This is a genomic window from Variovorax trehalosi (assembly GCF_051216415.1).
In the GTDB taxonomy this organism is placed as follows: domain Bacteria; phylum Pseudomonadota; class Gammaproteobacteria; order Burkholderiales; family Burkholderiaceae_C; genus Variovorax.
Window position 1 is genome coordinate 114,570 of sequence record NZ_JBPJZG010000011.1, and the last position, 56,120, is coordinate 170,689.

A 56,120-nucleotide genomic window follows, 5' to 3' on the forward strand; every position below is an offset into this window, starting at 1 on the left:
CGCCCGGTGCTGTGGCCGGTGTACGACCACGACAACCTCAACGAGAGCATCCGTCCGCTGATGGAAGAGCTCAGGCGATCGCTCTCGGCCGTGCTCGAGCAGAGCGCGATCGCCATCGAGCTGGAGGAGCGCAGCCACGGCGTGCGCGTGGGCCGCATGCCCGACCCGGTGCTGGTGCGCAACGCGGGCTTCGTGCTCGCGGTGCATGCGGACCTGCCGGCCGAGGCGATCCAGCAGCGCTTTCCCACGCAGGTCAAGATCGGTTCGGTCGAGCGCATCCGCGATCTCGTGCAGCTGCAGCTGCCGGGCGTCACGGTGCGGCCGCTGCCGGTGGCGCCGCGGCAGATTCCGTACAACGCGGGCTACCACTACTTCGAGCTCGACAAGAGCGGCGACATGTGGCGCCAACTCGAGAAGTCCGGCGGCGTCGCCATGCACCTGGCCGGTGACTTTCCGGGTCTGGCCATGGAGTTCTGGGCCATCCGTCCGTGAGGGACCCTATGAACGGTGTCAACGACATGGCCGTCGGTCCGGGGGGCTTCGTGCCGCCGAACCCCGGCGGCGGCAACGGCGACGCGGGCGGCATGCCGGCATCGCCGCGCGGGCTGGGCCAGCCACCCGAATCCTTCACCGCATGGCACGACGCACGGCGCCCGCACGCGGGCGATACCGCGCTCGCGGGCAACAACCCGCTGGTGGCGGCCGCCAACCCGCTGCTCGACCTGATCCCGCAGATCCGCGCGACGGGCCATCACGATGCGCCCGCGCAGTTACGCGAGAACCTCGTGGACGAAGTGCGCCGCTTCGAGACGCGCGCGCAGCAAAGCGGCATCTCGCCCGAGGTGATCATCGGCGCGCGCTACTGCCTGTGCACCGCGGTGGACGAAGCCGCGGCGCTCACCCCGTGGGGCGGCAGCATCTGGTCGTCGCAGAGCCTGCTGGTGATGTTCCACAACGAGACCTGGGGTGGCGAGAAATTCTTCCAGCTGCTCTCGCGCCTGGTGCAGAACCCGCAGCAGCACCTGCACCTGATCGAACTCATCTACTTCTGCCTGGCCATGGGTTTCGAAGGGCGCTTTCGCGTCATCGACAACGGCCGCACGCAGCTCGAAACCCTGAAGCAGCGTCTGCTGCAGATCATTCGCCAGACGCGCGGCGAAATCGCGCAGCCGCTGTCGCCGCACTGGCAGGACGCGACCGCACCGGTGCGCCGCACGCGCAACTGGCTGCCGGTGTGGGCCGTGGGCGCCGTGGCGGCGGTGTTGCTGGTGCTGACCTTCGCGGTGCTCACCTTCAACCTCGCGGGCAAGTCCGACGGCGCGTTCGCGGCCGTCAATGCAGTGCGCCTGCCGCAGACCGCGCGCGCGGTCGTCATGCCCGCGCCGCAGCCGCGCCTGCAGCGCTTTCTCGAACCCGAGATCCGCGAAGGTCTGCTCACGGTGCGCGACGAAGCCGACCGCAGCGTGGTCGTGCTGCGCGGCGACGGGCTCTTCGCTTCCGGCTCCGACCGCGTGCTCGACCGTTATGCGCCGGTGCTCAGCCGCGTGGCCGATGCGCTCAATTCCGTCGAGGGCAACGTGCTGGTCAGCGGCTTCAGCGATGACCAGCCGATCCGCAGCGTGCGCTTTCCTTCCAACTGGCAGCTCTCGCAGGCACGCGCCGATTCCGTCAAGAAGATGCTGGCCGCGCGCATCACGCGGCCTGAACGCCTGCGCGCCGAAGGCCGCGGCGATGCAGATCCGCTCGCGCCCAACGACTCGCCGGCCAACCGCGCGCGCAACCGCCGCGTCGAGGTCACGCTGCTGGTTGCGCCCGTTGCGCCGTCCGCACAACAGCAAGGGGGAACCCGCTGATGCTGCGTTCCCTCTTCCGTTTTCTCATCGGCCGCGACCTGTGGATCTTTCTCGGCCTGCTGGCCGTGGCGTTCCTGATCTGGGTCATCGGCCCCGTCATCGCCGTGGGTCGGTACCGGCCGCTGGAAAGCGAATTCGTCCGCATCGTCGTCATCGCGCTGATGTTCGCGATCTGGATCGTGCGGCTGGTCTATCGCAAGTGGCGCGAGCGCCGGCTGAACGCGCAGCTGCTTAACCAGCTGCGCGTGCCTTCGAAGAAAGAGAAAGAAGCCAGGCCCGAGGACGCGCCCGAGATCAAGGAACTGCAGACCGGCTTCACCGACGCCACCGCGATCCTGAAGAACATGCGCTTCGGGCAGGGCGCCGACGGCAAGCCCGCGAGCCGCTTCTCGGTGTTCGACCGGCAGTACCTGTACCAGCTGCCCTGGTACATCTTCATCGGCGCACCGGGCTCGGGCAAGACCACGGCGCTGGTCAATTCCGACCTGGACTTTCCGCTCGCCGACCAGCTGGGCAAGGCCGCGGTGCGCGGCATCGGCGGCACGCGCAACTGCGACTGGTGGTTCACCAACGAAGCGGTGCTGATCGACACGGCGGGCCGCTACACCACGCACGAGAGCAACCGCGAGACCGACGAGGGCGAGTGGAAGGGCTTTCTCGACCTGCTCAAGAAATTCCGTCCGCGCCAGCCGATCAACGGCGCGATCCTCACGATCAGCATCGCCGACCTGCCGCTGGCGGACGACGCGCAGCGCGCGCGCCATGCGATGTCATTGCGCAAGCGCCTGCTGGAGTTGCGCAACGATCTGGGCATCGGCTTCCCGGTCTATGTGCTGGTGACCAAGACCGACCTCTTGGCCGGCTTCAACGAGTACTTCGGATCGCTGGGCCGCGCCGAGCGCGCGCAGGTGTGGGGCTTTACCTTCCCCATCGAGGCCAGCCCCGCGGATGCCGCGAAGGCGGACTTGCGCGAGCGCTTTCACCAGGAATACAAGCTGCTGCACCAGCGCCTGGACGAGCGCTTGCCCGAGCTGATGGCCGCCGAGCCCGACCCGATGCGCCGCGCGCAGGCCTACCTGCTGCCGCAGCAGTTCGCGAGCTTCGAGGACATCCTGGGCACCTTCCTCGCCGACGTTTTCAACCCCTCGAAGTTCGAGGCCGCATCGATGCTGCGCGGCGTGTATTTCACGAGCGGCACGCAGGAGGGCACGGCCTTCGACCGCGTGATGGGCGCGATCAAGCGCTACCTGCAGGTCAACGCGCCGCCCGCGCCGCCGCCGGGTCCGGGCAAGAGCTACTTCCTGAAGGAACTGCTCCAGCAGGTGATCTTCCGCGACGCGGGCGTGGCCGGCACCAACCTGCGCTGGTACCGCCGCCGCCGCGCCATCGACATCGCGGGCTACAGCCTGATCGGCGTGCTGCTGGTGGTGCTGCTCGGCGCCTGCGTGAACAGCTGGCGCAACAACAAGGACTACGTGGCCGAGGTCGACAACAACGCCAAGGCCTTCAACAAGGCCGCGGCGCGCGGCGAGCTGCCGACGGTGGTCGATGCGAGCGGCGACCTCGCGAGTTCGCTGTTGATCCTCGATCGGCTGCGCGACCTGCCCAAGTCGGGCCAGTTCGACATCGGCGATCCGCCGGTGTCCTACCGCTTCGGCCTCTACCAGGGCGAGAAGTTGCAGGCCGCGACCGATGGCGTCTACCAGCGTGCACTGGAGAGCGTGCTGCTGCCGCAGTCGGCACAGCGCATCGAGCAGTCGCTGCGCGATGCCGCGAAGATCGATGCCGAGTACAGCTACGAGGCGCTCAAGGCTTACCTCATGCTGTACGACGCCGAGCGCTATGACGCCGACTTTTTGCAGGCATGGCTGCTCACCGATGTGGACCGCAAGATCGGCGCCTCGCTCACGCGCGAGCAGCGCACCAACCTCGAATCGCACCTGAAGGCGCTGTTCGCGGGGCGCGTGGTGGCATCGCCGTTTGCCAAGGACGACAAGCTCATCACGCAGACGCGGGAGCGCCTGGCCGGCGTGCCGCTCGCGCAGCGCTCGTATGCGCGGCTGCGCCGCATCCTGCTGCAAACCAGCCCGCCCAATGCCTTCACCATCGCCGAGATGGCGGGGGCCGAGTCGGCGCTGGTGATCCGGCGCGCGAGCGGCAAGCCGCTGACCGACGGCATCCCCACGCTCTTTACCTACCGCGGCTACTGGGACATCTTCGACAAGCGCATGGCCGAGACCACGCTCGCGCTCGAACAGGAAGACCGCTGGGTGCTGCAGATCCGCGCGCCCGGCATGACCGACATCACCTCGCGAGAGCTGCTGCTGCGCGAAGTGCGGCGGCTCTATCTCACCGACTACATCCGCGTATGGGACGAGTACCTGGCCGACGTGCGGCTGGCCGAGAGCAAATCGCTGCTGCAGAGCATCCAGATGACGCGGGTGCTCTCCACGGGCGAGTCGCCGATGTCGCGGCTGATTCGTGGTGCGGCGCGGGAAACAGATCTGCTGCGCAACCACGACGAGGCCGCGCGCAGCCTGCTCGACCAGGCGCAGAACCGAGTGGCCAGCACGCGCGAGCGTATCGAACAGCTCATCGGCCAGCCAGACGGCAGCCAGCGGCGCAATGCCGCGCCCGACCGCCCCGAGTCGCTGGTGGACAACCACTTCGAGCCGCTGCGCCGCATGGTGACCGCGCCCAAGGCGGGCGGGCAGACGCCGCTGGATGCCACGGCGGCCCTCATCAACGAGCTCTACACCTTCCTCACCGCCACCGACACGGCGCTGCGCAGCGGCAACATTCCGCCGTCGAGCGATGCCGTCACCAAGGTACAGGCCGAGGCGGGCCGGCTGCCGGTGCCGTTCCAGGGGATGCTGAATGACCTGTCAGCCACCGCGTCGTCGAAGGCGGCGGCGGTGACACGGCAGAACATCGGGCAGAACGCGGCGGCGACCATCGGGCAGTTCTGCAACCAGGCGATTGCGGGGCGCTACCCGTTCACCCGCGGCTCGCCGCGCGACGTGGCGAGCGGCGACTTCGCGCAACTGTTCGCACCGGGCGGGATGATGGACGATTTCTTCCAGAAGAACCTCGCCTCGCAGGTCGACACCTCGGTCAATCCGTGGACCTTCAAGCGCGGTGTCGACGGCAGCGCCGCAGGGCGCTCGGCGTACCTCGATTCGTTCCAGAAGGCGCAGGCGATTCGCGACGTGTTCTTCACCGGCATGGCGGGCAGCCGCACGCCCTCATTCACCATCGACCTGCGGCCCGAAGACATGGATGCCGCCATCACCCAGTTCACGCTCGACATCGACGGCCAGACGGTGCGTTACGCACACGGCCCGCAGGCGCCGAGCACCGTCAAATGGCCAGGCCCGCGCAACAGCAACCAGGTGCGCCTGCAGGTGACCACCGCCAACGGCACGCCGGCCGGCGGCATCGTGACCGAAGGGCCGTGGGCGCTGCACCGGCTCTTCGACAAGGCCTCGGTGTCGGCGGGGCGTTCGCCCGAGTCGTTCAACGCAACCTTCGACCTGCAGGGCAAGAAAGTGGTGCTGGCGGTGACGGCCAACAGCGTCTACAACCCGCTGCGGCTCAACCAGATGAGCGGGTTCTCGTGCCCCGGGAAATCCTAGGATGAACAGCAGCATTCCCCCGCAAGCCTGGGTCCCCGTCGACGAGCAGATCGGCTGGTACGGCAAGCTGCCCGGCGCCGGCGACTTTCTCTACCGCCGCATGCCGCGCGAGCTGCAGGCCTGGTGGGACCGCTGGATGCAGAACGGCCTGGGCAGCTTCAAGCGCTGGCCCGATGCGATGACGCGCCACTACGCGGTCGCGCCGGTCTGGAACTTCGCCATTCCGGCGACGCAGGGCGTGGACGCCGTGCAGTTCGGCTGCATCGCCCCCAGCTGCGACCGGGTGGGCCGGTACTACCCCGTGTGCGTGACGCTGCAGGTGTCGGCATCGAACTACCGCCCCGCCGTGCTCGAAGGCTCGGCCGCGTGGTACTGGCAGTGCGGCACCGCGTTGCTGCAGGCCATTCGCCACGGCGTGGCACCCGACCAGTTCGACGGCCAGATCCTTGCCGCCGCGCGCGCGGGCTTTCGCACCGCCAGCGGTGGCTCGGACGACATTCTTTCGATCCTCGGGCCTACAGCCGCTGGCGCGAGCGCCCAACAACGCCTGGGCTGGCCCGAGCTTCCACTGTGCTTCGATGCTTTCGGCAGCACCAGCTACTGGTGGACCAACCAGGCCGACGGCTCACCGTTGCGCACCGCTGCCCACGGCGGCGGCCTCAACACACCGCTGTTCTCGAAATTGTTTTCGCAGGGGCATGTGCCATGGGCATGAAAAACCGGCCTTTCGCGACAGGAGGAGATGAATGACGACGTACGGCAGCAGCAGCGGCAGCGGCGACAGTCCGCCGTCCGATGCGCAGGGCACGGAGAAACCGCACCCGCTGGGCGTGGGCCACCGGCTGGACGAATTCGAGCTGCTGGAGGTGATCGGCGAAGGCGGCTTTGGCATCGTCTACCGCGCCTACGATCACTCGCTGCAGCGCGAGGTCGCGATCAAGGAATACATGCCCTCCATGCTCGCGCGCCGTGTGGGCGACAACAGCGTGCACGTGCGCTCCGAGCGGCTCACCGCCACCTTCCAGGCAGGCCTTCGCAGCTTCATCAACGAGGCACGCACGCTCGCGCAGTTCAGTCATCCGGCGCTGGTGCGGGTGCATCGCTTCTGGGAGTCGAACTCCACCGCCTACATGGCGATCCAGCTCTACAGGGGCCGCACGCTGCGTCGCCTGGCCGAGGAAGAGCCCTCGAAAATCACCGAACCGTGGCTGCTGGGCATGCTCGGCCCGCTGCTCGGCGCACTGGAGGCGCTGCACCGCAACCAGTGCTTTCACCGCGACATCGCACCCGACAACATCTTCATCCAGCACGACGACCTGCCGGTGCTGCTCGACTTCGGCGCGGCGCGCAAGTCGATTGCCGACCTGGTCGACGAAGTGGCGGTGATGGTGAAGTCGGGCTACTCGCCCATCGAGCAGTACGCCGACGACAACACGCTGCTGCAGGGCGCGTGGACCGACATGTATGCGCTGGGCGCCGTGCTGTACCGCGCGGTCACCGGGCACCCGCCGCCGTCGGCCGTGGTGCGCAGCGTGCAGGACGCCTACGTGCCGTTGTCGTCCATGGGCCGCAGCGACCTGAGCCCCGGCTTCTGCGCCGCGGTCGACCACACGCTGGCCGTACACAGCAAGGACCGCACGCAGACCGTCGCCGTGTTCGCGGCCGAACTGGGGCTCGTGAAGCTGGGCGACATCTACGTCAACGCAGCGGCCGCGCCGACGGTGATCATTCCGTCCGCGCCGGTGCCGGCCACGCCGCCGCCTCCGCCGCTCTCGCCCATGCCGGCACCGCTCGAAACAACCGCCGTCGTCGCGCAGCCTGCGGCAGTGGCCGAGCCGGTGCAGACCCAGCCTCCTGCGCGGCCGCCGCGTGCCGCGCCGACCGCGAGCGGCAGCAAGCCTGTCGCGCAGAAGAAGGCACCGGCTCTTGCGCGCTGGAGCTTGGTGGGCGGGTTGCTGATCGCACTCGTCGCCGTGGGGGCCTGGATCGGCCTGCGCATGACCTCGGGCAAGCCGGACATGACGACCGCCGTGGTGCCGATGCCACCGCCCGCAGCGCCCATGTCCAATCCCGCTGCGCCGCCGGCCGCCATGCCCGCACCCGGCACCAGTGCACCCGGCGCCGGGCCTCCGGCTACCGACGGCACGCCGCCAGCCGGCGGTGCGACGGTGATTTCGGACGGCACCGCCATGCCGCCCGCGGCTCCTGCGAGCGCGTCGGCGCAAGGACCACTGACGCCGCTCGAGAACGTGCCGGTCACAACGCCTTCAGCCGAGGCACAACCGGCGGCGCCGCCGCCGGCGCCTCCGCAGGCTCCCAACGAAGTCGAGGACTGGAATATTGCCCAGGCCGAAAATTCGCGGGAAGGTTACGAGGCCTATCTGCGCCGCTACCGGCGCGGCCCGCACGCAAGAGACGCGCGCAACGCGATCGCGGAGCTGAATCGGCTTTCCACGATCTCAGGCGCGCCGTCGACGGCGGCCTCACCGGGCATGGGGCGCGTGCAGTTCAACATCCGGCCGTGGGGTCAGGTGTTCGTCGACGGTGCAGACCGCGGGGTGAGCCCGCCGCTCAAGGCGCTGCCCCTGCGACCGGGGATCTACAACATCGAGGTGCGCAATGGAGACCTCGAGGTGTACCGGCAGCGCGTGACGGTGCAGGACAGCCGGTCGGCGCCTGTAGTGGTGCATGAGTTCAAGTAGGCGAAATCCAGTCCGCAGTCATATGCGACGGATCAACGACGGCCGCCGCAACTCGTTTGTCTGTGGCATCTGCGTCTGTCGATCACCCGTCATGCGTGCGCGGAGCCTCGATCCATCGATGAAGGCCGTGCTAGCTTATGCCCAGCTGGGCCGAGACATCGGCCGCCTAGCGACCGCGTTCGGTGATCTGTTCGAACGCATCGGCTTTGGACTCTTCGGCGTACCCCATGGCACCGCCTACAGGGCCAAAGACCGGAGGCTCAGAGGTGTCCACCCGATAACCAGGCACGATGCCGGTCGACCTGGAGCACCTGCTCCTGCCTGAACGGATGCCTTTCGGCCTCATGCCATGGGCGGTGCTAGTTCACGACAGCGATATTGGGTGGCATTTCTGATCGTGAGTTTCGCGCTGGCTCTCCTGTCCTATTCTCTACGTTGCCGCTCCACCTGAGCTTCAGCCTCCAACCAGTCGTCGATCTCGCTGCCTGGTGTACCACCGCGGCGCTGATAGGCCTCGTAGGCAGCCCTGCGAATTGCATCTTCGCGGCTCTCGCCCTCGGCGGGTGCCGATGTATCGTCCGTAATCGCTGATTCGGCTTCACCGGGGTAGTCCGTGGTCTTGTTGGCTTCCCGTCCCATTCGACTGCCTTCCGTGGGGCTGTCTTGTCCGACTGCATGGCTCTGGTCAATGTTGATCGGCGACATATCTTTCTGACTGCTGCTCTGTTTCATGTTGACTCCATTGAAAAGCTAGGGATTCAGTAAGGTGGGCAACGGGGAGAACCGCGGCTGTGACACGGCCTCGAGCTGTTGCAAAACAGCGTGGCACAGGGCATCCGCAAATCCACCGGAAGCCTTGGCGTTCTTTCGTGCGCTCGTGACCACACGGGGCTTTGCGCTCCATGCAACCGATGCGCCGGACGCGATCAATGCATCGACCAGTGCGACGTCTTCACTACACGCGAGATGCCTGAAGCCGCCGGCCCGCCTGTAAGCCGCTGCGGAGACGCCGAGGTTGGCTCCGTGGATGTGCGAATGCCCGTCGGCGTCTTGGTACGTCTGCTGGAAATGCCAGGCCAGCAATGTTGCGTGGCAGCCGTGCGGCGTCCAGTCGACCACGCCCACCGTTCCGCACACGGCATCGGCGCGCAGTGCAAGCTGTTCCACCAACCAAGAGGGCGAGACAACGGTATCGGCATCGGTGAAGGACAGCCAGCGCGCGCCGCGCGCAAGAAGCGCCTGGGCCCCCGCTGCGCGCGCCATGCCGACGTTGCGAGCGCGAATGCTCAGCGTCGTCGCGCCGGCGGCGCAGGCATATACACCCGTGGCGTCGGTGCATGCATCCAGCACCACAACGATCTCCACGGACTCGCCTCCCAGGTCGGGATGTCTGGCTGCTGCGGCCAGTGCTTGCAGGCACGAGCGCACGCAAGCTTCTTCGTTGTGGGCTGGGACGACGATGCCGATCACTTGTTTTCTTTCTGCCCGGCGCAACGAACCGGGTTTCCTCAGGCTGAGCGCGACAGGGTTTGCTCGGCGTCAGTGCGGGAGCGGTGCACACGTAGGCGCGGACGAACCCCGAACACGCATGGACTCTTCTCTACCCCTTGTTTGCTCCCCAGGACGCCCCGCGTCCCAATCCTCGGCCGCAATGGCATGGGCGCCTACAACGCCGCAAATACACGGCGCCTAGCGTGTGTTTCCCACTTCCCTTCCCACCTCGAGAGACAAACCCATGGCCAAGAAATCCCCAGCTTCCTCGGCAGCCAGCGCCGCCGAGATCGATGCGGCCCGCGCCGCCGCACGCAACACCGACAGCGGGCCCGCCAGTCCCGCCCCCGCGAACGCAGGCAAGGGCGATGCGCCGGCGCAGAAGGCCATCGACACCCAGGCGCTGGCCAGTGGCATGCCCGCCAATGACAACAAGCCGCTCGAGTACGGCGAAGACAATGCACAGGCCACACCGGCAGGCCTCACGGTCACACCGCCGTCGAGGCTGCCAGGCGGGAGCACGCTGTCGGAGCGCAACCCCTCGGACAAGACCGGTACCGTGGCACCCGAAGGGCTCAATGCGACGATCGGCACGCTGGACCGCGTGCGCGTCGATTCGAGCGGGCAGGTGCTCACCACCAACCAGGGCGTCGCCATCGCCGACAACCAGAATTCGCTCAAGGCCGGCGCGCGCGGCCCCGCGCTGCTCGAAGACTTCATCCTGCGCGAGAAGATCACTCACTTCGATCACGAGCGTATCCCCGAGCGCATCGTGCATGCGCGCGGCTCCGGTGCTCATGGCTTCTTCGAGTGCTACGAGCCGCTGACAAAGCACACCAAGGCAGCGCCCTTCCAGGAGGCCGGCAAGATCACGCCGGTGTTCGTGCGCTTCTCGACGGTGGCCGGCGAACGCGGGTCGAAGGACACCGCGCGCGACGTGCGCGGTTTCGCGGTCAAGTTCTATACGGACGAAGGCAATTGGGACCTAGTGGGCAACAACATGCCGGTGTTCTTCATCCAGGACGCGATGAAGTTCCCGGACCTCGTGCATGCCGTGAAGCCCGAGCCGCACCACCAGATGCCGCAGGCCGCCAGCGCGCACGACACCTTCTGGGATTTCGTGTCGCTGATGCCTGAGTCGACGCACATGCTGATGTGGCAGATGTCGGACCGCGCCATTCCGCGCAGCTATCGCATGATGCAGGGCTTCGGCGTGCACACCTTCCGCCTGGTCAACGAGGCTGGCGAGAGCGTCCTCGTCAAGTTCCACTGGCAGCCCAAGCTCGGGACCCATTCGCTGGTGTGGGAGGAAGCGGTCAAGATCTCCGGCGCCGATCCGGATTTCCATCGCCGCGACCTGTGGGAGGCGATCGAGGCGGGCGAGTATCCCGAATGGGAACTGGGGCTGCAGATCTTCACCGAGGAACAGGCCGAGCAGTTCAGCTTCGACATCCTGGATGCGACCAAGCTCATCCCCGAGGAATTGGTGCCGGTGCAGATCGTGGGTCGCATGGTGCTCAACCGGAACCCCGACAACTTCTTCGCAGAGACCGAGCAGGTCGCGTTCTGCACGGCCCACATCGTTCCCGGACTGGACTTCACGAACGATCCGCTATTGGCAGGCCGCATCCACTCCTACGTCGACACCCAGATCACCCGTCTGGGCGGACCCAACTTCCACGAACTGCCGATCAACGCGCCGATTGCGCAGGTGCACAACAACCAACGCGATGGCATGCATCGACAGGCTATCCCCCGTGGCCGCGTCGCCTACGAGCCCAACTCGCTGGCGGGTGGCTGCCCGTTCCAGGCGGGCGCCGTGCAGGGCTTCACAAGCGTGGCCCGGCGGCTCGATGCCAAGGAGAGTGCAGACAAGGTGCGCATCAAGCCCGAGAAGTTCGCCGACCACTACACCCAGGCCCGGCTGTTCTTCGAAAGCCAGAGCGAGGTGGAGAAGGCGCATATCGGCAATGCTTTCCGCTTCGAACTCTCCAAGGTGACTGTCCCCGCCATCCGTGAGCGCGTAGTGGCGAGCCTGCGCAATGCGGCCCCGGATCTGGCGCAGCGCCTCGCACAGGACCTCGGAATGGAACTGCCCGCGCCGCTGCCCAAGGCGCTGGACAATCCAGCGCCTCCCGAAGTCGAGACATCATCGGCGCTGTCGCTGCTCGCCCGGCCGGGTGATGGCGGTATCCGCACGCGCAAGATTGCGGTGCTCGTTGCAAACGGTGTCGAAGGCACGTCGTTGCAAAAGCTCGTATCCGCACTCGTAGCTGCCGGCGCGGTGCCGCGGCTCATCGGTGCCCGGCTTGGGACCTATGCCGGCGCGAGCGGCGAAAAGTTCGCCGCCGATGCGACCATGGAGAACTCGCCGGGCTTTCTTTTTGACGCGCTTGTTCTGCCCGATGGCGCGGCAGCTGTCGAAGCGCTCGACGCGGATGCCCACACGCTCGAATTTCTTCGCGACCAGTACTGGCATTGCAAGACGATCCTCGCGCTGGGCGCGTCCGAAGCGCTTCTGGCCGAGGCACAGATCCCGATGACCCTGCCGGACGGTTCCGTGGACCCCGGTCTCATCTTGGCGGATGCGGCTGGCGCTGACGCAGGAATCGCCGCTTTCATCGACGCCATGGGCGCTCATCGCCACTTCGGACGAGAAAACGATCCTCCCAAGGCGGTGCCGCCGAATTGATCGCGGAGACGGTCGCTGGGCGTTGAAAGAACCAAAACCGTCCATGTCTGCTGTCGGGCGCGGACCACGCGTTGTCGAAACAGAATCGCGGCGGGCCTACGGAGCGCTCGTGGTGTCATGGATCACCGAGATCACGCTCGGCGCCACGGCCACGGCCACCGCAACGATCACGAAGCCTGTGTCGAAGAGCCCAGTGTGAACAAACGAAGTCCCACTGAAGAACAAGCGGCACCGGCCAGCGGCCGGACGGAGGCAAGCCATGGATGCACTCTCGGAACTCTTTCGCATGGAGATGCCGGCTTGGCACATGGTGCTGCGAGGCACGGTGGTCTACTGGTTTTTGCTCCTGGTTTTTCGTTTCCTTTTGCGGCGCGACGTCGGATCGCTCGGCGTGGCGGACCTGCTGTTTGTTGTGCTGATCGCCGACGCTTCCAGTAACGCCATGCAGGGCGAGTACAAGACCATCACCGACGGTCTGGTCCTCATCGTGACCCTGGTGGGCTGGAACTACCTGCTCGATTGGGCCAGCTATCACTCCCCCGCAGTGTCGCGCTTGATCGAGCCGCCTGCCGAGCCGTTGGTGAAGCATGGGCGGATCCTGCACAGGACGCTGCGGCGCCAGCTCATCACGGTGGACGAGTTGATGTCCAAGCTCAGGGAAAAGGGCATCGCCGAGCTCTCCGAGGTGCGGCTGGCGATGCTCGAGAGCGATGGAGAACTCAGCGTGCGGAAGTACAAGAGTTGAACAACGTTTGTGGCGCCGGTCGTTGGCACTTCATCGTGATCAGCCGAGTGCCCCGGAACCAGCTGCACCGTAAGCGCGTCGATGAGGCCCTGCGTGGTGACGCAGTGCCACATTAGCGCGGTGTTGTCGAGCGTCGCGCGCACCGCGTGATGCACGCTTGCGGGTCCACGAACGCGCTATCACATAGCCGCCCATGAGCATCAGCACGGCGACGTGAAAGGCTTGGTAGCCGAGCAGCATGCTGAGCGTTGCGCTCCATGCCTAGTCGCGCGGATGGCCTACGCTGCCGGAATGTCAAGCTCGATCCAGGCCGGCGCATGGTCGCTCGCACCGGTGCGCCCACGCACGTCGCGGTCCACGCCGGCATTGCGAAGCATCGGTGCGAGTTCGGCGTTCAGCAGCAGATGGTCGATGCGAAGTCCGGCGTCGCGCGGATATCGGTTTCGCCAGTACGTCCAGAAGGTGAAGGGCACCCGGCCAGGGTGGCTCGCGCGAATCGCATCGGTCCAGCCCTGCTTGAGCAGCTGCGCGAACGCCGCCCGGCTTTCGGGCTGCAGCAGCGCGTCGTCGCGCCAGGAGGCCGGGTTGTAGATGTCGGCATCGGTAGGCACGACGTTGTAGTCGCCGGCCAGAACGACCGGCATGCCGCTCGCAAAGAGTTTCTTCGCATGCCTGTTGAAGGCCTTGAACCATTGCAGCTTGTAGTCGAACTTCGGTCCCGGTTGCGGATTGCCGTTGGGCAGGTAGAGGCAGCCGATCAGCACGCCCCCGACCACCGCCTCGATGTACCGGCTCTGCGGGTCGGCTTCCATACCCGGCAGGCCGCGTCCGGTGTCGATCGGCTCTCTTCCGCGCGCGAGGATGGCAACACCGTTCCATGCACGCTGCCCGTGCGCGACGATGCCGTATCCGGCACTGCGAATCGCATCGACCGGCAGGGCGGCATCGGGAGACTTGAGCTCCTGCAAGCAGGCGACGTCGGGCTTCGATTCAGCGAGCCATTCGAGCAGGCGGGCGAGGCGACCGTTGATGCCGTTGACGTTGAATGTGGCGATCTTCATCTGGGGCAAGCCGAGAGGACGAGAAAGAGGGACAAATGAGCGCGTGAAATCGTGCGCCCTTTGATCCCGCCGGTTCCGGCCATAGGGGCCGGACGCTTACCCGATGCGGTTTTCGATGGACTCGGCAGGCTCTCGCGAGAGAAGCTCGAAGGCCGCGCGCCGCCTGCGCCCGCGCTGCACCGGTGGTGCGGCCACGCTGGGCTGCGACGCTGCGCCGAGCGCGCCCCACAGCCCGGCGAAACGGATGTCCGCCTCCTTGCGCAGCCTGGCAATCTGCTCGATGCGGCTGTCCGGGATGGCCAAGCGCCCACCTTGCGTACGCTGGTGAAGCTGGTGAATAGCCGTGTAGGCGGCAGTTTCCGCTGCCATCCAGGCAACGAATGCAGGGGCGGGGTCTTCGGCCATCGGTTTCCTTCAGTGTCCAGTGGAGTCCGTCTGCGCGCGGCGACATGAAATCTAGTGACCTTCGGGCGGTCTCTTGTAGTCCAGCGCCTCCAAGGTGCGCGGGAATACGCCATCCTGAACAGATGGCATCGGCGTGGAAGGCGCGGCTCGACGACTTGTCGCAGGCATCGGTGATCTTCGAAAAAGCGCTACCGCGAGCGCGCAAGAGGGCCAAGCCTGCGGATGCCGTAAGAGCCCCGGTCGAGACAGCTTGAGCAGACGGTACGACATGCGTATCAACCCGCGCACAAGTTGGCGACCTTCCTACGCCGCGCTGCGAGGCGGCCGCCAACATGGCGTCCAGATCATTCAAGGAGCCGCCCATGCCCAATCCCCTCACCGTCCATCCGCGGCCACCGTTCAGCACGCCGCAGCAGACGCCGCCCGGACTCGAATCCGCGATGGAACCGCGCCCCGACTTCGGCGAGACGTCGTACGTGGGTTCCGGCAAGCTCGTCGGCAAGTCCGCGCTCATCACCGGCGGCGACAGCGGGATCGGTCGCGCCGTGGCGCTGGCGTTTGCACGCGAAGGCGCCGATGTGCTGATCTCGTACTTGCCCGAGGAAGAGTCCGATGCGCGCGTCACGGCGCAGCTCATCGAGCGCGAGGGCAGGATCTGCCTGGCCGTTCCGGGCGACATCTGTGAGGAGGCGCACTGCATCGAACTGGTGGACAAGGCGATGGAGCGCTTCGGCCGGCTCGACGTGCTGGTGAACAACGCCGCCTTCCAGATGACGCACACGGACCTGGCCGAGATCAGCGCAGAGGAGTTGGACCGCACCTTCCGCACCAATGTCCATGCGAACTTCTTCCTCTGCAAGGCGGCCGTCGTCCACATGAAGCCGGGCAGCGCCATCATCAGCACCGCTTCCGTGAACGCGGACAAGCCCAATGCGACGCTCGTGGCCTATGCCGCGACCAAGGGCGCCATCCAGAACATGACGGGCGGCATGGCGCAGCTGCTCGCGGAGAAGGGCATCCGCGTCAACTGCGTGGCCCCCGGCCCCTTCTGGACACCGTTGATTCCGTCGACCATGCCGCCGGAGAAGGTGAGGGAGTTCGGCATGCAGACGCCGATGAAGCGCCCGGGCCAGCCCTCAGAGTTGCAGGCGGTGTACGTGCTGCTGGCCTCCGACCAGGCCTCGTACATCTCTGGTGCAACCATCCCCGTGACCGGTGGCGTGCCCTTCATCTGATCGCCCCTTGATGTCGATGTCGAAGTAGCAGCAACAGTAACGCGAGCCCTTGACCGCGAATACAAAGTCATCCGGCGCTTTGTAGTGCCAAGCTTGGTACGACTCGGGGCGTTGAAGGGATAGAACGAGAAACGATCCGCTCAAGGCGGCGCCCGCCGAATTGATCGCGAGACGCCACTGTAAGCTGAAGAAGCTCAAAACCATCCACATAACATCCATACGGATGGTGTTAGGATGGTGAATGCCCCGAAAAGCACCCCCCCCGCCTGCGCCGATCAAAACACCGGAGTCCGAGAAGATCACGATCAACATGGGCTTCGTCGATCTCGGGCACATCGACCTGCTGGTGGCGGAAGGCTTCTATTCGAATCGCACGGATTTCATCCGCACGGCCATCCGATCCCATCTCGCCTCGCATTCCGATGCCTTGCGCCAAGCGGTGTCACGCAAGACGTTGGTCCTCGGCCTGCAGAGCTTTTCCGCCGCTGACCTCGAGGCCGTGCGCGCCGCGGGCGAGACGCTCCAGATCCGGGTGCTCGGCCTTGCGGTGATCGCACCCGACGTAAGCCCCGAGCTTGCGAGCGCGGTCATCGATTCGCTGACGGTGCTTGGCGCCCTTCACGCGTCGCCAGCGGTCAAGGCTGCACTGGCGGAACGCATTCACTAGCGCCTCTTGGCAATTACCCGGGCAACCTCAATGAATTCACTTTTCGCGGGCCTGATGAACGAGGCGACGCAACTCACACGCAGTGGTCGGCTGCTCGACGCGACCCATGCGATCCAACGCGCATTGCGAGGCGGGAGCGATGCGCAGCCGGCATCGCCTGTTTCATCGACGCGTCCGACTCCGGAAGCAGGCGTGATCGATGTCGAGGCGCGCGTTATCGAGGCTGGCAGGCCCATGCCATCCCCCGACGCTTTCGGTGAGCCGGAACAATGGGTGAAGGGCACGTTTTCTCATCAGGGCCGCACCATCGACTACATGCTCTTCGTGCCGGCAAGTGCCGCGAACCAGCCGCTCACGCCTCGACCGCTCGTTGTGATGCTGCATGGCTGCACGCAGGGCGCGGCGGACTTTGCTGCGGGTACCCGCATGAACGACCACGCGCGTGAATCAGGGGTGATCGTGCTGTACCCGGAGCAGACGCAGCGGGCACACGGCCAGAAATGCTGGAACTGGTTCAAGACCCAGCATCAGCAGCGTGACCAGGGAGAACCGGCCTTGCTTGCCGCGCTCACGCAGCATGTCGCCGCGCAGCAGCATGCAGATCGTGCGCGGGTCTATGTCGCGGGGCTGTCGGCGGGCGGTGCCATGGCAGACGTGCTGGGTCATTGCTATTCCGATATCTTTGCCGCGATCGGCGTGCACTCCGGGCTTCCGCACGGCGCCGCGCACGACATGATGTCGGCATTGCACGCGATGCGGACCGGAGTGCCCGCAGCTCCCTCCGGTGCGGCCGCGACGCCGCAGCCGATCATCGTCTTTCATGGCGACGCCGACACCACCGTCCATGCGAACAACGGGATGACCATCCTTGCGGGGGCGAAGGCGGGCGAGGTCAGCGAAGGCCAGTCGCCGGCCGGCCGGCGCTTCACGCGAACGCTCTATCCGGCCTCCGAGGGCCGCGGCGAGGCCGAGCACTGGCGTCTTCATGCGGCCGGGCATGCATGGTCCGGCGGCAGCGCGCAAGGCAGCTACACGCAGCCCGACGGCATCGACGCCAGCCGCGAGATGCTTCGCTTCTTCCTGGCCCATCGGCTGGACGAAACGCCGCGGCATTGAGCCGCACAGCCGGTCTTACCGGCGAAAATCAAGGCATGTTTCTTCCTCCGCCCCAAGGCACCGAACGTGTCCAGTTGCTCGCCGCCAGGCTCGGCTGCGTCGTCGGTGAACTCGATGAAGCCGACGGCCGCAAGAAGCCCGCCTTGCTCGGCAGTCTCTCCGGGTTCGCGAAGGTCCTCGAAGAGTTCGGCGCCCGGTGGGATCAGGCGGACAGGGTCTACGTCTTCGCCACTTGGCCCATGCTCGAAGCCGCGCTGCAGCACATGGCCGACGGGCGCGGTCAATCCCGCGTCGAATAAGCCGTTCACCCGTCGGAAAAACGGACAGGAAAGGGGTCTCCCCAGTCGCAACCCCAGCGCGTTCCGCGCCCTTCACGGCCTTTGGGATCGAAGCAATGTGAGGGTGGTGTTGTCTGGCAAGCCCTCGTAGTAGCGATCCAGAATCTCTTTCCAGACAGTCTCTTTCGGAGCCACTTCGGAAAACAGGGTCACGCATGAACACAGTTTCATGTCGTCCAGCGACCCGAGCACCTGTTGGATGTTCTTTCCTTGGATCTCCAGAACCAGATGCAGGCATTCGGACAGTCTCTCCCGTAGCAATGGGTGAGCCCAATAAGCCCTTGCCTCATCGATCCCTTCGATGCCGAAAAGCTTGGCCGTTGGACTGCTTCCCAGCGCGGCCAACTGCGGAAAGATGAACCAGATCCAGTGCGTGGACTTGCGCCCGGCCGCGAGTTCTTCGCGCACCGTCTCGTACACAGGTTCTTGCGCCAGGATGAAGCGATCGAGAACGAATGACATGGCCTCTCTCCGCAGTTGATCGAGCAATCAAGGCGCCATGACCTTGTCCGGCGTCATTGGCGTGGAGCGCACACGCCGGCCTGTCGCGTGGAAGATCGCGTTGCACACCGCGGCAGCGACGCCCACGATACCGATCTCGCCGACGCCCTTGGCGCCGAGTTCACTGACGACCCGGTCGTCTTCTTGCGCGAAGATCAAGTCGATGTCGTGGATGTCCGCGTTCACGACCACGTGGTATTCGGCCAGGTTGTGATTCATGAAGAGCCCCAGTCGATGGTCGGAATGGCTCCGACAGGGCCTAGAGCGTGAGTTTCAGCGTGAGCGCCATATGCCGACGGATTGGCCTACCGATCAATTTACTGCTGTACAGGAATGACCACTAAAAAGGTCGTGCCTCGGTCGTCGCTTGAGTCGACATTCACCGTGCCACCGTGATCTTTGAGTCGAACCACCGCTGCTATGGCTACCGCAGGCTGCAAGCTTCGCTCACTAGACAGGACGTCGCGATCTCCGAGAAGGTCGTGCAGCGGTTGATGAAGCAGGAAAGCCTGGTTGTTCCAAAGCCCAGGAAGCGCAGGTATGCGTCATACCTTGGCGAGATCAGTCCAGCGCCTGAGAACCTCATCAACCGCGACTTCCAGGCCGCGGTCCCCAACGAGAAATGGCTCACGGACATCACGGAGTTCCAGATCCCGGCTGGCAAGGTGTACCTCTTGCCCATCATCGACTGCTTCGATGGAATGGTCGTCAGCTGGACCATCGGGACCAGTCCGGACGCTGAGTTGGTCAACACGATGCTGGGTGCAGCCATCGAGACAGTGGCCGAAACTACTGACCGGCCTGTGGTTCACTCCGATCGGGGCGGCCACTACCGCTGGCCAGGTTGGCTATCAAGAATGAGCGACGCGAACTTCACCCGCTCGATGTCTCGGAAGGCATGCTCACCTGACAACGCAGCTTGCGAAGGCTTCTTCGGTCGGCTGAAGAACGAGCTGTTCTATCCTCGGGACTGGAAGAGCGCCACCATTGAGCAATTCATCGCGGCGGTCGACTCGTACATCCGCTGGTACAACGAGAAGCGGATCAAGATCTCTCTTGGCTCTCTCAGCTCTATCGAATACCGGGTGAGCCTTGGGCTTGCGGCATAAAACCAGTCCAAGTTTTTATCCGCACCCCCCTTGTGGCGCCGCAGCGCTAAAAAATGAATCGAAGGACTCAGCGCTGCATCACTTGGCCAGCGTCTTGAGTCCTTGAGAAGGGCGTCTCTGTGCGCGCGAGTCGCGATGTCTACTTGCGCCGGAGAGAGATTTTTCGGTGGCAATCGCAGAAGCGCCTTCGCTGGTGATCGCGACCACGCGCGCCACTTCCGGCGCGAATCCTTTCGCCTTGTATTGAATTTCAAGAGCCACTTCGATCATGCCGCTCGCAACCAACCGTTTTGCTGCAGCCACATCCGCAGACAGCGTGAGCCATCGAGGTGGTGCCATGCGCTCGATTCGCATCAGCAGTTGAATGTCCATGGGAGTCCTTTGGTGACAGAGAACGACGGAGTTCCGGTTACTGCAGGGCGTTGCGCGGCAGGCAAATGGTGAAAACGCACCCGACACCCGGCACGTCTCGAACGGTCAATGTGCCGAAGTCGGCCTCGACGCTTTGGCGCGCGATGGAAAGACCCAGGCCAAGCCCCGACTTGTCGTGGCTGTGCTGATTGAACGGAGCGAACATTTTGGCGGCGCTCCCCGGGGGAAGCCCTCCACAGTGATCTGCGACTTCTATCAAGACATGCTCATCGAGCGCATAGGCCTTCAAGGCAATTTCGGTGTGAGGATGCGTGAACTTGAATGCGTTCTGCAGGAGGTTTGCCAACGCTGCAAGCAGCAATTCGCGGTTTCCTCGAATGGCCAGCGGCGGATCGACCGGTGTCACCTCGAGCACGCAGCCAGCGGCGTTTGCAACCAATTGCGCCGAGGTTTCGGCTTCCTTGATGAACGCGGCAAGGGAGAAGGTTTGCCGTTGCTCCGGTATGCCGTTGCGCACCTCGGCGAGTGCCCGGCTGATCAAGGTGCTCATTGCCGACATGCTGCGCTTGAGGACGGCGCCGGTGGCTCCGCCCACTGTCATGTTGCCGAGTTCGAGTGCATGGATCGAAAGGGTTGCCGTGCCCAGGGCGTTGCGCAACTCGTGAACCAGGAAGCCGAAACGCTCGGTGGCGTCGAGGTTTTGCTGGCGGGCGATCTGGGAGTCTCGTTGGGAGCTGAACTCGGTCACGGCGTCTGCAATCGCGTTGTCCAGGCAGCGGTTCAATGTCCGGAATTCTCCGACGGCGAACGGGGCATCGCGTTCGAAGGCCAGATCCGTGATCGCCTGGCAAAGGTCACCGTAGTCGTGGACGACCTGGTCCACGGTGTAGCCCAGCTTCAACAGTTCCTTGCCATGGGCTGTGGCGGTTACACCCATTTCCGACAGGGCCGGCAAGTCTCCACCCGATGGTCCCGAAATCCTGATGCTGTCGGCGGGTTTGTTGTCTTCCTCGGCCGCAAGGGTTCTTATCAGCTGATCGAGGAACAGCGGGATGCCGTTTGCCAATTGCTGTTCGGTCGCGGCCCGCCGGGGTCTCAATGCAACCTTCGACTTGCACCGTGAAACCAGCTCCTCCTGGTTGTTGGTGAGAAAGTTGCGCATGTTCCGAAACCTCGATGGCTTTCGCCTGGCTCATTCAATGAAATGCCGCCTTCCTTCTGCTCAGAAGACGTACTGCCCATCGTTATCCGGTCAAGGGAGCGTTGTCTGTTCGACATCGCACATAGTGGGGCACGCAGCACCTGCATGCCCCACTATGTGAGAGAGCGTACAGACCTCTCGGCCTGGATTCGTGACGCTCGGAGCAGTTGAAAAGGTGGCCAAGTTGGAAGTCGAAACTGGTTTTGAGGTTGCGGCGATCGGCGCAGTGCCCGCGCGCAATCAGTGGCAAACGCGAATATTCGCCGGCCCGATTTACGCCAAAGGCATGAGCTACTTCGCCGCCATTCACTGGGGGAGGGTTTGCCTGTGTCGGCTCGTGTATGCCGGTTCGGTGCAGACGCCCGTCGAAGCGCATGCCGCATTGGCCGCACGCGCGCTGATCTGGATCGCGAGTTACGAATCGCGGCCCGGCCGGACGATGGTGGCATGGGTCGCGGCCGAGAGTGACCCCTTGTACCCATCGTTCAGCTGAAGGCGTGCTGATACAGAGCCCTGCGCGTCTTACTCGACGCGCACAGGTGCGTCCGACCGCGCAGCCGCGGGCGTTCGCGCCGGGGCTGGCGCGATGAGCACCATTGCGCCATCCTGGCCACGCCGCACGCGCAGGCGGGTGCCGTCGAGGAGGCGGTCCAGCGCCGCGTCGGCGGCGATCTTTCCCTTGAGACCCCGGGTCGAGAGGTCCTTGACGTCTTCCACCTTGTAGATGAGCTGCACGCCCGACTGCGCGATGTAGGCGTCGAGCGCGGGCCGCAGCTCGCCGCCCTTCACATCGAACTCCGTCGCATGGGCGAGGGCTGGACCCGCCACCAGCAGGCCGGCTGCGGCAACGAAGGCCAGGCCCAGGCGGGCGCGTTTCAAGAAGGCGAAGAGGGTGGGGGGCTGCCTCCGGATTCGAATCATGTCGTTCTGTTTTCTGCGAATTGGTTTTTCTTCTGCCCCGGTAAGACGAGTTCGAACGCACTTTCCGGTATCGGGCAAGGCGGAAAAGCCCTCGGCCCGGGCCTTCTAGGGCCTGTTCACCCTATTTCAGGGGTTGCGTTGCTTCGCCAAGGGGCTGGCTGCAAGGCGCCCGCGCGTAGCAAGGCTCATGCCTTGCTACGCGCGGGCAACGCCGCAGACGGCCCCTTGGCGAAGCAACCCGTAGGCAAGCTCGCCCCAGCCCGGCCCTCGGCGTTGCGTTCCTTGTGCGTGCAGACGCACGCACGGCGTCACGCGCCTTGATGGCCGGGCTGGGGCGAGCTTCGCAACCCCTGAAATAGGGTGAGCAGACCCTAGAATTTCAGGAAGCGTTGCCGGGCATCGGAATTCGCAGGAATTTCGGCAAATTCACCCGGCGTGCCTTCGCGCGTTACCGGAAATCCTCGGGCCGTTCGTCTCACTGTCTGTCGCCAATCCCGGCGGCTGCCGTCCTTCTTTCGGCCCTTCAATTTCCAGGAGCGCTTCGTGGTTCTCAGTGACTTGGATGCCTGGTTCGTCAGCGAGGTGCTGCCGATGGAAGCCGCGCTCACGCGTTTCCTTCGCCGCAACTGGCGTGACGACGCCGAAGTGCCCGACCTGCGGCAGGACGTTTACGTGCGCATCTACGAATCCGCCTCCAGATCCATGCCAGACCAGGTCAAGCCCTTCGTCTTCGCCACCGCGCGCAACCTGCTGATCGACCGCGCCCGGCGCGCGCAGATCGTCTCCATCGAAATCATTGCCGACCTCGACGCGCTCGATTTCTCCGCCGACGAGCTCACGCCCGAACGCCACGCCGCCGGCCGCGGCGAGCTGCGGCTCCTGCAATCGGCGCTCGAAGCGCTGCCGTCCAAGTGCCGCCGCGTGGTGGAGATGCGCAAGATCGACGGGCTCTCGCAGCGCGAGGTCGCCACGCAGCTGGGCATCACCGAGGACACGGTCGAGCGGCAGGTGTCGCGCGGCGTGCGCGCCCTGGCCGATGCGCTGCTGTCGGGCGGCGTGCAGCTGGACACCAAGGCCTTCGGGCGAGCGCAGAGCGAGCGGAGGCTTTCTACATGAGCGCCGCGCCGGGCCGCCCCAAGCAAGCTCGCACCGCAGTGCCAAGCACGGAGGTAAACCCATGAGCGACGCCCAGCGAATTGAATCCCTGGCCGCCGACTGGCTGGCCCGCCGCGACAGCGGTGCATGGACCGACACCGACCAGCAGCAGCTGGACGCCTGGATTTCCACGTCGATTGCCCACCGCGTGGCGTGGCTCCGGCTGTCCAGTGCCTGGGAGCGCGGCGACCGGCTGGGCGCACTGCGCACACCGGCGATCCCGATTCCCGGCCCCACGCCGGCTCCGGCATCGCAGCCGCAGGCTGCACGCCCGGTCTCACGCCTGTCACGCTTCTCGCTGCAACGTATTGCCGCCGGCGTGCTGGTGGCCGCGGCGGGCACCGCCTGGTTCGGCTGGCAGTACATGCAGGAAGAACAGGGCCAGCAGTACGCTACCGCCGTCGGCGCGCGCCAGTCCGTGGCGCTGGCCGACGGCTCCAGGCTCACGCTGAACACCGCGACGCAGGTACGCATCGCCGTGAACGACAGCGGGCGCAAGGTCTGGCTCGACGCGGGCGAGGCCTACTTCGACATCGCGCACGACAAGAAGCGGCCCTTTTTCGTCATCGCCGGCGACCGCCGCATCACCGTGCTGGGCACGCGCTTTCTCGTGCGGCGTCAGGGCGAGCAGGTGAACGTGACGGTGGAAGAGGGGCGCGTGCAGATCGCATCGGCCCAGCCGGGCGCCAAGAGTGCGGAGCCCACCGTGCTCACGCGCAACCAGGCGGCCGTCACGCACGCGGACAACGTGCTGGTGATCTCGAAGGCGCCCAAGCAGGTCGACGACGAACTGAGCTGGCGCGAAGGCAAGCTGGTGTTCGACCAGACCACGTTGGCCGATGCGGCTGCGCAGTTCAATCGCTACAACGCGCGCCAGCTCGTGATCGCCGATCCGGCCATCGCGCAGGTGCGCATCGGCGGCAGCTTCGACGCCAACAACATGAGCGGCTTCGTGGCGTTGCTCAAGCAGGGCTTCGGCCTTGCGGCGCATGAGCGCGGCAACGAAATCAGAATTTCGAATTAACAAATTACCGGAATGTGACGGTGCGTTCGTCTCAGTGGGTATCCCAAACAAATAACCACGTTGGAGAAGACACCCATGAATCGCATCGCGCCCCGCACCGGTCTGCCGTCCAAGAAGAAGCGAACGTTCGGGGCCCTGCGCCCATGGGTCATCGGCGGCGCGTGGGCGCTGTCGAGCGCAATGGCCGTGCAAGCGCAGACGCAGGCCCCGCCTCAAGGGTTCGATGTGAGCGGTGGCGATCTCAAGACCGCGCTCGATGCCTACATCGCGCAGGGCGGCGTGCAGTTGCTCTACAAGGTGGACGACGTGAGGGGCGTGACCACGCGCGGTGTGAAGGGTGCGCTCTCGCCGCAGGACGCGCTGGCGCAGCTGCTCGAAGGCACGCAGCTTCGCACGCGCCGCGGTGACGACGGCGCCATCGTGATCTACACGGCCGCTGCGGCTGCCAAGCCGCTGGCCGACGAAGCACCGCAGTCGCTCGACAGCGTCACCATCACCGCCACGCGTCGCCGCGAGCCGGTGCGTGAGATCCCGATGCAGGTCAACGTGATGAAGGCACAGGCGCTGGAACGCGCGGGCGCCAAGAACCTGGCCGACTACGTGGCCGAACAACCGGGCGTGAACCTCACCAGCAGCGGCAGCGTGGGCGGCACGCTCACCATGCGCGGACTGACCATGGGCCCGGTGCAGGGCATCGCGACCGTGGGTGTGTACGTGGACGACGTGGCCACCGGCCTGAGCTCGGCCGGCGCGAACGGCGGCAACACGCCGCTGGACATGGGCATGCTCGATCTGAGCCACATCGAGGTGCTGCGCGGCCCGCAGGGCACGCTGTACGGCGCCGGCGCCATGAGCGGCGTGCTCAAGTACGTGACCAACCAGCCCGACACCATGGAGTTCGCGGGCTCGGTGAAGCTGGGCACCTCGTGGACGCAGGGCGGTGGCCCCGGCTTCACGACCGGCGCCGTGCTCAATGTGCCGATCAAGGAAGACGTGGCGGCCATCCGCTTCGCCGCCTTCACCGACCAGGTCGGCGGCAGCTACGACGCCACGGGCTTGGCGCGTGGGCGCAATGTCGACCGCGGCCACACCGACGGCGGCCGGGTCTCGCTGCTGCTCACGCCCACGCGCGAGCTCACGGTGCGGCTCACGGGCACGGTGCAGGACGTGCATCGCAAGGGCCTGGGCTTCGAAGAGATGGACAAGCGCACGCTGCGCCCGTGGAGCCGGGAGCGCACGCGCCAGCTGGCGACCAACGAGTCATACAGCAACCTCACGCAGCTGTTCGGCCTGGACGTGGAGTACGACTTCGGCTGGGCCCGCCTGAACTCGATCACCTCCGCGCAGGACGTGAAGATCAACAACACCGTCGACTTCACCGGCTCGTACGGGCCGATGCTGAGCGCGTTGCGCGTGCCGGTGGCCTCGGTGCCGGTGAACAGCACCGTGGAGCAGCACCGCGTCAGCCAGGAGTTCCGCCTGACCTCGCGCTCGGGCACCACCATCGAGTGGCTGGCGGGCGTGTACCTGAACCGCGAACGCGGCAGCAACAACGGCGCCATGGACGCCAACCTGATCGGGGGCCGGGGCAGCCTCGGCCTGCTGACGTCGACACAGTCGTCGCGCTACCGCGAGGAAGCGGTGTATGGCGACGTCACCTGGAACGTGACGCCCGCGTTCTCGCTCACCGGTGGCCTGCGCCTGTCGCGCAACAACCAGAAGTACGCCAGCCGCCAGACCGGCCAGCTGGTCGGTGCGGCCGGCGCCAATGCCGCCGGCACCTCGTCGGAAAGCCCGACCACCTATCTGGCCGCAGCCAAGTACACGCTGTCGGAGACGAGCACCGTGTACTTCCGCGCGGCCAGCGGCTACCGCCCCGGCGGTCCGAATGTGCTGAAGGCCAACACCGACCGCAACGTGGTGCAGCCGACCTACAACTCCGACTCGCTGTGGAGCTACGAGCTGGGCTACAAGGCCGACCTGCTGGACCGCACGCTGTCACTGGAAGCGGCGCTGTACGACATCGAGTGGAGCGGCGTGCAGCAGCCCACGCGCAGCAACGGCTTCGTGTTCGTCACCAACGCGGGTGCGGCCCGCATCAAGGGCAGCGAACTCACGCTCAACTGGAAGCCCAGCAAGGAGTGGCGCTTCACCGCCAACGCCGCCGCCATCGACGCGCGCCTGACCGAGGACGCCAAGGGCATAGGCGCCACGGCCGGCACGCGCCTGCCGCACACGCCGCGCTTTGCCACCACGCTGGGCGTGACGCGCAACTTCAGCCTCGCCGACCACCCGGCCTATGTCGGCATCAGCGCGCGCTACACCGGCAAGCGCGACGCGGGCTACCGCGGCAGCACGGCCCTGCCGAGCATCATGATGCCGGCCTACACGCTGGTCGACCTGCAGGCGGGCATCGACTTCAAGCGCTTCAGTGTCTCGGCCTACGTGCGCAACCTGACGAACCGACGCGGCATCGTGTCGATCGAAACCGGACTCAACGCGAACCCGAACCTGGTGACTGCGGCGCTCGTGCCGGCGCGCACCATCGGCGTGAACGTCAACGTTCCGTTCTGACATGGCGGGCCTTCCACCGTTCGCGGCACCGATGCCGCTGGATGCGGCCGCCCCTGCGGCCCTGGAAACGACCCGCAAGGCGCCCACCAGCGCCTGGTATGCGCTGGCGGTGCTCATCATCGCGACGGTGCTGGGGTCGATCGACAAGGTCATCCTTACGCTGCTGACGGAGCCGATCCGCCAGACGCTGTCGCTCTCCGACACGCAACTCGGGCTGTTGCAGGGCGCGGGCATCGTGCTGTTCACCGGCATCGCCACCTTGCCGCTGGGCTGGCTCAGCGACCGCTACGACCGGCGCGTGGTGCTCGCCGCCTGCGTGGTGCTGTGGAGCGCCGCCACCGCCATGCGCGGCACGGCCATGGACTACGGCGTGCTGTTCGTCGCCTCCGTCGGCCTGGGTGTGGGCGAGGCGGGCCTCACGCCGATCACCAACAGCATGATCCCCGACCTGTTCCCGCGCGCGCAGCGGGTGCTGGCCAATGCGGTGTTCGCGCTGTCGGCCATCTTCGGCAGTGCGCTGGGTGCGCTGCTGGGCGGCACCATCGTGCACCTCACCGATGACCTGCGGCCTTGGCTGCCCGTCGCGATGCAGCAGCTCGAAGCCTGGCGCCTGACCTTCTTCGTGCTGGCGTCGGCCGGCATTCCGGTGACGCTGCTGGTGCTGTCGATCCGGCGCACGCCGCACGGCGGTGTCCACCAGGCAAAGCCGGACGCACCGGTCACCGACGCAACGGGCGCCACGACCCTGCGCGAGCACCTGCGCCGTCACTGGCGCACCTTCGCGGGCCTGGTGACCGGCGTGGGCCTGACCAGCGTCGGCCTGAGTTCGCTCGGCACCTGGCTGCCGATCGTCACGGCGCGCACCTACGGCGTCACCCCGGTGCAGATGGGGCAGGGCATGGGCCTGGCCTTCCTGTGCGGCACCGTGGCCGGCGGCCTGCTGGGCGTGCTGTCGATGCGCTACGTGCAGCCGCGCATGGGACCGGCCGCGGCGCTGCGGCTGATCATGCTGGGCAATCTCTCGGCGGCGCTGATGTCGACGCTGCTGCTGTTCACGAGTTCGGCCAACCACAACTTCATGCTGCTGGGGCTGCTGGTGGTGCCGCTCATCGGCAGTGCGGTGCTGCTGCCCAACGTGCTGCAGGACGCGGCGCCGCCGCACCTGCGCGCCCGCACCATCGCGATGCTCACGCTGGCCAGCCTGCCCTTCGGCGTGGTGGGGCCGCTGATGGTCGGCATGTTGTCGGACGCCCTCAAGTCGATGCCCAACGGCCTGGCGGTGTCCATCGTCGCGACCACGCTGGTCGGCGGCAGCCTGGGCGCCATGGTGCTGCGCGCCACCGAAGGCCCGTTCGTCCGCCTGATGCGCGAGGCGAAGCCGAACTGAGCCTTCTGCTTCGAGATCCCGCTCCTCCCTTTCATCGTTCGTTGTTCCTCCATGTCACAACCACACCCTTCAGCTTCTCTTCCTGACACCGCCTCCGCACTGGCCGCCATCGACGCGCTGGTGGCGCCCCTCAATCGCAGCGACGCGCCCGGCCTGGTGCTGGGCATCGCGCAGCACGGCCGCCTGCTGTACCGCCGTGCCGTCGGCATGGCCAGCCTGGAGATGGGCGTGGCCCTCACGCCGACCACGCGCATGCGCATCGCCTCCACCAGCAAGCACTTCACGGCGATGGCCGTGCTGCTGCTGGCCGAAGACGGCCTGCTCGATGTGGAAGACCCGGTGCAGAAATACCTGCCCGAATTGCCGCAGCTCAGCGCCAACGGCCCCACGCTGCGCCACCTGCTCACGCACACCAGCGGCTGGCGCGGCCATGACGAGCTGTGGGCGATTGCGCACGGCCTCACGTTCACCTTGCCCGGCCCGGGCCTGCCCGCGATGGCACGCCAGAGCGAGCTCAACTTCGAGCCCGGCACGCACATGGTCTACAGCAACGGCGGCTACTTCCTGCTGGCGAAGATCGTCGAGCGCGTGAGCGGCCGGAGCTTCAACGACTTCCTGAAGGCGCGCCTGTTCGACCCGCTGGGCATGCCCGACACGTCGTCGGTGCAGACCGACCTCGACGTGGTGCCGCACATGGCCGGCCTCTACATGCCCGCGCCCGGCGGCGGCTGGCGCCGCGGCATGTACCCGTGCGAACTCGACGGCGGCGGTTCGCTGGTGTCGACGGCGGACGACATGCTGCGCTGGCTCGCGCACATGCACGGCAGCGAAAAGATCGTGGGCAGCGCGAAGAGCTGGGCGCTGCTGTCGGCCCCCACCACGCTGTCGTCGGGCTCCCAGGTGACCTACGGCTTCGGCCTGGCGCGCCACCCGTATCGCGGCGTCGAGATCGTCCACCACGCGGGCGCCGTGCTCGGCGCGCAGTCGCAGATGATCAGCGTGCCCAGCCACGGGCTGCACATCATCGCCATGGTGAACGGCGCGCCGGTGTCGCCGGCGTCGCTGGCGCTCAGGGCGGTCGAGCTGCTGTTGGGCGACGCGCTCGCGCCGCCCGAAGTGCGGCCCCTGGCCAGCGACTTCCCCGCGCTGGTCGGCCAGCGCTACCACGCACCGTCGACGGGCAGCCTGCTGGGCTTCGCGGAGGTTGGCGGCAAGCTGGGCATGTCGTGGCAGGCCGGCAGCGCGCATGCGATGCACCAGGGCGGCGGCAAGCTCTGGCTGGGCCTGCAGGACATTCCGGTGAACGACCTCGTGATCGACGCGGGCGACATCGATCCGCAACGTGCGCCCGACGCGCTCGTGCTGCACGAAGGCGGCCAGCCGCGCCGCTTCGAGCGCCTGCCCGCGACCGCGCCCGATGCCGTGTCGCTCGCCGACCAGCTGTGCGGCGACTACACCAGCCCCGACCTCGATGCCACCGCGCAGATGGCGCTGGTGGACGGCAAGCTGCTGCTCACCGTGCAGGGCCGCCACGGCCAGCACGTGTGCGTGCTGACACCGTTGTCGGCCGACGTGATGACGCTCGCTTCGGTCGATCCGGTGCTGTCCCAGCTGGGCAAATCGGTTCTCAACGTGGAGCGCAAGGGCGGCCGGGTCGTGGGACTGCTGTTCGCCACGACGCGCTCGCGAAACATCCACCTTGCCCGCCAGGAGCCCCGCGCATGAAGTTCTTCACCACCCTGTTCGCCACCGAGACCAACACCTTCGTCTCGGCCCCCACCGGCCTGGGCAGCTACGAGGAATACGGCATCTTCCGCGGCGACGCGAGCACGCGGGACGCGGCCGGCTACGGCATGTACGCGGTCGAGGTGCGGAAGCAACTGGCCGCGGAAGGCCACGAAACGGTCGAGAGCCTGCTGGCCTTCGCGCAGCCGCTCGGGCGCACCGTGCGCAGCGTTTACGAGCGCCTGCGCGACGAAATATTGGACGACCTGCGCAAGGCCGGCCCGGTCGATGGCGTGATCCTCGTGCTGCACGGCGCGATGGTGGCCGACGGCTACGACGACTGCGAAGGCGACGTGATCTCGCGCGTGCGCGACATCGTCGGGCCGGGCGTGCCCATCGGCGTCTCGCTCGACCTGCACTGCCACTTCACGCAGAAGATGCTGAATGAGGCGGACGCGATCATTTGCTACAAGGAATATCCGCACACCGACGCGTTCGAACGCCTGACCGAACTGATCCGCATCGTGGTCGACACCGCAGAGGGCCGCGTGCGGCCCGTGACCGCCGTGCACGACTGCCGCATGGTCGGCAAGTGGCATACCACGCGCGAACCCATGGCCGGCTTCGTGCGCCGCATGCAGGCCGCCGAGCAACTGCCGGGCGTGCTCTCGGTGTCGCTGGGCCATGGCTTCCCGTGGGCCGACGTGCCTGAGTCGGGCGCCAAGCTCTGGGTGGTGACCGACAACGACCCCGCGCTGGCCGCGAAGCTCGCCAAGGAGCTGGGCCGCGCCTTCTGGGACCTGCGCCACGAGACCGGCGTGCCTTCGCTTTCGATCGAGGAGACGCTCGCCAAGGCCATGGCCGTGCCGGACGGCCCCGTGGTCATTGCCGACACCGCCGACAACCCCGGCGGCGGCGCCACCAGCGACAGCACCTTCATGCTGCGCGCGGTGGTCGAGCGCGGCATCGGCGACGTGGCCTTCGGCGGCGTCTGGGACCTGGGCGCGGTGCAGCTGTGCCGCGACGCGGGCGTGGGCGCGAGCTTCGAGCTGCGCCTGGGCGGCAAGTGCGGCCCGGCTTCGGGCAACCCCATCGACCTGCACGTGACCGTGAAGAACGTGGTGGAGGCGCATTCGCAGGGCGGCCTCTCGGGCGTGCGCACGCCCATGGGGCCGTGCGTGTGGGTGCAGGCGGCGGACGGCGTGGACATCGTGCTCATCAGCAAGCGCAACCAGGTCATCGGCGCCGATCTCTTCACCGGACTGGGCATCGACCTGGCGGCCAAGAAGCTGGTCATCGTGAAGTCGGCGCAGCACTTCCATGCGGAGTTCGGCCCGATCGCCAAGTCGGTGCTGTATGTGTCGACGCCGGCCTCGCTGAGCACCGACTTCGCCAACCTGCCATACCGCGTGCGCGACCTCGACTACTGGCCGCGCGTGGAACAGCCCGGACGGCCGTACCACATGGCTGCGCCCGGGGAGCTCTACACCATCGACGGCCGTGCGATGCATCTGCAGCGCAGCGGCCCCGCGCCGGCCAGTGCCGCGCAGCCCACGATCGTGATCGAAGCCGGCGGTGGCTGTGCCTCGACGACCTACGCGCGGCTGCAGCAGGCGCTGGCGGCGAAGCACCCCGTAATCAGCTACGACCGCGCCGGCATGGGCTGGAGCGAGGCCGACGATGCGCCTTTCGACGGCGAGCGCACGGCGCACCGCCTGCATGCGCTGCTCGCAGCGGCAGGCGTGACAGGCCCGATCGTGCTGGTCGGCCATTCGCTCGGCGGCCTGCTGAACCGGGTCTACGCAGGCCTGTACCCGCAGCAGGTGGCCGGCGTCGTGATGCTTGACGCCAGCCATCCTGAGCAGTTCGCGATGTACGAGCACCCGCCCGAATCGCAGTTCGCGGCCGAGCGCGAGAAGCGCGCGAACTTTCAGGCTGGCGGCCCGCCGCCGCCGGAGCAGGCACCCATCGAGGCCCTGTTCGCCGACATGCCGCAGGTGCTGCGCCAGATGAAGGCCACCTACACGCCCGAAGCGCTCGACACCATGCTGGCCGAGGTGCGCGGCCTGCCGCACGTCGCGCGCCAGGCCGGTGCCGCACCCGACTTCGGTGCGCGTCCGCTTGCCGTGCTGTGGGCGAAGCAGCAGCCACTGCCGGCCGGCGCCGACCCGGCGATCGCCGCGGTGCAGCAGCGCTGGCCCGAGTTCCAGGAATCGAATGCAGCGCTGTCGACGCAACGCCGCCTCGCGTGCATCGATGGCGCGGCGCACATGACGCTGGTGCTGCTGCCGCCCTTCGTGCAGCGCGTGGCCGAGGAAATCGACGGCGTGATGGCGCAGATCGCGTCCGGAACCGGCCGATGACGACCCTGGCCGAACTCACCACCCCCGCGCTGCTGCTCGACGTCGGGGTGCTCGAACGCAATTGCGAGGCGATGGCAGAGCGCGCGGCGCGCCACGGCGTGGCGCTGCGCCCGCACCTGAAGACCGCGAAGTCGGTGGACGTGGCGCGCCGCGCCGCGCGCGGGCAGGCCGGCGGGCTCACGGTGTCGACGGTGGCCGAGGTCGCGTACTTCGCGCGCCACGGCTTCACCGACCTGACTTATGCGGTCGGCATCGACGCCAACAAGATCGAGGCGCTGCACGACATCCAGCGCACGCACGGCGCGCGCGTGACGCTGCTGGCCGATTCCATCGAGGCGGTGCAGGCGGCCAGTGCGCGCGCGCGGGCGCTGGGCGCCTGCTTCCGCCTGCTGCTCGAGATCGACACGGGCGGCGGGCGCGGCGGCGTCGGCCCGAACGACGACGAGTTGCTGTCGCTTGCGCGCGAAGTGCAGCGCAGCGAATCGCTGTCGCTGGCCGGCGTGCTCACGCATGCGGGCCACAGCTACCACGTGCAGGGCGGCACCGCGATCCGCGCCATTGCCGAGGCCGAGCGTGCCGGCGCCGTGCATGCGGCCGAGCGGCTGCGCGCGGTCGGCATTCCGGTCGAGGTGGTGAGCGTGGGTTCCACGCCCACGGCCGTGTGCGCGCAGACGCTCGAAGGCGTCACCGAGATGCGGCCCGGCGTCTACACCTTCTGCGACCTCGATCAGGTGGCGCGCGGCATCTGCGGCGTGGAAGACATCGCGCTGTCGGTGCTGGCCACCGTGATCGGCCACAACCCGCGCTCGCGCCGCGTGCTGATCGACGCCGGCGCGCTCGCGCTGTCGAAGGACCAGTCGGCGGCCGAGTTCCGCAGCGGCCTGGGCTTCGGGCTGGTGTGCCAGGCCGATGGCACCGTGCCGATGCCCGGCCTGTGCGTGGCCGAGCTGCACCAGGAGCACGGGCTCATCGCCTGCGAGGGTGATGCCGACGCAACAGCCATGTTCCGCGCACTGCCCGTCGGCGCCCGCGTGCGCGTGCTGCCGCACCACGCCTGCATGACCGCCGCCCCCTACGACCGCTACCACGTGGTCGAAGGCGCCGGCAGCGGCGTACGGGCGGTCTGGGACAAGGCGCGCGGTTGGTAAGCCGCGGCCTGAAGAGAACCTATTTTTTTCGGAGAAGACAACGATGACGAAGACATTCCTTGCGCGGCTGACGGCCGTGGCCGCGCCTTTCGTTCTGGCCCTCGGCCTGGGCAGCGCGCCGCAACTCGCGGGCGCCCAGACCTCGCCGGCACCGCAGACCGCAGCCAGCGCCGCTGCCGCGCCCGCACCCGTGGCGGTGCCCGAGAAACTCGCCGCACCCGCCACCGCATCGGCGGCCACCGCCAAGGTCGACAACCCCTACGGCATCGGCGCGCTCTGGTCGCAGAGCGATGCCGTGGCCAAGGCCGTGCTCGCCATCCTGGCGATCATGTCGATGGGCAGCTGGTACGTGATCGTCACCAAGCTGCTCGAGCAGATGCGCATGGGCCGCCAGGCGCGCGCGGTCGACAACGAGTTCTGGAATGCGGGCACCGTGCAGGCCGGCACCGCGCGGCTGGCCGAGGGCAGCCCGTTCCGCTTCATTGCCGACGCCGGCATGCAGGCCACGCAGAAGCACGACGGCCTGCGCGGCAAGGTCGACTTCGCCGACTTCGTCGACCTGTGCATCCACCGCGCCACCGAGCGCGTGCAGCGGCGCCTGGGCAACGGCATGTCGCTGCTGGCCACCGTGGGTTCGACGGCACCGTTCGTCGGGCTGTTCGGCACGGTCTGGGGCATCTACCACGCGCTCACCGCCATCGGCGTGGCGGGCCAGGCGTCGATCGACAAGGTGGCGGGCCCGGTGGGCGAGGCGCTCATCATGACCGCCATCGGCCTGGCCGTGGCCGTGCCCGCGGTGCTGGGCTACAACTGGCTCCTGCGCCGCAACATCGCCGTGATGGACGACGTGCGCGAGTTCAGCGGCGAGCTGCACTCGGTGATCCTGGCCGGCAGCGCCGCGGCCTGACGGCCCGCGCAATCAAGCGAACCGCGCCATGGCGATGAACATCCCGGCCGCCGGGGGAGACGAGGAGCAGGCCATCGCGGCCATCAACACCACGCCGCTGGTCGACGTGATGCTGGTGCTGCTGATCATCTTCCTCATCACCATCCCGGTGGTCAATTACTCGGTGCCCGTCGCGGTGCCGAAGGAACGCAACGAGGTGCGCGAGAGCAAGCCCGAGACCGTCGTGATCTCGGTGGACGCCGCCGGCCGCACCTACTGGTACGACACGCCGGTGCGCGACACGCCCGCGTTGATCGCCCGGCTCACCAAGGTGGCCGCCCTGAACCCGCAGCCCGAGGTGCACATCCGCGGCGACTGGCATTCCGACTACGAGCCGGTGGGCCGGATCGTCTACGCCTGCCAGGCGGCCGGGATCGCCAAGGTGGGCTTCATCACCGAGCCGCCCGCGCTGAACTGAAACGCGCACACAGCGAGACAAGCCATGCCAAGAAAAGAAAAGCAGGGGCGGCGCAGCAGCGCGCCCTCTGACGAGCCCATGATGGACATCAACACCACGCCGCTCATCGATGTGATGCTGGTGCTGCTGATCATGCTGATCATCACCATCCCGATCCAGCTGCACGCGGTCAACCTGAACATGCCCACGGGCAACCCGCCGCCCAGCGACATCAAGCCCGAGGTGCTGCGCATCGACATCGATGCGCTCGGCGTCGTGCAATGGAACGGCGAGCCGCTGGCCGACCGCGGCGAGATCGAACGGCGCTTCGAACAGGTTGCCGCGCAGGCCGTGCAACCCGAGGTGCACCTGCGCCCCGACCGGCGCGCGAAATACGAGGTGGTGGCCGGTGTGATGGCCTCGGCGCAGCGCACGGGCGTGAGCAAGCTGGGCATCGTGGGTGCGGAGCAGTTCGTTCCATGAAGCGCTCCCGCCAGGACTTCAACCCCAAGTCGCGCTTCGGTCCCGTGGGCATCGCCGTGATGGTGCTGTTCCACGTCGGCGTGGGCTATGCGCTCGTGTCGGGGCTCGCGCGCCAGACGGTCGAGCTGATCAAGAAGCCGATGGAGGCGACCATCATCAGCGAGATCAAGCCGCCCCCGCCGCCCCCTCCACCCCCACCGCCGCCGCCGAAGAAGATCGTGCGGCAGGAAACGCCCAAGCCGCCACCGCCGCCGCGCCCGGCCTACGTGCCGCCGCCGGCCGTGACCCCGCCCGTCACCTCGGCGCCCGCGATCACTGCCGTGCAGAACACCGAGCCCGTGCCGCCGCCGCCGGCCGCACCACCGGCGCCCCCCGCGCCGCCGGCCCCGCCGAAGGCGACCACCACCGACATCTCGGTGGCCTGCCCGCGGCAGGTCAAGCCCGAGATGCCGCGCAAGGCGCTGGACGAAGGCATCGGCGGCGTGGTGAAGGCCGAGGTGCGCATCAGGGGCGGCCATGTGCAGGAGGTGCGCATCCTGTCGGGCCCGCGTGTCTATCACTCGGCCGTGCGAGCGGCGGTGATGCGATACGAATGCGAGACCTCGGGCGACGCGGAGGTGCTGGCGACGCAGGAGTTCGTGTTCCGCATCGAATAGCCGGCATGCGATGGCCGCGGCGTTCGAGTGCGCAGGCCCCGGCGATTCATTCGTGCTTGTGTCCCGGATCGCGGTGGCCGTGGTGCGCACAGCCGCCCGCGGTATCGCAGCCGGTCTGGCGGTTCCAGCGCGAAGCAAGAATGACCGTGCACATGTCGATCCTCTGAAAGCCCGGATCCTTGAATGCCAGGACGTCGTCGTTGAAGGTGCCGAAGGTGCTGTCCGGACGGTGCTTCATGCCCTGGTGGAAGGCATCGATGATTCCATGCGCAAAGTCGGTTTCCCGGGGAAACGCGGCGACGACGGCTTCGCGCTGCGCGTCGGTGAACTGGTCGTAGCCGCGGCCGGCCACGTCCATGCCGGCGCCCGCCTGCACCAGCGCAATTTCCGGACGCATGAATTGCGGGATGCCGGGCGTCGTGTGGAGTGCAACGGCATTCCAGACCGTCTCGATGTCGCGTTCGGAGATGCCATGCCCCTGAAGAAAATCGCGCGCGGCGTTCGCGCCATCGACCTCGAAGCGAAGCTGGCTCTGTTCATGGCGCGCAGTGAGGCCGATGTCGTGGAACATGGACGCCGCGTACAGCAACTCGGGATCGAAAGTCGATCCGGTGCGTGCGCCGGTCAAGGCGCCCCAGCAATAGACACGGGCGGAGTGGTGAAACAGCAGGTCGCTTTCGGTGTCGCGAATGAACTGGGTCATCTCGCGGGCGAGCTGGCTGTCGGGAAGGCGTATGCCGGCGATGTCTTTCTGCATGATGAATGCTCCGTCGGGTCAGCCGAAAAGCCGGGCCGCGATCTCGGCCACATGCCGGCCCTGGAACTGCGCCATGCCGAGCTCCTGCTCGCTGGGCATCCGCTCTCCCTGGCCGCCGGCAATGGTCGCCGCGCCATAGGGGCTGCCGCCCTTGATCTCGTCCAGCCCCATCTGCCGCTTCTCGGCATACGGCAGACCCGTGACGAGCATGCCGTGGTGCAGCAGCGTCGGCAGGAAACTCAGGATCGTGCTCTCCTGTCCGCCGTGCTGCGTCGCCGACGCGGTGAAGACCGATCCGACCTTGCCGATGAGGCCACCCTGCATCCACAGCGGGCCGGTCTGGTCGATGAAGGTGCGCATCTGGGCGCTGACGTTGCCGAAGCGCGTCGGTGCGCCGAACACGATCGCGTCGTAGTCGGCGAGCTCGCCGGGCGTTGCGATCGGCGCAGCCTGGTCTTCCTTGCCCTTCGCGTTCCGGAAGACGTCGGGCGGTACGGTTTCGGGGACGCGCTTCAGATCCACCGTGGTGCCGGCAACGTCGCGCGCGCCCTGCGCAACGGCTTGCGCCATGGCTTCGATGTGACCGTAGAAGCTGTGATAGAGAACGAGAACTTTTGCCATGTCGTTGGAGGTGTCTGCTGAAAGGGGAAAAAGGACGCCTTGCGCAAGATGCAATGCGCCGGACTGTCCGCTTGGACACGATCATGGGCAAAGGTTGAGCCGAATGGAACTGATGTGTCTGCAACTCCACAATGCAGCGCATTCATCGGGCGCCACGACTTGCAGGAAGAGGTGGGGGGTGTGCTGCGACGCCGTTCAGCCGTCGGGGGAAAGAGAAGTTAAACCTTTCGTATGGCGCCCATTTTTTTCTCTCAGAATGAGACACCTACCGTCGCGTTGAGGGTCATGAAACGCGCGTTGCGCTGCTATGGTGCGCGGGCAGTTTTCCATTGCCCGCATTGCCGGTCGTTCTTGCGCCGGGTGCGACATTCCTATGAGCCACGCCAAAGTCTTTCCCCGCTATTCCTTCTATTGCGTGCTCGCCGGCATCGCGGCCCTTTACGTCTTCGGCGCCATGATGCTGCTGCCGGCCAAGGTCTATATCCTGCCGTACCTCATCACGCCGGACTTCATTCACCACAGGGGCGCGATCGTCGTTCTCTTCCTGGCCGTTCCCGCCGCGATCTATCTGATCTGCTGGCAGGGCAGCGACTTCTTCGCATGGCTGCGCACGCCGGGGCAACTGTCCGTAGGCGGGCAAGGCCTTCGGCTTGGCGACCGCACACTCGCCTTCGCGGACGTCACGCGCTTTCGCCATCGCCATAACCGCAACCATGTGCTGCTCGACACCCGCGACGGAAGGACGCTGCGCCTGCGCCTGAACCTGTGGGACGCACCTGATGCCTTGCTCGCCGAAGTGGAAGAGGCCGTCGGTGCCACGTTGGGGCACGATGTCGAGCGCCGCCTGCATGCCGGCGAGACGGTGAAGTTCGGCGCGCTCGGCCTGCAGGCCGAAGGCCTGGTGCACAAGGGCCAGCTGATTGCGTGGTCGAGCATCGACACCATCCGCACGCAGTCCGACGAAGAGGGCATGGAGGTGGACGAACACCTGGTCATCGTTGCGCACGGCAAGTCCCGAAAGATCGACCGCTCGAAGATCGACAACGAGCCCGTGCTGATGGCCTGCCTGATGCAGCGCCTGCCCGCGCACTGAGTTTTCTCCCTCCGCTTTTTTTCACTCCAATTCGCGCACAGCGCATCAGACAAAAATGGAAATCTACAGCTCCGCCGCCCAGCAAGAGAAGATCCGCCAGGACCGCCCCGTGTTCTATTCCCGCACGCGCCTGATCGCCGGCACCGCGCTCTGGGCTGTGGTGACCGTGGTGCTGGCAGTGCTGTGCATCCGCGCGCAGGACAAGAACATCGGCATCCTCATCGCTGCCTGCTTCGGGTTGCTCACGGCATGGCTCACCTTCAAGTGCCTGAACACGCTGCGCAACATCGACCAGCCCGCGTTTGTCGTCGGCCACCAGGGCCTGACCTTCGAGAACGGCATGCTGCTGCCGTGGGACAACATCGTCGAGAACACCTGGGTCAACCAGAACTACATGGGCATTCCCATCGGCAGGCAGATCCAGATCAAGACCGACTTGCCCAAGCCGCGGGCGCGGGTGCTGCGCCGTGCCACGGGCCTGGAGATTTCGGGCGACGAGTATCTGGCGCTGTGCGACGCCTATCGGTAAGGCGGCCCATGTCTGGTCACGCATGGACCGGGCGAACAATTCAAGCTTGACGATGATGATTGAGTCAACCGAACCATCCGCACCGTGGCCGCCCGACGGCTGCCCGCCGCTGATGTGGCCGGAACTGTCCGATCCGATGGCTCGCGGCCGCTGGTACGCCGACGTGATCGGTGCATACGCCGCCCTGTGGCAAGGTCATGTGAGCCAGGCATCGATCACGCCCTCGAGCGACGCCGATCTGGATGCGCTGGAAGCACGTCTGGGCTGTCGCTTGCCCGCGCCACTGCGCGAATACCATTGCCAGTTCGGCGCGCTGTCTCTGGCCGAGACCCTGTGCAGCGTCGAGATGGGCGACACGCCGGTCCAGGCATTGCGCGAGGCCTACCCCGGCATCGTCGACATTGCCGAGGATCTGCCCGACGGCGACGCCCTTCTCGCGCTGGCCGACGAGATGGTCGCCTTCGGTGACTATCTCGGCAACGGCAACATGTTCTGCTTTCACCGGCAGACGGGCGAGGTCTACTATTTCGACCACGACGACGGTGAGCCGTTGACGCGTTTCTTCGCTTCCGTCGCGGACTATCTCGACGCTCTGATGATTCGCTGCCTGGCGGAAATTCACGATGACGAGGAGGGCGGGGAAGCGCTGCTGACACATCATTTCGGCCAGCCTCTTGTGCGAAAGTGGCTGTATTGAGCTGGAGCGCACACCCGGTGTCCGTGTTCGGCGGAAGCCTTCAGTTTTGAGTTCGCGCACGCAAGCGACCAGAGCGCAGTCAGGCCTGGGGCCGGCTACGGTCGGTCAGGCGAGCACGTAGTCGGGATACTGCCGGCAGATCTCGTTCACCGCACTGAGCGTGCCTGACAGATGCTTGCGAAGCGCGGCCTGGGCGGCGGCGGGGTCTTGTGCCTCGATGGCGCGCACGATGGCGCGGTGGTCGCGCAGGATCGCCTCGGTCTTGCCGGCGGTGGGCAGGTGCAGGCGGCGCAGCCGGTCGACATGTCCGGATACGCGGCCCACGAGATCCCAAAGGCCCAGCACGCCGCCGGCTTCATACATCAGGCGGTGAAACGCCCGATCGGCGTTGACGAAATCGCCATAGCGCTGCGACGTTGCAAGCGCCGCCTGCTGTGCGATGACGCCTTTCAACTGCTCGACCAGCCCTGGCGATTCCTGCTGTGCCAGCTGATGCACCAGCTCCAGTTCGATGGACCGCCGCAGGAAGTGCGCTTCGCGTGCCGCCGCGATGTCGATGCGGCTGACCAGCGTGGCGTGCTGCGGAAACACGTCTACCAGTGCTTCTTCGCTCAGGCGCAGCAGGGCCTCGCGAACAGGCGTTTGACTCACGCCGAACCGGTCGGCCAACTCTTGTCGCGCCAGCACGGTTCCGGGAACGAGTTCCAGCGAGAGGATGGCTTCTCGCAATCTTTCCAGCACCTGGGGTGCGGCCAGGCGGGTGCGGTCAAGTCGGATCTTGGGAGGGGCGCTCATCGCTGGCGATTGTGTCATTGACGCACTAATATACTAGTGTTTTAATTTCGATATTGCCAACGGCAAGGCGGCGTCCATCGCGCGATGCCCCTGGAGACAACCCTGATGAAACGCCCCTACGAATCCTTTCGCAGCGCCCGCTGGTTTGCGCCCGACGACTTCCGCTCCTTCGGTCATCGCTCGCGCGTGCTGCAGATGGGCTACACCTATTCCGACTGGATGGGCAAGCCGGTGATCGCCATCGTCAACACCTGGAGCGACGCCAACCAGTGCCACGCGCACTTCAAGCAGCGCGTGGACGACGTCAAGCGCGGCGTGCTCCAGGCGGGCGGATTCCCGCTCGAGCTGCCGGCCATTTCGCTTTCGGAAAGCATGGTCAAGCCCACCACCATGCTGTATCGCAACTTCCTCGCGATGGAAACGGAAGAGCTGCTGCGCAGCCATCCGATCGACGGCGCGGTGCTGATGGGCGGCTGCGACAAGACCACGCCCGGCCTCGTGATGGGCGCGCTCAGCATGGACATCCCCTTTATCTACCTGCCCGCCGGCCCCATGCTGCGCGGCAACTGGAAGGGCAAGGTGCTGGGCTCCGGCTCCGACGCCTTCAAGTACTGGGACGAGCGCCGCGCCGGCCGGCTGGGCGAACAGGCCTGGGCCGAGATGGAAGCCGGCATCGCGCGCAGCCACGGCACCTGCATGACCATGGGCACGGCCGCTACCATGATGGGCATTGCCGAGGCGGTGGGCCTGACGTTGCCCGGCGCCTCCAGCATTCCCGCGGCGGACGCCAACCACATCCGCATGAGCGCCGACTGCGGGCGCCGCATCGTCGAGATGGTGTGGGAAGACCTCACGCCCGCGACGATGCTCACGCGCGCCAACTTCGAGAACGGCATCGCCTGCGCGATGGCCATGGGCTGCAGCACCAATGCCGTCGTGCACCTGATCGCGATGTCGCGCCGCGCCGGCCATGCGGTGAGCCTGGACGACTTCGACACCTTCAGCCGTCGCGTGCCCGTCATCGCCAACATCCGGCCCAGCGGCGACGCCTACCTGATGGAAGACTTCTTCTACGCCGGTGGCCTGCCCGCGATGCTGGAGCGCATCCGCGGGCACCTGCGCACCGACGCGCGCACCGTCAATGGACGCACCCTCGGCGAGAACATCGAAGGCGCCGAGGTCTACGACGACGACGTGATCCGGCCGCTCGCCAACCCCATCTACGCCGAAGGCGCACTGGCCGTGTTGCGCGGCAACCTGGCGCCCGACGGCGTGGTGATCAAGCCCAGCGCCTGCGCGCCGCATCTTCTGCAGCACAGCGGGCGGGCGCTGGTGTTCGACGACTACCCCGCGCTCAAGAAGGCGGTGGAAGACCCCGACCTGGACGTGACGGGCGACGACATCCTCGTGTTGCGCAACGCCGGCCCCCGCGGCGCCGGCATGCCGGAGTGGGGCATGTTGCCGATCCCGAGCAAGCTGCTGAAACAGGGCGTGAAAGACATGCTGCGTCTGTCCGACGCACGCATGAGCGGCACGAGCTACGGCGGCTGCCTGCTGCACTGTTCGCCCGAGGCGGCCGTCGGTGGGCCGCTCGCGCTGGTGCAGACCGGCGACCGCATCACCGTGGATGTGCCTGCGCGGCGCATCCATCTCGACATTGCCGATGAGGAACTTGCCCGCCGCGAGGCCCTGTGGACGCCGCCGCCGCCGCGCTACGAGCGCGGCTACGGGTGGATGTTCGGCCGTCACATCCTGCAAGCCAACGAAGGCTGCGACTTCGACTTCCTGGAAACCAGCTTCGGCAAGCCGGTACCGGAGCCCGACATCTTCTGATCGGCCCTCCAGCCCCCATTCATTTCCCATTTCATTTCAAGAACGGAGACGACACGTGAATCCCGCCACCCGCGAGCAGCTCATGAAGGTGAGCACCGCCACCCTGTGCACGGCCCTTTTCAAGCGCGGCCTGCGCAACCAGTTCATCCAGGACGTGCGGCCGCTCGACGCGGGCCTGCCCAACATGGTGGGCGAGGCCTTCACGCTGCGCTACATGCCGGCGCGCGAAGACCTGAACCCGATCAGCGTTTTCCTCGACCGCAATCATCCGCAGCGCCAGGCGGTGGAGCAGTGTCCCGAAGGCGCCGTGCTGGTCATCGACAGCCGCAAGGACGCGCGCGCCGCCTCGGCTGGCGGCATCCTGGTCACGCGGCTGATGAAGCGAGGCGTGGCCGGCGTGGTGACCGACGGCGGTTTCCGCGACAGCCCCGACATCGCGAAGCTCGGCTTCCCGGCCTACCACCATCGCCCCAGCGCGCCGACCAACCTCACCCTGCACCAGGCCATCGACATCAACGTGCCCATCGGCTGCGGCGATGCGCCGGTGTTTCCGGGCGACGTGATCGTGGGCGATGCCGAAGGCGTGATCGTCCTCCCGGCCCACATGGCCGACGAGCTGGCGGCCGAAGCCGTAGAGATGACCGCCTTCGAGGACTTCGTGCAGGAACAGGTGCTTCAGGGCCGCTCCATCCTCGGCCTCTATCCACCCACCGAAGAGCAAAGCCGCGACGACTTCGCTGCGTGGCGCCAGGCCAAGGGCCGCTGAGCCCGTCGGTAAACATCCAAGGAGACCAGACATGCGTTTCATCCGCCTCGCCGCGGCGCTGCTTTCGGCCGCGCTCGCTCCTGTCGCCGCATGGGCCCAGGCCCCCGAATGGCCGGCCGCCAAGCCCATCGTCTACGTCGTGCCGTTCACGCCCGGCGGCTCCACCGACATCGTGGGCCGCACGCTCGCCCAGAAGCTGGGCGAGAGCCTCAAGCAATCGGTGGTGGTCGACAACAAGCCCGGCCAGGCCGGCGGCATCGGCGCCGCCTACGTGGCCAGGGCCGCGCCCGACGGCTACACGCTCTTCGGCGGGACCATCAGCACGCACGCCATCAACGCCAGCCTCTACAAGAAGCTGCCCTATGACCCGATGAAGGACTTCGAGCCCGTCTCGCTGGTCGCGCGCCTGCCCAACGTGCTCATCGTCAACAGCCAGCTCGGCGTGAACTCGGTGGCCGAACTGGTGGCGCTGCTGAAGAAAGACGAGAGCAAGCGCATCTTTGCCTCCTCCGGCGCTGGCACCTCGACGCATCTGGCTGGAGAGATGTTCGCCGACCTCATCGGCGTGAAGCTCACCCACGTGCCGTACAAGGGCACGCCGCCGGCCCTGACCGACGTGGCCGCGGGGCAGGTGCCTTTCATGTTCGATCAGGTGACTGCCGCATTGCCGCTGGTCAAGAGCGGCAAGCTCAAGCTGCTGGCCGTGACGACGGCCAAGCGCATCGCGTTGGTGCCCGAGTTGCCGACCATGATCGAGTCGGGCATTCCCGGTTTCGAGATGTCGTCGTGGCAGGCGGTGTATGCGCCCAAGGGCACGCCCAAAGCGATCGTGCAGCGCCTCAACGCCGAGATCGTGAAGGCGCTCAAGGAGCCCGATGTGAAGGCCAAGCTCTCGGACCAGTTGGCGATGGAGATCGTGGGCAGCACGCCGGAAGAACTGCGCGACTTCATGGCCAGGGAAATTCCGCGCTGGGCCGAACTGGTGAAGAAGTCGGGCGCGGCGGCCGACTGATTTTTCGTAATCCCATGCGAGGCCTCAACTGCTCGAAGATCAGTTGAGGTGTCGCTCCGGCAAGAGCCTGTGCACTGCCGCGTGGCGCATCCCTTGCAGACGAAGACAGCGGAAAAAATTGGCCGCTGCTTTCCGACCTATTGAAGAAGCGACGCACCCTCTTGCGCCGAAAACTGGAGCGTGGGCGATGGGAGGGTGCTGTCGGAGCCCACAAGATGCAGATCCCGCGGGTCGCACGGCGCGGAAATCGACTTGCCGTCGAACCTCACCCGGATGTGCGAATAGTTCGCGCTGGCAACGGTGCCGAACCGACCCTCGCAAATGACGCGGTCGCCCCGCTGGAACGACGCGCCGAACCGATCCCTGATGTCTTTGAAGCTCATACCTGGCCCCGTGGAAATGGAAGCGCCATGGTCGGGGCGACGATTGTTTTTTTTGTAAGGCCTTGGTATTACGAACTGTAGGACAGGCCAGTTGACGCGCGAAAGACGACACCGATCGGGCAAGAAAAAGCCCGCACGAGGCGGGCAAGGGTAGCCCAGAGAAGGGGAGGAGGGAGAAAACGATGGCTACCGAAGTGAAGTCTAACGTACTAATTGCTGTCGTGGGTGCACCGTGTTCGAACCGGATTGAAAGTACGCCCTTCAATTCCAGTCAGTGGAATCAGCGGGATGCGGCCGGACCACCTCCAGCCTAAGCTGGTGTACCGAAAAGCCAAAGATGCTCGTCGCATGCAGCGATGCATCCCCAAGGAGACCCGCGTGCCCCCAACCTTCGCCCCTTCCCGGCGCCACTTCAACGCCATGGGAGGCGCACTCGCGTTCATGGCGCTGGCCCCGCGCGCCTGGGCCGACAACCCCACCTTCCCCTCGAAGCAGATCCGCATCGTCGTGCCGTTCTCGCCCGGCGGTCCCACGGACCTCATGGCGCGCGCGATCGGCAAGATCATGTCGACCCATCTGGGTCAGCCGGTGATCATCGACAACAAGCCCGGCGGTGGCGGCGTCATCGGCATGAGCGAGGTGAAGCACCAGCCGGCGGACGGCTACACGCTGGTTTTTCCGTCGATCCTGGCGGTCACCAATCCGGCTTTGATGCCCGGCTACCCCTTCGACACCCTGCGCGACTTCGCTCCGCTGACCGTGGTGGGGTTCGTGCCCCACGCCGTCGTGGTGCGCACCGATTTCCCCGCACCCGATCTGCAGGCGCTGGTGGCCAGCGCAAAGGCCAAACCTGACGGCCTGTCGTACGGCTCTTCCGGCAACGGCACCTCGGCGCACTTGGGCGCGGCGCTGTTCGCGAAGCGTGCCGACATTCGGGCGACCCACGTGCCCTACCGGGGCGCCGGCCCCGCGGTGCAGGACCTCCTGGGCGGACAGATCCAGTTCATGTTCCTCGACATGAGCAGCGCCCTGCCGTTCATCCAGGCCGGCAAGCTGCGCGCGCTGGCCGTCGCGACGGCCACGCGCTTCGAGGGGCTCCCCGGCGTGCGCACCGTGGCCGAGCAGGGCTATCCGGGCTTCGAGGTGCATGGCTGGTACGGCCTGCTGCTCAAGGCCGGCACGCCGGCGGCTGTGACGCAGCGTCTCTATGCCGAAGTCAAGCGCGCACTCGACACGAAGGAAGTGCGCGATCTCTTCAAGGCCCAGGGCATCACGCCCGGCGGCATGCCGCCCGAGCAGTTCACGACGCTCGTGCGCAACGACCTGGCGATGTGGAAGCGCACGGTCGAGGAACTTCACATCACGCTGCAATGAAAAAGGAGCGCTCCCGCATGCGCATCGCCATCCCCGACGACTACCAGGACTGCGTCCGCGGCCTGGACTGCTTCTCGAAGCTCGCTGCCCACGAGACGCGCATCTTCAACGACACGGTCAAGGGCACCGACGCGCTGGCCGAGCGCTTCGCCGATGCCGAGGCCCTTGTGCTGACGCGCGAGCGCACCCGCATCGACGCGGCGCTGCTCGACCGCCTGCCCAGGCTCCGGCTGATCAGCCAGACCGGCAAGCTCGCGGGCCACGTCGACCTGGCGGCCTGCACGGCGCGCGGCGTGCTCGTGGCCGAAGGCAGCGGGGCGGGGTCCGCCACCGCCGAACTGAGCTGGGCACTCGCGCTCGCGAGCCGCCGGCACCTTGTCGACGAGGCCAACCGCATGCGCCAGGGGCTCTGGCAGGGACACCTCGGCCAGCAACTGGGCGGACAGCGCCTCGGTGTCTGGAGCTATGGCCGCATCGGTCGGCAGGTGGCCGCCTACGGCCGGGTGTTCGGCATGAAGGTCTGGGTCTGGGGCCGCGAGGCATCGACCGCCGCGGCGCGTGCCGACGGGTTCGAGGTGGCGCCGTCGCGCGAGGCTTTTTTCGCCGAGAGCGATGTGATCAGCCTGCATGTGCGGCTCACCGCGGACACGATCGGACTGGTCACGGCCGACGACCTGGCCCGCATGAAGCGCACGGCGCTGCTGGTCAACACCAGCCGCGCCGAGCTCGTCGCCGAGGGCGCCCTGGAGCAGGCGCTGCGCGCGGGCCATCCGGGGTTCGCGGCCGTCGACGTGTACGAGCAGGAGCCCGTCATGGCGCCGGACCATCCGCTGCTCGCATTGCCCAATGTGCTGTGCACGCCGCACATCGGCTATGTCGAGAAGGACAACTACGAGCGCTATTTCGGCATCGCCTTCGACAACATCAATGCGTTCGCCGAAGGGCGGCTCACCGATGTTGCCAACCCTGAAGCGCTGGAGACCGCGCGCCGCAGGACCTGATCCGGCGGCGCGCCCAGGTCACCCGCGTGCGAGCACCGCCACCCCATCCGCCGCACGCACGCCTTCTCCCTTCGGCAGCACGAACACCGGGTTGATCTCCGCTTCGACGAGCCGCTCGCCGAGCGCGTCGATCATCCGGGAGAACGCGACGATCGCCGACACCAGCGCATCGACATCGGCCAACTTGCGCCCCCGGAAGCCGTCAAGCAGCGGCCAGGTGCGCAGCTCTTGCACGAGCGACAGCGCCTCGTCGCGGCTCAATCCACCGGGCGGCACCATGCGCAGCGCCGTGTCCTTGAGCAGCTCGGCCGTGACGCCGCCCATGCCCAGCAGCACGGCCGAGCCCAGCGGATCGCGATGGCAGCCGAGGATCAGTTCCACACCGCCCTCGACCATCTCCTGCACCAGGAACTGCTCGGGCCGCACGCCGGCGCGTTCGCTCACCTCGTCGGCCATCCGCTCGAGCCGTTCGCCGACGCGGTCCGTGGAGATGCCGACGGCCACGCCGCCGACATCGCTCTTGTGCGTGATCTCGGACGAGAGGATCTTGAGCACGACCTTGTCTTTGCCAAGTTCACGAGCCGCAGCGGTCGCCTCTTCGGCATTGCCGACGATGCGCTCGCGCACGCAGGGCACGCCGAAGCGCGCGAACAGGGTCTTCGCCTCGGCTTCGTTCAACGGGCCGTCGGGCAGGTCGTCGATGCGGACGTTGGCAGTCGCATCGTCGCCTCGCGCCGCAGGCTCTTTCCACCGCGTTGTTTCCAGCATCGCCGCGAGCGCGCTCGTGCAGCTTTCGGGCGCCATGAAGGCGGGCACACCGCGCCGGTTCAGGAGGCTTGCGATGCCGGGCGCATGCGGGCTCACGAACACGACCAGCGGCTTGTCGCTGCCCGGCAGGCTGTCGTGGATGGCGCTGGCCATCAGATCGGGCATTGCAAGGCCCGAAGAGCCGACGATCACCGCCACCGCGTCGTAGCTCGCGCTCGCCAGCAGCGAGGTGATCGCGCCGCGCAGCAGCGCCGGTTGCAGGCCGGCCAGCGTGACGTCGATGGGGTTACGGTCCAGCACCGCGTGGTCGCCGGACTGCAGTGCCCGCAGCGCAGCGGCCGTCGCTTCGTCCGGCGCCGGCGTCTCGAAGCCTGCCATGCCTAGGCTGTCGGCCACCAGCGTTCCGGCGCCGCCAGTCGATGTGAGCACCGCGACGCGGCGGCCAGCTAGGCGCCGGCCGGTGACCAGCGCGGCGGGCAGGTCGAGCAGGTCTGAAAACGTCTCTGCGCGGATGACGCCGACTTCGCGGAACAGCGCGTCGTACATGCGGTCCGCACCGGCCAGCGCGCCGGTGTGCGACACGGCCGCGGCCGCGCCCGATTCGGAGCGCCCGACCTTGAACACGACGACCGGCTTGCCCTTGCGCGCAGCCTTGAGCGCCGCGGCCTTGAACTTCGCGGGGTTGCGCACGCCTTCCATGTAGAGCGCGATCACCGAGGTCGCCTCGTCGTCGGCCAGGTGGTCGATGAAGTCGGCCATGTCCAGGTCGGCCTCGTTGCTGGTGGAGATCAGCTTCGACAGCCCGATGCCCCGGGCGGCCGCCCGCGACAGCAGCGCGCCGAGAATGCCACCGCTCTGCGACACGACGCCGATGCTGCCGGCCTCGAAGTCCTGCATCTCCAGCGCCCCCGTGGCCGAGAGCGTGATGCGGTCCGTGAGGTTGACCAGTCCGATGGTGTTGGGCCCGAGGATGCGCATGTTGCCCGCGGCCTCCAGCAGTTGCTGCTGGCGCCGCGCGCCTTCCGCGCCCACTTCTGTGTAGCCGCTGGCCAGCACGATGGCCGCCGCCGTGCCGCGCGCGGCCAGCTCGCGCACCGCCTCGTGCGCACGCTCGGCGCCCAGCAGCACGATGCCGACATCGGGCGCCTCGGGCAGAGATTGCACGTCGGGGTAGCTCTTGAGTCCGCCGATGACGTCAGCGCGCGGATTCACCGGATAGATCGCGCCGCCGAAGCCGTGCTTCGTCAGGTAGGCGACGGGGCGCCCCGCGGTCTTCGTCGGGTCGGCCGAGGCGCCGATCACGGCCACGCTGCGCGGCTTCATCAACCGTGCGATCGCGTTGTCGGGCAGGGGAGCGCTCATGCCGCCTTCTCCTTCGCATTCAGGAACGCCAGCACCGCATCGCGATGCTGCTGCGTGGTGTAGCAGATGCCCTGCGCCTGGCTGCCCTTGGCGAACACCTGTTCGGCCGGCGATTCGAAGCTCTGGTTGAGGATCGACTTGCCCAGCGCGATCGCCGCCGCCGAGCCTTGCGACAGTTCGGTCGCCCACGCATGCGCGTCGGCGAGCAGGTTCTGCGCGCTGGTCACGCGGTCGGCAATGCCCAGCTGCAGTGCTTCATCGGGCTCGACCTTGCGGCCGGTGAAGATCAGTTCCTTGGCACGCGAGAGGCCCACCCGACGCGGCAGGAAGTACATGCCGCCGCCATCCGGAATCAGGCCGCGCTTGATGTAGCTCCACGCGAAGCTGGCGGCATCGGAGGCCAGCACGAAATCGCAGGCCATCGCCATGTCCGCGCCCAGCCCGTTGGCGCCGCCGTTCACGGCCGCGATGACCGGCTTGGGCATCGTGTGCAGCAGCGACACCGAGTGGTGCACGCGCTGCTGCCGGCTCCAGCCGTTGAAGCCGACCTCGCCCGCGGGCGCGTCCATGCGCCGCTGCATGCCGGCCACGTCGCCGCCGGCGCAAAAGCCTTTGCCGGCGCCGGTCAGCACCAGCGCGCGCACCGTGTTGTCGGCGCCGATCTTCTCGAGCGCGGCGATGAAGTCGCTGCGCATGCCGTCGGTGATGGCGTTGCGCTTCTCGGGGCGGTTCAGCGTCAGGGTCGCGATGCCGGCGTGGATTTCCAGTTCGATCAGCGACGGTGCTGTGTCCGTTGTCGTGCTCATGGGTGGTGCTCCTCAGTCTGTGGTGATGTGGTTGTCCTTGACGACCTTGCGCCAGCGCACCTCTTCGGCGCGCACGTAGGTGTCCAGTTGCCCGGGCGCGCCGACGTCGACGGCGAGACCCTCCGATTCGGTCTGCTTGGCGAAGGCCGGCGTCTTGACGGCCTTCTTGACCGCGGCGTTGAGCTGGTCGATCACGTCTTTCGGCGTCTTGGCCGCGACGTAGAGGCCGTACCAGCTCTCGGCCGCATAGCCGGGCACGCCGGCTTCCGCGAGCGTCGGCACACCGGCGTAGGCGGGAGAGCGGCGCGCGGTGGTCACGCCGAGCGCGCGCATCTTTCCGCTGTCGACGAAGGGCCGCACCGCCGACGCGGTGGCAAACATCATGTCCACCTGGCCGCCCAGCAGGTCGGTCATCGCGGGGCCCGCGCCGCGGTAGGGAATGTGGGTCAGGTCGACTTTGGCGAGGTTCTTGAAGAGCTCGCCGGCCAGGTGCGCCGAGGTGCCGTTGCCCTGCGACGCGAAGGTCAGCTTGCCCGGCTTCGCCTTGGCTGCGGCGATGAGGTCCGCGACGGTCTTGTAGGGGCTGTCGGTGCGCACCACCAGCACGTTGGGCGAGACGCCGATCAGCGCCACGGGCGCGAAGGCCTTGTCGGTGTCGTAGGGCATCTTCGGCTGCAGCCCGGGGTTCACTGCATGCGCGAACGTCGCCATGACCAGCGTGTAGCCATCGGGCGCGCTCTTGGCGACGAAGTCGCTGCCGATGATCGTGCCGGCGCCTGGCTTGTTGTCGACGATGACGGGCTGGCCCAGCGCCTCCGACATGCCGACGCCGAGCGTGCGTGTGATCGCGTCGGTGCCGCCGCCGGGCGCAAACGGCACCACGATGCGCAGCGGCTTGTCGGGGAATGCCGCCCAGGTTGCGAGTGGTGCAAATGCGATCAGCGATAACGCGAGTGCACGAAACGGTGTGAATGTCGGCATGCCTGTGTCTCTCTTTGTAGGGGTTTGAAGCGAGCCTTCAGCTTAGGTCGCATACTCCCGCCGCGCACCAGCCCAATTCCACTGAATGGAAATGGCGGACGGCCCGCGCCTCTGGGAATCAAGGAGACAACATGGCAAGCACGCTCAATCGTTCGCTCGAACGGGGCATGGAAATCCTTCGCGCCTTCCGGCCCGGCTCCGCCTTGCTGGGCAACAGCGAGATCGCCGAGCGCACCGGCCTTTCGCCCGCGACGGTGAGCCGCCTCACACAGACGCTGGTGGTGGCCGGCATGCTGGCGCACGACCGGCGCGCGCGCGCGTACCGGCTGGCCGCGCCGGTGCTGAGCCTGGCGCATGCCATGCGCACCGGCTCGGTCGTGCTGCGGGTGGCCGCGCCGCTGATGCGCACACTGGCCGAGAAGCTGCGCATCAACGTCGGCCTGGCGGTGGCCGACCGTTCAGAGATGGTCTATCTGGAATCGATTCGCTACAACCGCCGGGCGTCGCTGCGCAACGTGGTGAGCGGGCAGCGCGTGCCGATCGAGCTGACATCACTGGGCCGCGCCTGGCTGGCCGTGGCGCCGGCCGATGCGCGCGAGGCGCTGTTCGCGGAATTCGCCGAGCGACGAGCCGACTGGCCCCGGCTGCGCAAGGAGATCGACAAGTCCATCGAGAGCGTCGAGCAGCGGGGCTGGTGCGTCGCATCGTGGCAGCCGGAGGTGGTGGCGCTGGCTGCGCCGCTGAAGCTGGAATCTGCGTGGGGCTACGTGCTGAACGTGAGCGTGTCGTCCACGGAATCATCGAGCGATGTGGCCGCCGAATTGAGCGCGCCGCTCCTGGCCCTGGGCCAGAAGATTACCCGCGCGGTGGACACGCGGGAGCCCGCAGGCGAGATGCGCTAGAGATGGTCTCGTTAGGGGTGCTCTGCGAAACCACCGGGTTGATGATGCGTCCAGGTCGAGCATGAACCCGGGACCCTTCTGAAACGAATTTCAGCGGGAGTTCCCGACATTGATCGGGCTCTGCAGCAGGTTTACAGTCAGGGTACGCAAAGCATCGCAACGATGCCCGAACATCGGGCTCAGTTGAACGTGGGTTGTCTCCGCTTTGCGTGGCTCGTTCCTGCCAAGCGCACGCTCGGCACTTTTTATGAGGGCGTCACATGCAAATAGTATGGGCAAACCTGACGATACTGGACCGCTATGTAACCGGAGACCAGTGGGGGCCGCTAGTAAAGTTGTACACACAGGACTACGAGATACACCTGCATATGAATGTGCTCGGCAGTGCTGTAACTTCAATCGGTATGGTCCGCAATATCGTCAGCAGGATTCGGCTGAACCGATATAACGACGACGTCGCCCCTGCAAATCGCTTGGCCCAGCGGCCAGCTCCTCCGAGTCTGGGCGTGGGCCAAGCATTGTTCGTCGCTTCCGGTTTGGCCGCTGTACCGACCACCTACCACCAGTGGCTGCGAACAGAGACGACTGGAAACGTCTGGACGTTGAACTGCGGGCGCGCCCAGGAGCCGCGCATGCGCGGGCACAAACCTCAACATGCGTAACCCTCGACTCCGAAGTACCGCTTGGAGAAGATCTGCAAAACTCGAGGCGGCCGCGACCGGCGCGAGCGCTGACCGTTGGAGAAAATATCGGGCATGGATCACACTCGGCCTTGATCCGCTGCCCAAGAATCCGGTCTGATCCTAGCGGCGGACCTTGCCGTCTTCGGTGAGCATTGAGAGCTCGACGTAATTCGACGCCTTGTGGTCGCGCGCGCTGAAGTCGACGTGGAAGCCTCCGAAGTCGGTGTTCTGCATCGACTCGAGCCCGCTGATCAGCGACTCGCGCGTGGCCGGCTTGCCGGCGCGCTTCAAGCCTTCGGCGAACACCTTGGCCGCCACGTAGCCTTCCATGCTCGAGTAGTTCGGCTTGGCGTCGCCGCCGGCCTTGCGCACCGCCTCCACGTACTCGCGCGAGATCGCGGTGCTGGTCGAGAACGGGGAGGGCATGACCTGGCTGATCACCACGCCGCGGGCTTCCTTGCCGAGCTCGTCGGCCAGCGCCTGCGTGCCGACGAACGACACGTTGAAGAAGGTGCCGCCGTAGCCGGCCTTGCGCGCTTCGCGGATGAACGCGGCGCATGCCTTGTAGGCGCCCACCTGGATCACGGCCGAGGGCTGGGCGGCCATGATGTCCTTCACCGCCTTGCTCACGTTGACCGAGTTGCGCTCGACGGTGCCGATGGCGACGGGTGCCAGGCCGATGGGCTTCAGCGCACCGAGGACGCCCGCCAGTCCGGCCTGGCCGTAGGCGTCGTTCTGGTGGAACACCGCGATCTTCTGGATGCCCAGCGAGGTGAGCTGCTTGACGATCAGCGCGGTCTCGTCGTCGTACGAGGCGCGCACATGGAACACGTTCTTGCGGAACGGATCGCGCAACGCCTCGGCGCCGGTGAACGGGCCGAAGAACGGGATCTTCGCCGCATCGACAAGCGGCATCGCGGCCATGCAAGTGGGCGTGCCGACGTAGCCGAAGAGGGCGAAGACGTCGTCCTTGATGAGCTTGTCGGTGTTGGCCTTGCAGCGCTCGGGCTCGTAGCCGTCGTCCAGCGTGCGCAGCTCGATGGTGCGGCCGTTGACGCCGCCGGTGGCGTTGAGCACGTCGAAGTAGATGCGCGCGCCCTGGTTCATCTGCAGGCCCAGTTGCTCTGCCGGGCCGCTGAATGCGGCGGATTGTCCGAGCACGATGCGTGCGGGTTGGGCGAGGGCGGGGAGTGCGAGCGCGGCGCCGGCAGCGGCAACGTACTTGATCGCGTCTCTGCGGTGAAGGGAGGTTTTCAGGGAGGACATTGGACAGGTGTCGAGCAGTTGAAGCCTCTGCAGAACCTGACAGGACCCTCACTGCTCATGTAAGAAGGTGATGCGCAGTGTAACCGCGGGTTCGGGTAAACCCTCGGTCCAGTCGGGCTATCGCACCCCGAACAAGCCAGCCGCATTCCCCCACGCCACGCGCTGCGCCACGGCCGGCGGCAGGTCGCCGAGCCAGTTGCGGTAGCCCTGCATGATCTCGTCGTAGGAACTCCAGCGCTGGTTGACCCAGGTGTCCGAACCCACGAGAAAGCGGTCGGGAAACGCGAGGATCAGCTCGCGCCACGGCGCGCACAGCTTGCCGCCTTCGCAGGTGAGCCCGGGGCGGTACGACAGCTCGCCCATCAGCTTCGGATAGCGCTCCAGCATCTGCCGCACCCGCGCGACGGGCGCGCCGCCGATGCCCGTGTGCGCCCAGATCAGCCGCAGCTCGCGGCCCTGGGTGGGCGAGTGCGCCATCAGCAGGTCGACCGCCTCGTCGTCCACGTGTGCGAGCACGGCGAGCTGGCGCTGCTCGGCCAGCACCATCAGCTTCTTCGCCACCGGGCCGTTGGCGTTGGCGCTCTCGTACAGGTGGAATTCGCCGATGCCGCGGTAGGGGCCGCTCGCGGTGCCGCGCGTGAGCTCGGTATGCACCATCTCGTAGATGGTCTCGTCGCGGAACCAGTTGGTGTAGTCGGCGCGGTTGCGGTAGAGGCGCACGAAAGGCACGACGGTGACGCCGGCTTCGCGCGTCTCGCGCAGCGCCGCGAGGGTGCGCGTGCCTTCGTTGGGCCGCGAGTTGCCAACGATGGCGCGCACGCCGTTGCGCTGCATGCGCGCGAGCGCATCGGCCGGCGGAAACGGACCGCTGCTGCCGTTCCAAGCCTCCTCGTTGTAGTGGAGGTGGGCATCGAAGATCGGGCCGGTGTAGTCGGCCGCTAGAGCCGAGAGGGCGAAGGCCGCGCCGCAGGCCAGCAGCGCAGCGCGGAAGATGGAGGAGGGCGTCATGGATGTTCCTTGCGAGGGTGCCCGATCGTCGATGCAGAATCGCTTTCGATCAACGGAGCCTACCCCGATGCCTGTCGAACAAGACCGCCAGTACCTCACGCCGTACGAAACCGGCAACCAGAACCAGACCTCCACCTGGGCCGAATGCGTCGCCTTCTACGAGCGGCTCGCGAAGGACTTCCCCTCGGTGCTGCGATGGCAGCAGATCGGCACCTCGGACAACGGCATCCCGATGCACGCGGGCATCGTCACCGCCGATGCGCAGTTCGACCGGGAGACCCTGCAGCGGCAAGGCCGGCCGGTCTTCTTCAACAACAACGGCATCCACCCGGGCGAGCCCGAAGGCATCGACGTCTGCATGGCGCTGGTGCGCGACTTCTGCACCGAGCCCGCGCGGCTCGCTGCGCTGGGCGACACGGTCTTCCTGTTCATCCCGGTCTACAACGTCGACGGCTGCCTCAACCGGCAAAGCATCTCCCGCGTGAACCAGCTCGGCCCGGAATCGTTCGGCTTCCGCGGCAACGCACGGCACCTGGACCTGAACCGCGACTTCATCAAGTGCGACAGCCTCGCCGCGCAGGTGTTCAACCGCTTCTTCACCGCATGGGACCCGGACGTGATGGTCGATACCCACACCTCCAACGGCGCCGACTACGCCTACACGATGACGCTGATCCCGACCCAGCCCGACAAGCTCGGCGGCGGCCTCGGCCAGTTCCTGCGCAGCCGCATGCTGCCGGCGATCTACGGCGGCATGGATGCGCGGGGATGGCCCACCTGCCCCTACGTGAACTGCGTGGCCGAGACGCCCGACGACGGCATCGCCGATTTCCTCGATTTGCCGCGTTTTTCCACCGGTTACGCAGCCCTGCACCACACCATCGGCTTCATGCCCGAGACGCACATGCTCAAGCCCTACGCCGACCGGGTGGCGGCGATGCGAACGCTGGTAGAGGTGGTGCTGGATTTCACCGTCGCGCATGCGGCGGAGATTCAGGTGCTGCGTCGCGAGGCCAAGGCCGGCGCTACGCAGCAGGCGCGATGGCCGCTCTCGTGGCGTTCGGACCAGAGCCGGCCGAACAGCTTTCGCTTCAAGGGGTACGAGGCGGTCTACTCGCCGAGCAGCCTGGGCAACTACCAGCGTCTGGCCTACGACCGCAGCCAGCCCTGGGAAAAAGACATTCCTTACTTCGATCGCTTCGTGGAAGACGTGGCCGTCGCCGCACCCAAGGCTTACCTCGTGCCGCAGGCCTGGCGTGAAGTGATCGAGCGCCTGGAATGGAACGGCGTGGCGATGCGGAGGCTGGAGGAAGACCGGGTCTTCGAGAGCGCCCGCGTTTACCGCATCGAACGCGTGGCTTCGCGTCCAGGGCCGTACGAAGGGCACATGTTCCACGACGAGGTGGAGCTCGTCTCGCACACCGAGACCGTTCATGCACGCGCCGGCGACGTGTGGATTTCGCTCGACCAGCCGAAGGCCCGCTACATCGTCGAGACGCTCGAGCCCGAAGCCCACGACAGCTTCTTCCGCTGGGGTTTCTTCAACGGCGTGCTCGAAAAGAAAGAGAACTTTTCAGCCTA

General features: G+C 66.7%; 50 protein-coding genes and 2 pseudogenes (2 of these 52 cut by a window edge). 34 read left to right on the forward strand and 18 right to left on the reverse strand.

The window, feature by feature from the left end; genetic code table 11:
• The 5 genes in view from tssK to ACSFA7_RS30850 are tightly spaced (at most 31 nt apart) and all read left to right on the forward strand, a layout consistent with a single transcriptional unit that may run on beyond the window.
• Positions 1-492 carry the 3' portion of a type VI secretion system baseplate subunit TssK gene (tssK, locus tag ACSFA7_RS30830; protein WP_435502955.1) on the forward strand. Its footprint begins 804 nt before the window's first position, so only the last 492 of its 1,296 coding nucleotides appear in the window; its start codon lies beyond the left edge, outside the window; the stop codon is at positions 490-492.
• Positions 493-500: 8 nt separating this feature from the next.
• Positions 501-1,853: a DotU family type VI secretion system protein gene (locus ACSFA7_RS30835; protein WP_435502864.1), complete on the forward strand. Its 1,353-nt coding sequence runs from the start codon at positions 501-503 to the stop codon at positions 1,851-1,853.
• A complete protein-coding gene (tssM, locus tag ACSFA7_RS30840) occupies positions 1,853-5,488 on the forward strand; it encodes a type VI secretion system membrane subunit TssM (RefSeq protein WP_435502865.1) in 3,636 nt (1,211 codons plus the stop codon). The genes ACSFA7_RS30835 and tssM overlap by 1 nt, the downstream gene beginning before the upstream one ends.
• A gap of 1 nt (position 5,489) precedes the next feature.
• Positions 5,490-6,203 (forward strand): type VI secretion system-associated protein TagF, encoded by a 714-nt coding sequence (gene tagF, locus ACSFA7_RS30845; protein WP_176656961.1) that lies wholly within the window; start codon positions 5,490-5,492, stop codon positions 6,201-6,203.
• A 31-nt stretch (positions 6,204-6,234) separates the two neighbouring features.
• Positions 6,235-8,190: a serine/threonine-protein kinase gene (locus ACSFA7_RS30850; protein ID WP_435502866.1), complete on the forward strand. Its 1,956-nt coding sequence runs from the start codon at positions 6,235-6,237 to the stop codon at positions 8,188-8,190.
• Positions 8,191-8,613: 423 nt separating this feature from the next.
• Here the strand turns inward: ACSFA7_RS30850 and ACSFA7_RS30855 are convergent, their stop codons facing one another.
• Both ACSFA7_RS30855 and ACSFA7_RS30860 read right to left on the reverse strand, forming a co-directional pair.
• Positions 8,614-8,922, reverse strand: coding sequence for a DUF2934 domain-containing protein (locus ACSFA7_RS30855; RefSeq protein ID WP_435502867.1), 309 nt, complete (start codon positions 8,920-8,922; stop codon positions 8,614-8,616).
• A gap of 18 nt (positions 8,923-8,940) precedes the next feature.
• Positions 8,941-9,660: a glycosyltransferase family 2 protein gene (locus ACSFA7_RS30860; RefSeq protein ID WP_435502868.1), complete on the reverse strand. Its 720-nt coding sequence runs from the start codon at positions 9,658-9,660 to the stop codon at positions 8,941-8,943.
• A gap of 265 nt (positions 9,661-9,925) precedes the next feature.
• Here ACSFA7_RS30860 and ACSFA7_RS30865 point away from each other — a divergent pair, with 265 nt between their 5' ends.
• Entirely contained in the window at positions 9,926-12,373 is a 2,448-nt protein-coding gene (locus tag ACSFA7_RS30865) for a catalase (RefSeq protein WP_435502869.1), read from the forward strand.
• 259 nt (positions 12,374-12,632) lie between these two features.
• Positions 12,633-13,118, forward strand: coding sequence for a DUF421 domain-containing protein (locus ACSFA7_RS30870; RefSeq protein WP_435502870.1), 486 nt, complete (start codon positions 12,633-12,635; stop codon positions 13,116-13,118).
• 278 nt (positions 13,119-13,396) lie between these two features.
• Here the strand turns inward: ACSFA7_RS30870 and ACSFA7_RS30875 are convergent, their stop codons facing one another.
• Both ACSFA7_RS30875 and ACSFA7_RS30880 read right to left on the reverse strand, forming a co-directional pair.
• Positions 13,397-14,179 carry an exodeoxyribonuclease III gene (locus tag ACSFA7_RS30875; RefSeq protein ID WP_435502871.1) on the reverse strand — a complete coding sequence of 261 codons (783 nt, stop codon included), beginning with the start codon at positions 14,177-14,179 and terminating at the stop codon, positions 13,397-13,399.
• Positions 14,180-14,275: 96 nt separating this feature from the next.
• A complete protein-coding gene (locus ACSFA7_RS30880) occupies positions 14,276-14,584 on the reverse strand; it encodes a hypothetical protein (protein ID WP_176656969.1) in 309 nt (102 codons plus the stop codon).
• Between the two features lie 362 nt (positions 14,585-14,946).
• On the opposite strand from ACSFA7_RS30880, the gene ACSFA7_RS30885 reads away from it, so the two are divergent.
• The 4 genes from ACSFA7_RS30885 to ACSFA7_RS30900 all read left to right on the forward strand — a co-directional run bounded on the left by ACSFA7_RS30885 (position 14,947) and on the right by ACSFA7_RS30900 (position 17,901).
• On the forward strand, positions 14,947-15,819 hold the full coding sequence (locus ACSFA7_RS30885; protein ID WP_435502872.1) for an SDR family oxidoreductase: 873 nt from the start codon (positions 14,947-14,949) through the stop codon (positions 15,817-15,819).
• Positions 15,820-16,060: 241 nt separating this feature from the next.
• Positions 16,061-16,486, forward strand: a complete 426-nt coding sequence (locus ACSFA7_RS30890; protein ID WP_435502873.1) for a CopG family transcriptional regulator — start codon at positions 16,061-16,063, stop codon at positions 16,484-16,486.
• Positions 16,487-16,516: 30 nt separating this feature from the next.
• Positions 16,517-17,602, forward strand: coding sequence for an extracellular catalytic domain type 1 short-chain-length polyhydroxyalkanoate depolymerase (locus ACSFA7_RS30895; protein ID WP_435502874.1), 1,086 nt, complete (start codon positions 16,517-16,519; stop codon positions 17,600-17,602).
• Positions 17,599-17,901 carry a hypothetical protein gene (locus ACSFA7_RS30900; protein ID WP_435502875.1) on the forward strand — a complete coding sequence of 101 codons (303 nt, stop codon included), beginning with the start codon at positions 17,599-17,601 and terminating at the stop codon, positions 17,899-17,901. The genes ACSFA7_RS30895 and ACSFA7_RS30900 overlap by 4 nt, the downstream gene beginning before the upstream one ends.
• Before the next feature lie 72 nt (positions 17,902-17,973).
• Here the strand turns inward: ACSFA7_RS30900 and ACSFA7_RS30905 are convergent, their stop codons facing one another.
• Both ACSFA7_RS30905 and ACSFA7_RS30910 read right to left on the reverse strand, forming a co-directional pair.
• The gene (locus tag ACSFA7_RS30905; protein WP_435502876.1) at positions 17,974-18,402 is read right to left on the reverse strand and encodes a DUF1810 domain-containing protein; all 429 of its coding nucleotides are present in this window, start codon (positions 18,400-18,402) and stop codon (positions 17,974-17,976) included.
• Between the two features lie 27 nt (positions 18,403-18,429).
• A pseudogene (locus ACSFA7_RS30910) lies at positions 18,430-18,690 on the reverse strand (xanthine dehydrogenase family protein molybdopterin-binding subunit); the annotation flags it as partial.
• 143 nt (positions 18,691-18,833) lie between these two features.
• Here ACSFA7_RS30910 and ACSFA7_RS30915 point away from each other — a divergent pair.
• A pseudogene (locus tag ACSFA7_RS30915) lies at positions 18,834-19,550 on the forward strand (IS3 family transposase); the annotation flags it as partial.
• A 78-nt stretch (positions 19,551-19,628) separates the two neighbouring features.
• Here ACSFA7_RS30915 and ACSFA7_RS30920 read toward each other — a convergent pair.
• Positions 19,629-19,922, reverse strand: coding sequence for a hypothetical protein (locus tag ACSFA7_RS30920; protein WP_435502877.1), 294 nt, complete (start codon positions 19,920-19,922; stop codon positions 19,629-19,631).
• A 37-nt stretch (positions 19,923-19,959) separates the two neighbouring features.
• Positions 19,960-21,084, reverse strand: a complete 1,125-nt coding sequence (locus ACSFA7_RS30925; RefSeq protein ID WP_435502878.1) for a sensor histidine kinase — start codon at positions 21,082-21,084, stop codon at positions 19,960-19,962.
• Positions 21,085-21,274: 190 nt separating this feature from the next.
• Here ACSFA7_RS30925 and ACSFA7_RS30930 point away from each other — a divergent pair, with 190 nt between their 5' ends.
• Positions 21,275-21,616: a hypothetical protein gene (locus ACSFA7_RS30930; RefSeq protein WP_435502879.1), complete on the forward strand. Its 342-nt coding sequence runs from the start codon at positions 21,275-21,277 to the stop codon at positions 21,614-21,616.
• Positions 21,617-21,645: 29 nt separating this feature from the next.
• On the opposite strand, the gene ACSFA7_RS30935 is transcribed toward ACSFA7_RS30930, so the two are convergent.
• A complete protein-coding gene (locus tag ACSFA7_RS30935) occupies positions 21,646-22,002 on the reverse strand; it encodes an STN domain-containing protein (protein WP_435502880.1) in 357 nt (118 codons plus the stop codon).
• Between the two features lie 585 nt (positions 22,003-22,587).
• Between ACSFA7_RS30935 and ACSFA7_RS30940 the strand changes: the two genes are divergently transcribed.
• From ACSFA7_RS30940 to ACSFA7_RS30990, 11 genes are all read left to right on the forward strand, one after another.
• Positions 22,588-23,160 (forward strand): RNA polymerase sigma factor, encoded by a 573-nt coding sequence (locus ACSFA7_RS30940; RefSeq protein WP_435502881.1) that lies wholly within the window; start codon positions 22,588-22,590, stop codon positions 23,158-23,160.
• A gap of 61 nt (positions 23,161-23,221) precedes the next feature.
• Positions 23,222-24,223, forward strand: coding sequence for a FecR family protein (locus ACSFA7_RS30945; protein WP_435502882.1), 1,002 nt, complete (start codon positions 23,222-23,224; stop codon positions 24,221-24,223).
• Positions 24,224-24,298: 75 nt separating this feature from the next.
• Entirely contained in the window at positions 24,299-26,797 is a 2,499-nt protein-coding gene (locus tag ACSFA7_RS30950; RefSeq protein ID WP_435502883.1) for a TonB-dependent receptor, read from the forward strand.
• 1 nt (position 26,798) lies between these two features.
• The gene (locus ACSFA7_RS30955) at positions 26,799-28,184 is read left to right on the forward strand and encodes an MFS transporter (RefSeq protein ID WP_435502884.1); all 1,386 of its coding nucleotides are present in this window, start codon (positions 26,799-26,801) and stop codon (positions 28,182-28,184) included.
• 51 nt (positions 28,185-28,235) lie between these two features.
• Complete coding sequence (locus tag ACSFA7_RS30960) at positions 28,236-29,909, forward strand: serine hydrolase domain-containing protein (RefSeq protein ID WP_435502885.1); 1,674 nt, start codon at positions 28,236-28,238, stop codon at positions 29,907-29,909.
• Positions 29,906-32,272, forward strand: coding sequence for an alpha/beta fold hydrolase (locus tag ACSFA7_RS30965; RefSeq protein WP_435502886.1), 2,367 nt, complete (start codon positions 29,906-29,908; stop codon positions 32,270-32,272). Before ACSFA7_RS30960 ends, ACSFA7_RS30965 begins: the two co-directional genes overlap by 4 nt.
• Complete coding sequence (locus tag ACSFA7_RS30970; protein ID WP_435502887.1) at positions 32,269-33,420, forward strand: alanine racemase; 1,152 nt, start codon at positions 32,269-32,271, stop codon at positions 33,418-33,420. Before ACSFA7_RS30965 ends, ACSFA7_RS30970 begins: the two co-directional genes overlap by 4 nt.
• Positions 33,421-33,463: 43 nt before the next feature.
• On the forward strand, positions 33,464-34,327 hold the full coding sequence (locus tag ACSFA7_RS30975) for a MotA/TolQ/ExbB proton channel family protein (protein ID WP_435502888.1): 864 nt from the start codon (positions 33,464-33,466) through the stop codon (positions 34,325-34,327).
• A 28-nt stretch (positions 34,328-34,355) separates the two neighbouring features.
• The gene (locus ACSFA7_RS30980; RefSeq protein ID WP_206174162.1) at positions 34,356-34,784 is read left to right on the forward strand and encodes an ExbD/TolR family protein; all 429 of its coding nucleotides are present in this window, start codon (positions 34,356-34,358) and stop codon (positions 34,782-34,784) included.
• 24 nt (positions 34,785-34,808) lie between these two features.
• A complete protein-coding gene (locus ACSFA7_RS30985) occupies positions 34,809-35,246 on the forward strand; it encodes an ExbD/TolR family protein (RefSeq protein WP_435502889.1) in 438 nt (145 codons plus the stop codon).
• Positions 35,243-35,902: an energy transducer TonB gene (locus tag ACSFA7_RS30990; RefSeq protein WP_435502890.1), complete on the forward strand. Its 660-nt coding sequence runs from the start codon at positions 35,243-35,245 to the stop codon at positions 35,900-35,902. The genes ACSFA7_RS30985 and ACSFA7_RS30990 overlap by 4 nt, the downstream gene beginning before the upstream one ends.
• Positions 35,903-35,948: 46 nt before the next feature.
• Here ACSFA7_RS30990 and ACSFA7_RS30995 read toward each other — a convergent pair whose 3' ends face one another.
• Positions 35,949-36,659, reverse strand: coding sequence for an HD domain-containing protein (locus tag ACSFA7_RS30995; protein ID WP_435502891.1), 711 nt, complete (start codon positions 36,657-36,659; stop codon positions 35,949-35,951).
• Positions 36,660-36,677: 18 nt separating this feature from the next.
• Positions 36,678-37,280 (reverse strand): NAD(P)H:quinone oxidoreductase, encoded by a 603-nt coding sequence (wrbA, locus tag ACSFA7_RS31000; RefSeq protein WP_435502892.1) that lies wholly within the window; start codon positions 37,278-37,280, stop codon positions 36,678-36,680.
• A gap of 373 nt (positions 37,281-37,653) precedes the next feature.
• On the opposite strand from wrbA, the gene ACSFA7_RS31005 reads away from it, so the two are divergent.
• The 3 genes from ACSFA7_RS31005 to ACSFA7_RS31015 are packed head-to-tail and all read left to right on the forward strand — an operon-like array spanning position 37,654 to position 39,599.
• Positions 37,654-38,373 carry a hypothetical protein gene (locus tag ACSFA7_RS31005; protein ID WP_435502893.1) on the forward strand — a complete coding sequence of 240 codons (720 nt, stop codon included), beginning with the start codon at positions 37,654-37,656 and terminating at the stop codon, positions 38,371-38,373.
• Positions 38,374-38,428: 55 nt separating this feature from the next.
• The gene (locus ACSFA7_RS31010; protein ID WP_435502894.1) at positions 38,429-38,902 is read left to right on the forward strand and encodes a hypothetical protein; all 474 of its coding nucleotides are present in this window, start codon (positions 38,429-38,431) and stop codon (positions 38,900-38,902) included.
• Between the two features lie 52 nt (positions 38,903-38,954).
• Positions 38,955-39,599 carry an SMI1/KNR4 family protein gene (locus tag ACSFA7_RS31015; RefSeq protein ID WP_435502956.1) on the forward strand — a complete coding sequence of 215 codons (645 nt, stop codon included), beginning with the start codon at positions 38,955-38,957 and terminating at the stop codon, positions 39,597-39,599.
• 105 nt (positions 39,600-39,704) lie between these two features.
• Here ACSFA7_RS31015 and ACSFA7_RS31020 read toward each other — a convergent pair whose 3' ends face one another.
• Positions 39,705-40,394 (reverse strand): GntR family transcriptional regulator, encoded by a 690-nt coding sequence (locus ACSFA7_RS31020; RefSeq protein ID WP_435502895.1) that lies wholly within the window; start codon positions 40,392-40,394, stop codon positions 39,705-39,707.
• A 105-nt stretch (positions 40,395-40,499) separates the two neighbouring features.
• Here ACSFA7_RS31020 and araD point away from each other — a divergent pair, with 105 nt between their 5' ends.
• From araD to ACSFA7_RS31035, 3 genes are read left to right on the forward strand one after another with little or no spacing between them, the layout of a single operon-like run.
• Positions 40,500-42,227, forward strand: coding sequence for an L-arabinonate dehydratase (gene araD / locus ACSFA7_RS31025; RefSeq protein ID WP_435502896.1), 1,728 nt, complete (start codon positions 40,500-40,502; stop codon positions 42,225-42,227).
• Between the two features lie 55 nt (positions 42,228-42,282).
• Complete coding sequence (locus tag ACSFA7_RS31030; RefSeq protein ID WP_435502897.1) at positions 42,283-42,993, forward strand: ribonuclease activity regulator RraA; 711 nt, start codon at positions 42,283-42,285, stop codon at positions 42,991-42,993.
• Positions 42,994-43,024: 31 nt separating this feature from the next.
• Positions 43,025-44,005: a Bug family tripartite tricarboxylate transporter substrate binding protein gene (locus ACSFA7_RS31035; RefSeq protein ID WP_435502898.1), complete on the forward strand. Its 981-nt coding sequence runs from the start codon at positions 43,025-43,027 to the stop codon at positions 44,003-44,005.
• A 137-nt stretch (positions 44,006-44,142) separates the two neighbouring features.
• Here ACSFA7_RS31035 and ACSFA7_RS31040 read toward each other — a convergent pair whose 3' ends face one another.
• A complete protein-coding gene (locus ACSFA7_RS31040; protein WP_435502899.1) occupies positions 44,143-44,388 on the reverse strand; it encodes a hypothetical protein in 246 nt (81 codons plus the stop codon).
• A 378-nt stretch (positions 44,389-44,766) separates the two neighbouring features.
• Here ACSFA7_RS31040 and ACSFA7_RS31045 point away from each other — a divergent pair, with 378 nt between their 5' ends.
• Positions 44,767-45,762: a Bug family tripartite tricarboxylate transporter substrate binding protein gene (locus ACSFA7_RS31045; RefSeq protein ID WP_435502900.1), complete on the forward strand. Its 996-nt coding sequence runs from the start codon at positions 44,767-44,769 to the stop codon at positions 45,760-45,762.
• A 17-nt stretch (positions 45,763-45,779) separates the two neighbouring features.
• The gene (locus tag ACSFA7_RS31050) at positions 45,780-46,763 is read left to right on the forward strand and encodes a D-2-hydroxyacid dehydrogenase family protein (RefSeq protein ID WP_435502901.1); all 984 of its coding nucleotides are present in this window, start codon (positions 45,780-45,782) and stop codon (positions 46,761-46,763) included.
• An 18-nt stretch (positions 46,764-46,781) separates the two neighbouring features.
• On the opposite strand, the gene ACSFA7_RS31055 is transcribed toward ACSFA7_RS31050, so the two are convergent.
• The 3 genes from ACSFA7_RS31055 to ACSFA7_RS31065 are packed head-to-tail and all read right to left on the reverse strand — an operon-like array spanning position 46,782 to position 50,680.
• A complete protein-coding gene (locus ACSFA7_RS31055; RefSeq protein WP_435502902.1) occupies positions 46,782-48,893 on the reverse strand; it encodes an acetate--CoA ligase family protein in 2,112 nt (703 codons plus the stop codon).
• Positions 48,890-49,699 carry an enoyl-CoA hydratase/isomerase family protein gene (locus tag ACSFA7_RS31060; protein ID WP_435502903.1) on the reverse strand — a complete coding sequence of 270 codons (810 nt, stop codon included), beginning with the start codon at positions 49,697-49,699 and terminating at the stop codon, positions 48,890-48,892. The genes ACSFA7_RS31055 and ACSFA7_RS31060 overlap by 4 nt, the downstream gene beginning before the upstream one ends.
• Before the next feature lie 12 nt (positions 49,700-49,711).
• Positions 49,712-50,680, reverse strand: coding sequence for a tripartite tricarboxylate transporter substrate binding protein (locus ACSFA7_RS31065; RefSeq protein ID WP_435502904.1), 969 nt, complete (start codon positions 50,678-50,680; stop codon positions 49,712-49,714).
• A gap of 131 nt (positions 50,681-50,811) precedes the next feature.
• On the opposite strand from ACSFA7_RS31065, the gene ACSFA7_RS31070 reads away from it, so the two are divergent.
• The gene (locus ACSFA7_RS31070; RefSeq protein WP_435502905.1) at positions 50,812-51,582 is read left to right on the forward strand and encodes an IclR family transcriptional regulator; all 771 of its coding nucleotides are present in this window, start codon (positions 50,812-50,814) and stop codon (positions 51,580-51,582) included.
• Between the two features lie 803 nt (positions 51,583-52,385).
• Here the strand turns inward: ACSFA7_RS31070 and ACSFA7_RS31075 are convergent.
• Both ACSFA7_RS31075 and ACSFA7_RS31080 read right to left on the reverse strand, forming a co-directional pair.
• Complete coding sequence (locus ACSFA7_RS31075) at positions 52,386-53,531, reverse strand: ABC transporter substrate-binding protein (protein ID WP_435502906.1); 1,146 nt, start codon at positions 53,529-53,531, stop codon at positions 52,386-52,388.
• Between the two features lie 117 nt (positions 53,532-53,648).
• Entirely contained in the window at positions 53,649-54,539 is an 891-nt protein-coding gene (locus ACSFA7_RS31080) for an amidohydrolase family protein (protein WP_435502907.1), read from the reverse strand.
• Between the two features lie 67 nt (positions 54,540-54,606).
• On the opposite strand from ACSFA7_RS31080, the gene ACSFA7_RS31085 reads away from it, so the two are divergent.
• Positions 54,607-56,120 carry the 5' portion of a M14 family zinc carboxypeptidase gene (locus ACSFA7_RS31085; protein WP_435502908.1) on the forward strand. Its footprint extends 190 nt past the window's final position, so the window shows 1,514 of its 1,704 coding nt (coding positions 1-1,514); it begins with the start codon at positions 54,607-54,609; its stop codon lies beyond the right edge, outside the window.

What these genes read in the sequence shown, in the direction of transcription:
- ACSFA7_RS31060 (WP_435502903.1), bottom strand. Translation starts at nt 49,699, where the DNA reads ATGAGCACGACAACGGACACAGCACCGTCGCTGATCGAACTGGAAATC.
- wrbA (WP_435502892.1), bottom strand. Translation starts at nt 37,280, where the DNA reads ATGGCAAAAGTTCTCGTTCTCTATCACAGCTTCTACGGTCACATCGAA.
- ACSFA7_RS30980 (WP_206174162.1), top strand. Translation starts at nt 34,356, where the DNA reads ATGGCGATGAACATCCCGGCCGCCGGGGGAGACGAGGAGCAGGCCATC.
- ACSFA7_RS31075 (WP_435502906.1), bottom strand. Translation starts at nt 53,531, where the DNA reads ATGTCCTCCCTGAAAACCTCCCTTCACCGCAGAGACGCGATCAAGTAC.
- ACSFA7_RS30850 (WP_435502866.1), top strand. Translation starts at nt 6,235, where the DNA reads ATGACGACGTACGGCAGCAGCAGCGGCAGCGGCGACAGTCCGCCGTCC.
- ACSFA7_RS31055 (WP_435502902.1), bottom strand. Translation starts at nt 48,893, where the DNA reads ATGAGCGCTCCCCTGCCCGACAACGCGATCGCACGGTTGATGAAGCCG.
- ACSFA7_RS30895 (WP_435502874.1), top strand. Translation starts at nt 16,517, where the DNA reads ATGAATTCACTTTTCGCGGGCCTGATGAACGAGGCGACGCAACTCACA.
- ACSFA7_RS30995 (WP_435502891.1), bottom strand. Translation starts at nt 36,659, where the DNA reads ATGCAGAAAGACATCGCCGGCATACGCCTTCCCGACAGCCAGCTCGCC.
- ACSFA7_RS30950 (WP_435502883.1), top strand. Translation starts at nt 24,299, where the DNA reads ATGAATCGCATCGCGCCCCGCACCGGTCTGCCGTCCAAGAAGAAGCGA.
- ACSFA7_RS30905 (WP_435502876.1), bottom strand. Translation starts at nt 18,402, where the DNA reads ATGTCATTCGTTCTCGATCGCTTCATCCTGGCGCAAGAACCTGTGTAC.
- ACSFA7_RS31035 (WP_435502898.1), top strand. Translation starts at nt 43,025, where the DNA reads ATGCGTTTCATCCGCCTCGCCGCGGCGCTGCTTTCGGCCGCGCTCGCT.
- ACSFA7_RS31020 (WP_435502895.1), bottom strand. Translation starts at nt 40,394, where the DNA reads ATGAGCGCCCCTCCCAAGATCCGACTTGACCGCACCCGCCTGGCCGCA.
- ACSFA7_RS31070 (WP_435502905.1), top strand. Translation starts at nt 50,812, where the DNA reads ATGGCAAGCACGCTCAATCGTTCGCTCGAACGGGGCATGGAAATCCTT.
- ACSFA7_RS31065 (WP_435502904.1), bottom strand. Translation starts at nt 50,680, where the DNA reads ATGCCGACATTCACACCGTTTCGTGCACTCGCGTTATCGCTGATCGCA.
- ACSFA7_RS30835 (WP_435502864.1), top strand. Translation starts at nt 501, where the DNA reads ATGAACGGTGTCAACGACATGGCCGTCGGTCCGGGGGGCTTCGTGCCG.
- ACSFA7_RS30975 (WP_435502888.1), top strand. Translation starts at nt 33,464, where the DNA reads ATGACGAAGACATTCCTTGCGCGGCTGACGGCCGTGGCCGCGCCTTTC.
- ACSFA7_RS30920 (WP_435502877.1), bottom strand. Translation starts at nt 19,922, where the DNA reads ATGGACATTCAACTGCTGATGCGAATCGAGCGCATGGCACCACCTCGA.
- ACSFA7_RS30880 (WP_176656969.1), bottom strand. Translation starts at nt 14,584, where the DNA reads ATGGCCGAAGACCCCGCCCCTGCATTCGTTGCCTGGATGGCAGCGGAA.
- ACSFA7_RS30960 (WP_435502885.1), top strand. Translation starts at nt 28,236, where the DNA reads ATGTCACAACCACACCCTTCAGCTTCTCTTCCTGACACCGCCTCCGCA.
- ACSFA7_RS30925 (WP_435502878.1), bottom strand. Translation starts at nt 21,084, where the DNA reads ATGCGCAACTTTCTCACCAACAACCAGGAGGAGCTGGTTTCACGGTGC.
- ACSFA7_RS30855 (WP_435502867.1), bottom strand. Translation starts at nt 8,922, where the DNA reads ATGAAACAGAGCAGCAGTCAGAAAGATATGTCGCCGATCAACATTGAC.
- ACSFA7_RS30875 (WP_435502871.1), bottom strand. Translation starts at nt 14,179, where the DNA reads ATGAAGATCGCCACATTCAACGTCAACGGCATCAACGGTCGCCTCGCC.
- ACSFA7_RS30985 (WP_435502889.1), top strand. Translation starts at nt 34,809, where the DNA reads ATGCCAAGAAAAGAAAAGCAGGGGCGGCGCAGCAGCGCGCCCTCTGAC.
- ACSFA7_RS30970 (WP_435502887.1), top strand. Translation starts at nt 32,269, where the DNA reads ATGACGACCCTGGCCGAACTCACCACCCCCGCGCTGCTGCTCGACGTC.
- ACSFA7_RS30870 (WP_435502870.1), top strand. Translation starts at nt 12,633, where the DNA reads ATGGATGCACTCTCGGAACTCTTTCGCATGGAGATGCCGGCTTGGCAC.
- ACSFA7_RS31015 (WP_435502956.1), top strand. Translation starts at nt 38,955, where the DNA reads ATGATGATTGAGTCAACCGAACCATCCGCACCGTGGCCGCCCGACGGC.
- tssM (WP_435502865.1), top strand. Translation starts at nt 1,853, where the DNA reads ATGCTGCGTTCCCTCTTCCGTTTTCTCATCGGCCGCGACCTGTGGATC.
- ACSFA7_RS30955 (WP_435502884.1), top strand. Translation starts at nt 26,799, where the DNA reads ATGGCGGGCCTTCCACCGTTCGCGGCACCGATGCCGCTGGATGCGGCC.
- araD (WP_435502896.1), top strand. Translation starts at nt 40,500, where the DNA reads ATGAAACGCCCCTACGAATCCTTTCGCAGCGCCCGCTGGTTTGCGCCC.
- ACSFA7_RS31080 (WP_435502907.1), bottom strand. Translation starts at nt 54,539, where the DNA reads ATGACGCCCTCCTCCATCTTCCGCGCTGCGCTGCTGGCCTGCGGCGCG.
- ACSFA7_RS30945 (WP_435502882.1), top strand. Translation starts at nt 23,222, where the DNA reads ATGAGCGACGCCCAGCGAATTGAATCCCTGGCCGCCGACTGGCTGGCC.
- tagF (WP_176656961.1), top strand. Translation starts at nt 5,490, where the DNA reads ATGAACAGCAGCATTCCCCCGCAAGCCTGGGTCCCCGTCGACGAGCAG.
- ACSFA7_RS31005 (WP_435502893.1), top strand. Translation starts at nt 37,654, where the DNA reads ATGAGCCACGCCAAAGTCTTTCCCCGCTATTCCTTCTATTGCGTGCTC.
- ACSFA7_RS30990 (WP_435502890.1), top strand. Translation starts at nt 35,243, where the DNA reads ATGAAGCGCTCCCGCCAGGACTTCAACCCCAAGTCGCGCTTCGGTCCC.
- ACSFA7_RS30865 (WP_435502869.1), top strand. Translation starts at nt 9,926, where the DNA reads ATGGCCAAGAAATCCCCAGCTTCCTCGGCAGCCAGCGCCGCCGAGATC.
- ACSFA7_RS30965 (WP_435502886.1), top strand. Translation starts at nt 29,906, where the DNA reads ATGAAGTTCTTCACCACCCTGTTCGCCACCGAGACCAACACCTTCGTC.
- ACSFA7_RS30885 (WP_435502872.1), top strand. Translation starts at nt 14,947, where the DNA reads ATGCCCAATCCCCTCACCGTCCATCCGCGGCCACCGTTCAGCACGCCG.
- ACSFA7_RS31010 (WP_435502894.1), top strand. Translation starts at nt 38,429, where the DNA reads ATGGAAATCTACAGCTCCGCCGCCCAGCAAGAGAAGATCCGCCAGGAC.
- ACSFA7_RS31050 (WP_435502901.1), top strand. Translation starts at nt 45,780, where the DNA reads ATGCGCATCGCCATCCCCGACGACTACCAGGACTGCGTCCGCGGCCTG.
- ACSFA7_RS31040 (WP_435502899.1), bottom strand. Translation starts at nt 44,388, where the DNA reads ATGAGCTTCAAAGACATCAGGGATCGGTTCGGCGCGTCGTTCCAGCGG.
- ACSFA7_RS30890 (WP_435502873.1), top strand. Translation starts at nt 16,061, where the DNA reads ATGCCCCGAAAAGCACCCCCCCCGCCTGCGCCGATCAAAACACCGGAG.